Origin of the sequence: Sphaerisporangium perillae, assembly GCF_023276435.1 — a bacterium.
GTDB lineage: Bacteria > Actinomycetota > Actinomycetes > Streptosporangiales > Streptosporangiaceae > Sphaerisporangium > Sphaerisporangium perillae.
Window position 1 is genome coordinate 1 of sequence record NZ_JALLPO010000014.1, and the last position, 57,671, is coordinate 57,671.

General features: G+C 71.1%; 46 protein-coding genes (1 of these 46 running past the window's edge). 21 read left to right on the forward strand and 25 right to left on the reverse strand.

Annotated features, from left to right (window positions below; genetic code table 11):
• From MYF83_RS15310 to rpsT, 3 genes are all read right to left on the reverse strand, one after another.
• Window positions 1–601 (reverse strand): hypothetical protein (locus tag MYF83_RS15310; RefSeq protein ID WP_248961012.1); only part of this gene is annotated, 601 nt, incomplete at its 3' end.
• Complete coding sequence (locus tag MYF83_RS15315) at window positions 598–3,933, reverse strand: ABC transporter permease (protein ID WP_248961013.1); 3,336 nt, start codon at window positions 3,931–3,933, stop codon at window positions 598–600. The genes MYF83_RS15315 and MYF83_RS15310, both read right to left, overlap by 4 nt.
• A 264-nt stretch (window positions 3,934–4,197) precedes the next feature.
• Window positions 4,198–4,470, reverse strand: a complete 273-nt coding sequence (gene rpsT / locus MYF83_RS15320) for a 30S ribosomal protein S20 (RefSeq protein WP_248961014.1) — start codon at window positions 4,468–4,470, stop codon at window positions 4,198–4,200.
• Window positions 4,471–4,844: 374 nt separating this feature from the next.
• Here rpsT and lepA point away from each other — a divergent pair, with 374 nt between their 5' ends.
• Together lepA and hemW are read left to right on the forward strand one after the other, a co-directional pair.
• Complete coding sequence (gene lepA / locus MYF83_RS15325; RefSeq protein ID WP_248961015.1) at window positions 4,845–6,671, forward strand: translation elongation factor 4; 1,827 nt, start codon at window positions 4,845–4,847, stop codon at window positions 6,669–6,671.
• 107 nt (window positions 6,672–6,778) lie between these two features.
• Complete coding sequence (hemW, locus tag MYF83_RS15330) at window positions 6,779–7,996, forward strand: radical SAM family heme chaperone HemW (RefSeq protein ID WP_248961016.1); 1,218 nt, start codon at window positions 6,779–6,781, stop codon at window positions 7,994–7,996.
• A 20-nt stretch (window positions 7,997–8,016) separates the two neighbouring features.
• Here the strand turns inward: hemW and MYF83_RS15335 are convergent, their stop codons facing one another.
• Genes MYF83_RS15335 through MYF83_RS15345 form a run of 3 tightly spaced genes read right to left on the reverse strand, consistent with a single transcriptional unit; the run spans window position 8,017 to window position 10,331 of the window.
• Complete coding sequence (locus tag MYF83_RS15335; RefSeq protein WP_248961017.1) at window positions 8,017–8,625, reverse strand: DUF4870 domain-containing protein; 609 nt, start codon at window positions 8,623–8,625, stop codon at window positions 8,017–8,019.
• Window positions 8,622–9,446, reverse strand: a complete 825-nt coding sequence (locus MYF83_RS15340; RefSeq protein ID WP_248961018.1) for a DUF3097 domain-containing protein — start codon at window positions 9,444–9,446, stop codon at window positions 8,622–8,624. The genes MYF83_RS15335 and MYF83_RS15340 overlap by 4 nt, the downstream gene beginning before the upstream one ends.
• A gap of 21 nt (window positions 9,447–9,467) precedes the next feature.
• Window positions 9,468–10,331 carry a hypothetical protein gene (locus tag MYF83_RS15345; protein ID WP_248961019.1) on the reverse strand — a complete coding sequence of 288 codons (864 nt, stop codon included), beginning with the start codon at window positions 10,329–10,331 and terminating at the stop codon, window positions 9,468–9,470.
• 188 nt (window positions 10,332–10,519) lie between these two features.
• Here MYF83_RS15345 and hrcA point away from each other — a divergent pair, with 188 nt between their 5' ends.
• The 3 genes from hrcA to MYF83_RS15360 are packed head-to-tail and all read left to right on the forward strand — an operon-like array spanning window position 10,520 to window position 13,392.
• Window positions 10,520–11,530 (forward strand): heat-inducible transcriptional repressor HrcA, encoded by a 1,011-nt coding sequence (gene hrcA / locus MYF83_RS15350; RefSeq protein ID WP_248961020.1) that lies wholly within the window; start codon window positions 10,520–10,522, stop codon window positions 11,528–11,530.
• Window positions 11,531–12,670 (forward strand): molecular chaperone DnaJ, encoded by a 1,140-nt coding sequence (dnaJ, locus tag MYF83_RS15355; RefSeq protein ID WP_248961021.1) that lies wholly within the window; start codon window positions 11,531–11,533, stop codon window positions 12,668–12,670.
• Complete coding sequence (locus MYF83_RS15360; RefSeq protein WP_248961022.1) at window positions 12,667–13,392, forward strand: 16S rRNA (uracil(1498)-N(3))-methyltransferase; 726 nt, start codon at window positions 12,667–12,669, stop codon at window positions 13,390–13,392. Before dnaJ ends, MYF83_RS15360 begins: the two co-directional genes overlap by 4 nt.
• A 99-nt stretch (window positions 13,393–13,491) precedes the next feature.
• Here MYF83_RS15360 and MYF83_RS42720 read toward each other — a convergent pair whose 3' ends face one another.
• Window positions 13,492–14,193 carry a hypothetical protein gene (locus MYF83_RS42720; RefSeq protein ID WP_279339575.1) on the reverse strand — a complete coding sequence of 234 codons (702 nt, stop codon included), beginning with the start codon at window positions 14,191–14,193 and terminating at the stop codon, window positions 13,492–13,494.
• Window positions 14,190–14,669: a SigE family RNA polymerase sigma factor gene (locus MYF83_RS15370; RefSeq protein ID WP_248961172.1), complete on the reverse strand. Its 480-nt coding sequence runs from the start codon at window positions 14,667–14,669 to the stop codon at window positions 14,190–14,192. The genes MYF83_RS42720 and MYF83_RS15370 overlap by 4 nt, the downstream gene beginning before the upstream one ends.
• A gap of 272 nt (window positions 14,670–14,941) precedes the next feature.
• On the opposite strand from MYF83_RS15370, the gene MYF83_RS15375 reads away from it, so the two are divergent.
• The 4 genes from MYF83_RS15375 to MYF83_RS15390 all read left to right on the forward strand — a co-directional run bounded on the left by MYF83_RS15375 (window position 14,942) and on the right by MYF83_RS15390 (window position 18,305).
• Window positions 14,942–15,286, forward strand: coding sequence for a histidine triad nucleotide-binding protein (locus MYF83_RS15375; protein ID WP_248961023.1), 345 nt, complete (start codon window positions 14,942–14,944; stop codon window positions 15,284–15,286).
• A 153-nt stretch (window positions 15,287–15,439) separates the two neighbouring features.
• Window positions 15,440–16,513, forward strand: a complete 1,074-nt coding sequence (locus MYF83_RS15380; protein ID WP_372500161.1) for a PhoH family protein — start codon at window positions 15,440–15,442, stop codon at window positions 16,511–16,513.
• 8 nt (window positions 16,514–16,521) lie between these two features.
• On the forward strand, window positions 16,522–17,001 hold the full coding sequence (ybeY, locus tag MYF83_RS15385) for an rRNA maturation RNase YbeY (RefSeq protein ID WP_248961024.1): 480 nt from the start codon (window positions 16,522–16,524) through the stop codon (window positions 16,999–17,001).
• Window positions 16,998–18,305 (forward strand): hemolysin family protein, encoded by a 1,308-nt coding sequence (locus MYF83_RS15390; protein ID WP_248961025.1) that lies wholly within the window; start codon window positions 16,998–17,000, stop codon window positions 18,303–18,305. The genes ybeY and MYF83_RS15390 overlap by 4 nt, the downstream gene beginning before the upstream one ends.
• Window positions 18,306–18,766: 461 nt before the next feature.
• Here MYF83_RS15390 and MYF83_RS15395 read toward each other — a convergent pair whose 3' ends face one another.
• The 5 genes from MYF83_RS15395 to eccB all read right to left on the reverse strand — a co-directional run bounded on the left by MYF83_RS15395 (window position 18,767) and on the right by eccB (window position 22,888).
• Complete coding sequence (locus tag MYF83_RS15395) at window positions 18,767–20,101, reverse strand: WXG100 family type VII secretion target (protein WP_248961026.1); 1,335 nt, start codon at window positions 20,099–20,101, stop codon at window positions 18,767–18,769.
• Window positions 20,102–20,130: 29 nt separating this feature from the next.
• Window positions 20,131–20,529 carry a hypothetical protein gene (locus MYF83_RS15400; protein WP_248961027.1) on the reverse strand — a complete coding sequence of 133 codons (399 nt, stop codon included), beginning with the start codon at window positions 20,527–20,529 and terminating at the stop codon, window positions 20,131–20,133.
• 86 nt (window positions 20,530–20,615) lie between these two features.
• Complete coding sequence (locus MYF83_RS15405) at window positions 20,616–20,930, reverse strand: WXG100 family type VII secretion target (protein ID WP_248961028.1); 315 nt, start codon at window positions 20,928–20,930, stop codon at window positions 20,616–20,618.
• 30 nt (window positions 20,931–20,960) lie between these two features.
• Window positions 20,961–21,278: a WXG100 family type VII secretion target gene (locus tag MYF83_RS15410; protein WP_248961029.1), complete on the reverse strand. Its 318-nt coding sequence runs from the start codon at window positions 21,276–21,278 to the stop codon at window positions 20,961–20,963.
• A gap of 173 nt (window positions 21,279–21,451) precedes the next feature.
• Window positions 21,452–22,888 carry a type VII secretion protein EccB gene (gene eccB / locus MYF83_RS15415; RefSeq protein WP_248961030.1) on the reverse strand — a complete coding sequence of 479 codons (1,437 nt, stop codon included), beginning with the start codon at window positions 22,886–22,888 and terminating at the stop codon, window positions 21,452–21,454.
• 209 nt (window positions 22,889–23,097) lie between these two features.
• On the opposite strand from eccB, the gene MYF83_RS15420 reads away from it, so the two are divergent.
• Window positions 23,098–24,558 (forward strand): hypothetical protein, encoded by a 1,461-nt coding sequence (locus MYF83_RS15420; protein ID WP_248961031.1) that lies wholly within the window; start codon window positions 23,098–23,100, stop codon window positions 24,556–24,558.
• Entirely contained in the window at window positions 24,555–25,355 is an 801-nt protein-coding gene (locus tag MYF83_RS15425) for a hypothetical protein (protein WP_248961032.1), read from the forward strand. The genes MYF83_RS15420 and MYF83_RS15425 overlap by 4 nt, the downstream gene beginning before the upstream one ends.
• Window positions 25,356–25,432: 77 nt before the next feature.
• Here MYF83_RS15425 and MYF83_RS15430 read toward each other — a convergent pair whose 3' ends face one another.
• Window positions 25,433–25,876, reverse strand: coding sequence for a YbaB/EbfC family nucleoid-associated protein (locus MYF83_RS15430; protein ID WP_248961033.1), 444 nt, complete (start codon window positions 25,874–25,876; stop codon window positions 25,433–25,435).
• 211 nt (window positions 25,877–26,087) lie between these two features.
• Between MYF83_RS15430 and MYF83_RS15435 the strand changes: the two genes are divergently transcribed.
• The 5 genes from MYF83_RS15435 to MYF83_RS15455 all read left to right on the forward strand — a co-directional run bounded on the left by MYF83_RS15435 (window position 26,088) and on the right by MYF83_RS15455 (window position 29,576).
• On the forward strand, window positions 26,088–26,438 hold the full coding sequence (locus MYF83_RS15435) for a hypothetical protein (protein WP_248961034.1): 351 nt from the start codon (window positions 26,088–26,090) through the stop codon (window positions 26,436–26,438).
• Window positions 26,439–26,517: 79 nt separating this feature from the next.
• Window positions 26,518–27,309: a hypothetical protein gene (locus MYF83_RS15440; RefSeq protein WP_248961035.1), complete on the forward strand. Its 792-nt coding sequence runs from the start codon at window positions 26,518–26,520 to the stop codon at window positions 27,307–27,309.
• Window positions 27,310–27,334: 25 nt separating this feature from the next.
• Window positions 27,335–27,733 (forward strand): YbaB/EbfC family nucleoid-associated protein, encoded by a 399-nt coding sequence (locus tag MYF83_RS15445; RefSeq protein WP_248961036.1) that lies wholly within the window; start codon window positions 27,335–27,337, stop codon window positions 27,731–27,733.
• A 299-nt stretch (window positions 27,734–28,032) separates the two neighbouring features.
• The gene (locus MYF83_RS15450) at window positions 28,033–28,635 is read left to right on the forward strand and encodes a hypothetical protein (RefSeq protein WP_248961037.1); all 603 of its coding nucleotides are present in this window, start codon (window positions 28,033–28,035) and stop codon (window positions 28,633–28,635) included.
• Window positions 28,632–29,576, forward strand: coding sequence for a WXG100-like domain-containing protein (locus MYF83_RS15455; protein ID WP_248961038.1), 945 nt, complete (start codon window positions 28,632–28,634; stop codon window positions 29,574–29,576). Before MYF83_RS15450 ends, MYF83_RS15455 begins: the two co-directional genes overlap by 4 nt.
• A 7-nt stretch (window positions 29,577–29,583) precedes the next feature.
• Here MYF83_RS15455 and eccD read toward each other — a convergent pair whose 3' ends face one another.
• Complete coding sequence (gene eccD / locus MYF83_RS15460; protein ID WP_248961039.1) at window positions 29,584–31,089, reverse strand: type VII secretion integral membrane protein EccD; 1,506 nt, start codon at window positions 31,087–31,089, stop codon at window positions 29,584–29,586.
• A 230-nt stretch (window positions 31,090–31,319) separates the two neighbouring features.
• On the opposite strand from eccD, the gene eccCa reads away from it, so the two are divergent.
• The 5 genes from eccCa to MYF83_RS15485 all read left to right on the forward strand — a co-directional run bounded on the left by eccCa (window position 31,320) and on the right by MYF83_RS15485 (window position 38,827).
• Window positions 31,320–35,300, forward strand: coding sequence for a type VII secretion protein EccCa (eccCa, locus tag MYF83_RS15465; RefSeq protein WP_248961040.1), 3,981 nt, complete (start codon window positions 31,320–31,322; stop codon window positions 35,298–35,300).
• A 142-nt stretch (window positions 35,301–35,442) separates the two neighbouring features.
• Window positions 35,443–36,180 carry a C40 family peptidase gene (locus tag MYF83_RS15470; RefSeq protein WP_248961041.1) on the forward strand — a complete coding sequence of 246 codons (738 nt, stop codon included), beginning with the start codon at window positions 35,443–35,445 and terminating at the stop codon, window positions 36,178–36,180.
• 28 nt (window positions 36,181–36,208) lie between these two features.
• On the forward strand, window positions 36,209–37,315 hold the full coding sequence (locus MYF83_RS15475; protein WP_248961042.1) for a WXG100 family type VII secretion target: 1,107 nt from the start codon (window positions 36,209–36,211) through the stop codon (window positions 37,313–37,315).
• 163 nt (window positions 37,316–37,478) lie between these two features.
• Window positions 37,479–37,838 (forward strand): hypothetical protein, encoded by a 360-nt coding sequence (locus MYF83_RS15480; RefSeq protein WP_248961043.1) that lies wholly within the window; start codon window positions 37,479–37,481, stop codon window positions 37,836–37,838.
• Window positions 37,835–38,827 (forward strand): WXG100-like domain-containing protein, encoded by a 993-nt coding sequence (locus MYF83_RS15485; RefSeq protein WP_248961044.1) that lies wholly within the window; start codon window positions 37,835–37,837, stop codon window positions 38,825–38,827. Before MYF83_RS15480 ends, MYF83_RS15485 begins: the two co-directional genes overlap by 4 nt.
• 345 nt (window positions 38,828–39,172) lie before the next feature.
• Here MYF83_RS15485 and MYF83_RS15490 read toward each other — a convergent pair whose 3' ends face one another.
• The 10 genes from MYF83_RS15490 to MYF83_RS15535 form a co-directional block, all read right to left on the reverse strand.
• The gene (locus tag MYF83_RS15490) at window positions 39,173–39,775 is read right to left on the reverse strand and encodes a hypothetical protein (protein WP_248961045.1); all 603 of its coding nucleotides are present in this window, start codon (window positions 39,773–39,775) and stop codon (window positions 39,173–39,175) included.
• Window positions 39,776–39,911: 136 nt separating this feature from the next.
• Window positions 39,912–40,436 (reverse strand): hypothetical protein, encoded by a 525-nt coding sequence (locus MYF83_RS15495; protein WP_248961046.1) that lies wholly within the window; start codon window positions 40,434–40,436, stop codon window positions 39,912–39,914.
• Window positions 40,436–51,007 carry a WXG100-like domain-containing protein gene (locus MYF83_RS15500; RefSeq protein WP_248961047.1) on the reverse strand — a complete coding sequence of 3,524 codons (10,572 nt, stop codon included), beginning with the start codon at window positions 51,005–51,007 and terminating at the stop codon, window positions 40,436–40,438. The genes MYF83_RS15495 and MYF83_RS15500 overlap by 1 nt, the downstream gene beginning before the upstream one ends.
• Before the next feature lie 180 nt (window positions 51,008–51,187).
• Window positions 51,188–51,511 (reverse strand): hypothetical protein, encoded by a 324-nt coding sequence (locus MYF83_RS15505; protein ID WP_248961048.1) that lies wholly within the window; start codon window positions 51,509–51,511, stop codon window positions 51,188–51,190.
• 6 nt (window positions 51,512–51,517) lie between these two features.
• A complete protein-coding gene (locus MYF83_RS15510; protein WP_248961049.1) occupies window positions 51,518–51,922 on the reverse strand; it encodes a YbaB/EbfC family nucleoid-associated protein in 405 nt (134 codons plus the stop codon).
• Between the two features lie 204 nt (window positions 51,923–52,126).
• A complete protein-coding gene (locus MYF83_RS15515) occupies window positions 52,127–52,516 on the reverse strand; it encodes a UCP033725 family protein (protein ID WP_248961050.1) in 390 nt (129 codons plus the stop codon).
• Window positions 52,513–53,490 carry an SseB family protein gene (locus MYF83_RS15520; protein ID WP_248961051.1) on the reverse strand — a complete coding sequence of 326 codons (978 nt, stop codon included), beginning with the start codon at window positions 53,488–53,490 and terminating at the stop codon, window positions 52,513–52,515. Before MYF83_RS15520 ends, MYF83_RS15515 begins: the two co-directional genes overlap by 4 nt.
• A 267-nt stretch (window positions 53,491–53,757) precedes the next feature.
• Window positions 53,758–54,111, reverse strand: a complete 354-nt coding sequence (locus MYF83_RS15525; RefSeq protein ID WP_248961052.1) for a YbaB/EbfC family nucleoid-associated protein — start codon at window positions 54,109–54,111, stop codon at window positions 53,758–53,760.
• Window positions 54,112–54,210: 99 nt separating this feature from the next.
• Window positions 54,211–56,706, reverse strand: coding sequence for a serine/threonine protein kinase (locus MYF83_RS15530; RefSeq protein WP_248961053.1), 2,496 nt, complete (start codon window positions 56,704–56,706; stop codon window positions 54,211–54,213).
• A gap of 145 nt (window positions 56,707–56,851) precedes the next feature.
• A protein-coding gene (locus tag MYF83_RS15535) for a S8 family serine peptidase (RefSeq protein WP_248961054.1) crosses the window boundary here: on the reverse strand, window positions 56,852–57,671 show its 3' portion. The gene runs 341 nt beyond the window's last position; the window shows 820 of its 1,161 coding nt (coding positions 342–1,161); its start codon lies off the right edge, out of view — the gene reads right to left on this strand; its stop codon occupies window positions 56,852–56,854.

The following is a 57,671-nucleotide window of genomic DNA, read 5'->3' on the forward strand; positions in this document are numbered from 1 at the left end:
CCCGCGCCAGCGACGGACGGCTGTTGCCCAGCACCAGCGTGGTGCCGATCGGGATGTCCATCTGCTCCGAGGCCCGCTTGGACAGGGCGATCGGGAACAGCGTGATGTCGCGGAACGTGGGATGGCCGGGAACGTGGGCCACGGTGCTCGGCGCCCCGGGAGGAGAGCCCGCCACGTAGCGGATCCGCCGGTCCACGTCGGACAGCCAGGCGAGGTCGACGTACTGGAGGGGCCGGTGGCCGGGGCCGACGCGGTCCGCCACCGGGGTGCCGGTGGTCTTGGCCGCGAAGTGGCTGCGGTCGCCGGGCCGGTGGTCGAGCACCGCCGCGACGGCCGGTGGGAGCGTGCGGCGGAAGTGCCGGTCGCCCACCTGGAACGGCTCCACGGTGCCGAGCTGCTCGCGGTCCGACCTCGGCCGGTAGGCGACGGTGATGTCGGTCAAGGTGGCGCCGGTGCCGGTCAGGACACCGTTCAGCGCGCTGTCGTAGGTGCGCTCGAACGCCCGGGGGAGCGCGCACACCAGCAGCGTCGCGCTCAGCGCCAGCAACGCCAGTACGGTCGCCGAGCCCCGGTGGACCTTGAGGAGAAGCAGCGGGTTCATCGGTCCTCTCCGATCCGCAGGGCCCGGCCGAGACCCTGCCGGCGGAGCGAGCGGGCGAGTCCCGCCACGATCGCGAACAACAGCGCGGCGACCGCGGCCAGCAGCGCGATCGTGGCCGGCCAGGGGATGTCGAGCAGCACGGACGGGGTCACCGAGACCGCCTGCCCGGTCAGCACGATGTGCGGGACCACCAGGCTGGCGACACCCACGGCCAGCAGCGTGCCGCCGGCCAGTGAGAGCCCGATCAGGAACGTCTGCTCGACGGCGAGCAGCCCGAAGATCTGGCGGAAGCTCACGCCGAGGGCCCGCAGGATCGCGAACTCCGCCATCCGTTCCCGTGCCGCGACGGCGGCGTTGACCAGGAACCCGAGCACCGCGAAGATCAGCGCGGCGACGAAGCCGAGGATGAGCGCCCCCTGCAGCCCGCTGGCCAGGGGATCGTCCCTGAGCTGCCTGGTGAGCGTCGCGATGTCGACCACGGTCTGGTCCCAGTCGGGGTGGCGGGCCAGCTCGGCCGCCGCCGCGGTGGTGTCGCCGTCCCGGGCGGCCATCCACCACTCGCCGGCCGGCCGGGGCACCCGGGCGCCGAAGACGTCCCTGGTCAGCAGGGTGGGCAGGTCGGCGAGGATGGCGGAGGTGCCGGGCGGCGTGCCGGGCATGGCCGAGACGATGCCGGCGACCTGGATCGTGATGGGCTCGCCGTCCATGTCCAGCATCGCGGTCTTGCCCACGGTCAGCTTCTCGTCGGCGGCGAGGTCGGTGGTGAGGACCACGGGTACCGGCCGGAAGATCCTGCCCTGGTCGGAGGGGAGGAACAGGGCGTCGTTGGGGACTCCGGCGGGCGCCGCGACGACGGCGAGGTACTCGGGGTCGGCGGGCTCGGGCGGCTGCTGCGCCTTCGGCGCCGGGACGGTGACGGAGAGCAGCACGGAACCGGACGGCGCCTTCTGCGCGTTGCCGCCTACGGTCACCTGGTGGGCGTCGATGTGGTCCTCGCCGCGCACGGTGTGACCCCACTGGAGCGCTCCGGGCATGGTGACCGGGACGCCACTGTCGGTCTTCGCGCCCTCCACGGTCATGGTGAGGCCGCTGCCGCGCGCGGGGACCGGGAGGTCCAGGAGGAACCCGCGGACGCTCAGCGGGTAGCTGAGCCGGCCTGACCGCCCGGCCTGCGCGGCCAGGTCGACGGTGACCGGATGCGGCTCGCCGTCGGGGACGATCGGCCCGACCTGGACCTCTCGATGGGCGCCGAGCGCGTCGGAGAGGATCACGCGAAGCCTCAGGTCGGCGTACTGTCCCCACTCGGCGGGCATGGTGAGGCCGAGCCGCACGTCCATCGTGAGCTTCTTGGGCGTCCCCGGCAGCTCCAGGGCGGGGGCCTCGGGCCGTCCGGCGGCGAGCCGTCCGGCGATGGTCCGCACCGAGTCGGACGACAGGTCGGGGCGGAGCATCAGCAACCGGTCGAGCTTGGTGGCGTCGGCGGCCAGGAGCGTGGGGCTGGCGCCGGAGAACGAGGTGACGCCCCGGTAGACCGGGCTGACGGCCGTGACGCCCGCGAGCCCGCCGTAGGTCGCGCCCCTGCCGAGCAGTCCGAGTTCCGGCGTCTCCGGCGGCCCCGACACCCGCAGGTCCGCCGCCGCCTGGTGGCGTGCCTGGTCCTGCTGGGAGGTGCGCCAGGTGGTGGCGGTGGCCATGGACACGACGCCGATCGCCACCGCCATGGTGAGCAGCAGCGCGGGCCCGGAGTACCGCATCGGGCGGCGGCTCACCTGCCAGGCGCCGAGCGCGGGCGACAGGCTGGGACGCCGCGAGGTGAACCGCTCGGCGACGCGCGAGACCCGTGGCACCAGCCGCAGCCCGAGCATGCCCCCGCAGAGCAGGGCGAGCGCGGGGCCGGTGACGATCAGCGGGTCGATGCCGAGCTCGCCTCCGGCGGTGGCGGTGACGGGCGCGCCGTAGTGCTGGAGCTGCCAGATCGCGAGCGCGGCGACCGCGAGCAGCGCGACGTCGCCTCCCGCCCGCTCCAGCAGCCCCTGCCGGTCGCCCCGGCCGCGGGTCGCCTGCTCCTCCACGTACGTGCGGCGGGCGCCGCGCAGCGCGGGCAGCGCGAGCAGTACGGCGCACGCCAGCGCGACGCCGGCCGACACCGCGAAGGTCACGGCGTCCGGTTCGGGGGCGATCTGGACTCCGGCGGCCTGGATCCAGGGGATCGCGTTGACCAGGCGGAGCAGGGCGGGCGCGAGGAACGGCGCGACGGCGGCGCAGGGCACCGCGACGAGCAGGGCCTCGGTGCCGGTGAGGACGGCCAGCCTGACGCTGCCCGCTCCCCGGGAGCGCAGCAGCGCCACCTCCATGCGCCGGTGGTCGGCCAGCAGCCGCGCGGTCAGGACCAGCGCGTACGCGGCGAGAAGGAGAAGCTGCAGGACGGGGACGAGCATGGTGGAGCGGGCGACCAGGGCCGCCTGGTCGAGCTGGGTGAGCATGTCGGGCAGCCGGGTGTAGGTCGTGCACGACGGGCAGTCCCGCTTGAGGTCGGTGCCCAGCGCGGTGACCGACGCGGCGAACGGGCGCAGGCGCTCGGGAGGCAGGTTCCGCAGGTCGGGCTGCGCGGTCCAGGTCGCGGCGATGCTGGTGGCGGTGAACCTGCCGAGGAAGGTCTCCTGGGGGACCATGAGCGGGCCATAGGTCGTGTAGTTCCCGCGGTCCACCCCCTTGCGCAGCAGGTCCTCGCCGTCCCAGCGGTCGGCGTAGGGGTCGGCGAGCTGGAAGACACCGGTCACCTTCGCGTGCACGGGCTTGTGGTCGAGCCGGCCGACGACGGTGAACTCGCTGCCTGCGGCGAGGTTCATCGCCTGGGCGGCGGCCTGGGAGAGTGCCACCTCGACCGTGCCGCGCGGGGCGGGCCGGGGCCAGGCGCCCTGGATGAGCTTGGCGTTCTGGTCCAGCCCGTCGTAGACGCCGAACCGGGTCAGGTCGGGCTGCTTGCGGCCCTCCTGCCCGGGGACGGCGTAGGAGTCGGAACGGGCGCTGAGCGTGACGTGCACGGGCACGTCGGCGCGGCCGTCCCGGACACGTTCGGTGATGCGGGCGCGTACGGTCCGGTCGATCTCCGGGAAGGTCGCCTGCTGGACGGGAGCGCTGATCTTGATCGCCGTGGTGCCGGCGGAGGCCGTCTCCATAGCCCGGCGGACGCCGACCTCGGCGATCGAGGAGGCGTACATGGTCAGCGCGACCAGCGTGGTGGTGGCCAGGAGGATCGAGCCGAAGGCCGCGAACAGCAGGAGGGGCTCGCTGAAGGCACGCCGCAGCACCAAAGGTGTCCGCCCCCGCATGAACCCGCCTCTCGCTGTGCCGTCCGCGTTTTCTGATCCTCACGGGCGGCGTTGTGGGAAAGAAGGGGTCAGGGGAGAAGGTGACGGACCCGATATCGTGCGGCAACGGCGGTGTGATGCCGAAATCGCGACATTTCCGCACTCGGTCAGTGTTGGGCGCTTGGCGCCGCCCACCGGGTGCCGGGAACCGCGTAGTGGCAGATGGTGTGCGGGCATGCCAAAACGCCGCGCCCTGGACGGACACGGCGTTGTGGGATGCCTGAGCTACTGCGCCGGCTGGAGGTCGGCGGCGCGCTTGGCGATGGCCGACTTGCGGTTGGCCGCCTGGTTCTTGTGGATGACGCCCTTGCTGACAGCCTTGTCGAGCTGACGCGAGGCAGCGCGCATGAGGACGGCGGCCTCCTCCACGTTGCCCTGCTCGGCGGCCTCGCGGAACTTGCGAACCGCCGTCTTCAGGGACGACTTGACGGCCTTGTTACGCAGCCGGGCCTTTTCGTTCTGCCGGTTGCGCTTGATCTGGGACTTGATGTTCGCCACGAAGAAGCCTCGGTGAAAGTCGATTGGATGGGGCGCGCGGGCAGAGAGGGCGCGCCACACGCAGTTGAACAGAGTACCAACATGCCAGGTCCGCGCTCAAATCGACGGACCACGGCACACCCCTGCGAAGCCATCCTAGCGCAGTGACGAGCTTGGTGGTCTTGCTGCCCGGTAAACTGGAAGGCGAAGCGCGGCACCGGCATGCCGGCGAAGGCGAGGGTGTGCACCTCGCCTAGCGGTGTGCGGGGGCAATCGCCGCGCCGATCTGCTGTCCGGGTGACGCTGCCTGGGTGACCGCCCAGGCGTGCCACCATGGTCAGCGGCTGGCCCGCCCAGCCTTCCGATCATCGTCAATCCTGCCGAAACGGACCCCGGTGCGCATCCAGCCTGGCCAGACCGACCCCGCGTTGATCCGCAACTTCTGCATCATCGCGCACATCGACCACGGCAAGTCCACGCTTGCCGACCGGATGCTGCAACTGACCGGTGTGGTCGACGCCCGGCAGATGCGCGCTCAGTACCTCGACCGCATGGACATCGAGCGCGAGCGCGGCATCACCATCAAGTCGCAGGCCGTGCGGCTCCCGTGGGACGGTCACGTGCTCAACATGATCGACACCCCCGGGCACGTCGACTTCACCTACGAGGTCTCCCGGTCCCTGGAGGCGTGCGAGGGCGCGGTCCTGCTGGTCGACGCGGCGCAGGGCATCGAGGCGCAGACGCTGGCCAACCTCTACCTGGCGATGAACGCCGACCTGCACATCATCCCGGTGCTCAACAAGATCGACCTGCCGGCCGCGCAGCCGGAGAAGTACGCCGAGGAGATCGCGGGCCTGATCGGCTGCGAGCCCTCCGACGTGCTGAGGGTGTCGGGCAAGACCGGCGAGGGCGTCAAGGAGCTGCTCGACCACGTCGTCGCGCACGTGCCGGCCCCGGTCGGCGACGCCGCCGCCCCGGCGCGGGCGCTGATCTTCGACTCGGTGTACGACACCTACCGGGGCGTCGTCACCTATGTCCGGGTCATCGACGGCCGGCTCTCCAAGCGCGAGCGCACGATCATGATGTCGACCGGGGCCGCGCACGAGACCCTGGAGCTCGGCGTCATCTCGCCCGAGCCGGTGCCGTCCACGTCGCTGGGCGTGGGCGAGGTCGGCTACCTCATCACGGGTGTGAAGGACGTCCGGCAGGCGCGGGTCGGCGACACGGTCACCACGACCGCGCGCCCGGCGCAGGAGGCCCTCGGCGGGTACGACCACCCGAGGCCGATGGTCTACTCCGGCCTGTATCCCATCGACGGCGACGACTATCCCGAGCTGCGCGAGGCCCTGGACAAGCTGCGGCTGAACGACGCGGCCCTGGTCTACGAGCCGGAGACCTCCGCCGCGCTCGGGTTCGGCTTCCGGTGCGGCTTCCTCGGCCTGCTCCACATGGAGATCGTCCGCGAGCGGCTGGAGCGCGAGTTCAACCTCTCGCTGATCTCCACCGCCCCGAACGTCATCTACCGGGTGATCATGGAGGACGGCAAGGAGCTCGTCGTCACCAACCCGTCGGAGTTCCCGGCCGGCAAGATCGCCGAGATCTACGAGCCGGTGGTGAAGGCGACCCTGCTCTCTCCCTCCGACCACATCGGCGCGATCATGGAGCTCTGCCAGGGCCGGCGCGGCGCGCTGCTCGGCATGGACTACCTCTCCGAGGACCGCGTGGAGATCCGGTACACCCTGCCCCTCGGCGAGATCATCTTCGACTTCTTCGACCAGCTCAAGTCCCGTACGCGGGGGTACGCCTCCCTCGACTACGAGCCCTCCGGCGAGCAGGACGCCGATCTGGTCAAGGTCGACATCCTCCTGCAGGGCGAGGCCGTCGACGCCTTCAGCGCGATCGTCCACCGCGAGAAGGCCTACGCCTACGGCGTCGAGATGGCCAAGAAGCTCAAGGACCTCATTCCCCGGCAGCAGTTCGAGGTGCCGATCCAGGCGGCCATCGGCGCCCGCGTGATCGCCCGCGAGAACATCCGCGCCATCCGCAAGGACGTCCTCGCCAAGTGCTACGGCGGCGACATCAGCCGTAAGCGCAAGCTGCTGGAGAAGCAGAAGGAAGGCAAGAAGCGCATGAAGATGGTGGGCCGCGTCGAGGTGCCCCAGGAGGCCTTCGTCGCCGCGCTCTCCACCGAAGGCGCGAGCCCTGACAAGGCGAAGAAGTAGCCTCTCGGCCCTCTATGCGGGCTCCTGCGGGCTCTCCCCCGCCGGTTGCTGTGCCCTTTGTCCACAGGGCGTCCGGGGCACGGGCGGGGGAGGGGCAGACTGGGAGCGTGCCTTCCGTACTTCTCGACGGCGATGCCGTGCCCGCGTCGGGCGAGCTGCCCGCGACCGCCCATGAGGGCCTCGGCTCGCGGCCGTTCGGCTTCTACGTCCACGTGCCGTTCTGCGTGACCCGCTGCGGCTACTGCGACTTCAACACCTACACCGCCGCCGAGCTCGGCCCGGGCGCCTCCCGCGCCGACTACGCCGAGACGGCCATCGCGGAGGTGCGGCTGGCGCGCAGGGTCCTCGGCGACGCCGACCTGCCCGTGCGCACGGTCTTCTTCGGCGGCGGCACGCCGACCCTCCTGCCCGCCGGCGACCTGGTCAGGATCCTGCGGGCCGTCGACGCGGAGTTCGGGCTGGCGCCGGGCGCCGAGGTGACCACCGAGGCCAATCCCGAGTCGGTCGACCCCGCCTATCTCGAGAGCCTGCGCGCCGGCGGGTTCACCCGCGTCAGCTTCGGCATGCAGAGCGCGAAGGAGCACGTCCTCGCCGTCCTCGACCGCCGCCACACCCCCGGCCGCCCCGCCCGGGCCGTCCGGGAGGCCCGGGACGCCGGGTTCGGGCACGTCAACCTCGACCTGATCTACAGCACGCCCGGGGAGAGCGACGACGACTGGCGCGCCTCCCTGGCGGCGGCGATCGAGGCCGGTCCCGACCACGTGTCGGCGTACTCGCTGATCGTCGAGGAGGGCACCCGGCTGGCCGCCCGCATCCGCAGGGGCGAGCTGCCGATGCCCGACGACGACGTGGCCGCCGACCGCTACCTCATCGCCGACGCGATGCTGTCGGAGGCGGGGTTCTCCTGGTACGAGGTGTCCAACTGGGCCACCTCGCAGGACGCTCGATGCCGCCACAACCTGCTCTACTGGACCGGCGGAGACTGGTGGGGCGTCGGCCCGGGGTCGCACGGCCACGTGGGCGGCACGCGCTGGTGGAACGTCAAGCACCCTGCCGCCTACGCCTCGCGCCTGGCCTCCGGGTCCTCGCCCGCCCACGCGCGCGAGGTGCTGTCACAGGCCGACCGGCACGTCGAGCGGCTGATGCTGGAGCTGCGCCTGGACTCGGGGTTCCCGCTCGCCGAGATCGACCCGCACGCCCGCACCGCCGTCGCCCGGGCACTCGCGGACGGGCTGCTGGAGCCCGAGCCCTTCCGCGGCGGCCGGGCCGTCCTCACGCTGAGAGGCCGGCTGCTCGCCGACGCCCTGGTGCGCGATCTGACCTGACCCGCCAGGGGCCGCGGGGCTCAGCTGACGAAACGGATGTTCATGGGGTAGTGGTAGTTCTCGCCCCGGTTGGCCGCCACGGAAGCCATGATCATCAAGATCAGGGAGCCGATCCACACCACGAACATCAGCAGGAAGCCGATGAGGATCAGGGCCAGGATGGCGCAGACCGCGTACGCGATGAAGAGCGTGATCTGGAAGTTCAGCGCCTCGGCCGCCTGGTCGCGCACGTAGGGCGACTCGTCCTTCTTGACCAGATACAGCACCAGCGGGCCGAGGAACGAGGTGAGCAGGCCGAGCAGGTGGGCGAGCATCGCCAGGGTCGTGTCGTCGGATCCGGGACGCGGCCCGTACCTGCCGGGCACGTGCGGCTCGACAGGGAGTCTCGGCGGCCCGTACCCCGGCTGCCCGTACCCCTGCTGTCCGTAGCCGGGCTGCCCGTAGCCGGGCTGCCCGTAAGTGGGCTGACCGTAGCCCTGCTCCCCGTAGCCGGGCTGCGGGTGGCCGTAGTCCTGGGGGCCGGGCGCGCCGTGCTGAGGAGGGTCGAACTCCGGGCGGCCGTGCTCGGGCTCGGGGCGGTGGTCGTGCGGGGTGTCGTCGGCGGGGCGGTCGTAGGGGGACTCGCTCATCGATTCTCCTCGGTCGACACGAAGTCGATCAGCTCCTCGACGCGGCCCAGAAGCTCCGGTTCGAGATCGGTATAGGTGTGGACGGAGGCGAGAACGCGGCGCCAGGCCTCCGGCGGCGAAAGCCGCCAGCCGAGCGCGTCGATCACGCCCTCCTTCCAGGGAACGCCGCGCGGCACCTGCGGCCACGCCGGGATGCCCACGGCGGAGGGCTTCACCGCCGCCCAGATGTCCACGAAGGGGTGCCCGACCACGAGCACGTGCGGAGAGGACACCTGGGCCGCGATGCGGCTCTCCTTGGAACCGGGGACCAGATGGTCGACCAGCACGCCGAGACGCCGCCCCGGGCCGGGCTCGAACTCCGCCACGATCGCCGGGAGGTCGTCGACGCCCTCGAGGTACTCGACGACGACGCCCTCCACGCGCAGGTCGTGGCCCCAGATCTTCTCCACGAGGGACGCGTCGTGCACGCCCTCGACGTAGATGCGGCTCTCCCTGGCGACGCGCGCCCGCAGGCCGCCCACCGCGATCGAGCCCGACGCGCTGCGGGAGGGGCTCTGGGCGGCGGCGGCCGGGGCAGGACGTACCAGCGTCACGGGCTTGCCGTCGAGCAGGAACGCGGCCGGCGCGAGCGGGAACACCCGGCGCCGCCCGAAGCGGTCCTCCAGGGTGACGGCCTCCTTGTCACAGGCCACCACGGCCCCGCAGAAACCGCCCTCGGCGTCCTCCACCACGAGATCGAGCTCGGCGGGCACCTGCGGGATCTTCCCGCGTAGCGGCCTCCGCCAGTCTCCGGCCAGCACGTCGTGTCCGTAGTCCCGCATACCAGGGCAGGCTAGCAAAGGTCATGCTCCCGGCGGGGTTCCCTGCGGCCACGCGCCGCCGTACGAGGCCGCCGCCCGGCGCTTGCGGTTACGGCTGCGCCGCACGAGGACGACGATCGTGGTGACGACGGCGAAGACGAACCCGGCGAGCGGGATCAGGAACAGCGAGGCCACGCCGCCGGCGAGCGCCCCGGAGTTGGCGGTCAGCGACTTGCCGACGCCGAACAGCACCTGCTTGCCTTCCTCGGCCTGGCAGCTCACCTTGTAGGTGCCGGTCGCGGGCACGCCGATGTCGAACAGGGCCTCCCACACCCGGCCGTCGGAGGTGACGGTCTGGGAGGTCTTGGGCTGAGTCAGCGCGGCCTTCTTCCCCGAGCCGTCCAGGGCGAAGCAGCTGACGTCCGTGGGCCCGGACGCGGAGGCGTACAGGATGGGCCCGTCCTTGGGGTCGAGCGTGACCGACACGCTGCCGCCGCTCTGGAACGTCTGGGTGGGGGCCGCGTCGCTGATGGTCTTGAATATGCCGCCGGCGAAGCCCACGACGCCCACGATGCCGCAGACCACGGCGATGAGCCACGCGAGCACGATCCACAGGATGCGGGGCCGCACCGGGCCGGCGGCCTGCGGGGCGGCTCCGTAGTACGGCTGCGCGGAACCGGGCGGCGGCGCGCCGAAGGAGGACCCGCCGTACTGGGGTGCCCCCGCGGGGCCGCCGTGCTGGGGCGCTCCGGGCGGGGTGCCGTACGAAGGGCCGGTGGGGGCGCCGTAGGAGGAGGCGCCGGGAGGGGGAGCCTGGGGGCCGGGAGGGGGAGCCTGCCGGCCGGCGGAGTCGGGACGCGGAAGCCGCGTGGTCGCGTCGGTCAGACGGGGATCGTTCTCGCTCATGGGGTTAAGCCTGGCGGAGACCACTTGACGTCGGATGGCAAGTGGCTTGTCGCCGACTAGGTGAGGTGGTCCAGGTGAGTTATCGCACCCTGTGGCCGGGAGCCGTACACTTGGCACTCGGGAACACTGAGTGCCAGACCAGGTGTTCACCCGGGGCACGAACGCGAAGGCAGGGAGGTGAGCACGCGTTGCTCGATGAGCGTAAGCTTGCTGTTCTGCGCGCCGTTGTCGAGGACTACGTGTCCACCAACGAGCCGGTCGGGTCGAAGGCGTTGGCGGAGCGTCACAATCTGGGCGTCTCTCCGGCCACCGTGCGAAACGACATGGCCGTGCTCGAGGAGCAGGGCTACATCACACAACCCCACACCAGCGCGGGGCGGGTGCCCACCGACAAGGGGTACCGCCTGTTCGTCGACCGGCTGTCCCAGATCAAGCCGCTGTCGGCGGCCGAGCGCCGCGCGATCGAGACGTTCCTCGCGGGCGCCGTCGATCTCGACGACGTGGTGACCCGTACGGTGCGGCTGCTGGCGCAGTTGACCCGGCAGGTGGCCGTGGTGCAGTACCCGTCGCTGATCCGTTCGGCGGTCCGGCACGTCGAGCTGGTCCCGCTGGCCGAGCGGCGTATCATGCTGGTGCTGATCACCAACACCGGGCGGGTCGAGCAGCGCGTCGTCGACCTTCCCGACGTGGTGGAGGACGACCGCATCGCGCATCTCCGGGCGGTGCTCAACGCCTGCCTCGACGGCTGCCGGCTGAGCCGGGTGCCCGAGACGGTCGCCGATCTGCAGGAGCGGCTCCCCGAGGAAGACCGGCCGGTGGCGGCCACGATACTTTCCGTGCTTCTCGAGACCCTGGTCGACCGGCACGACGAGAAGATAGTCTTCGCCGGCGCGGCCAACCTCGCGGGCGACTTCAGTGTCGGCCTGCGCGAGGTGCTGGAGGCGCTGGAGGAGCAGGTCGTGCTGATGCGGCTGCTCGGCGAGGCGAACGACTCCGCCGCCCTCACCGTGCGCATCGGCTCGGAGAACCCCTACTCCGGGCTTCGCGGCACCTCGATCGTCGCAGCCGGGTACGGTTCGGGCGACAATGAACTGGCTCGGCTTGGAGTGCTGGGCCCGACGCGAATGGACTACCCGGTGACGATGGGAGCGGTGCGCGCAGTGGCACGCTATGTCGGCCAGATCCTGGCGGGGTCCTAGGTGGCCCGCGACTACTACGGCATCCTGGGGGTCCGCCGTGACGCCAGCCAGGACGAGATCAAGAAGGCGTATCGGCGCCTCGCACGAGAGCTCCACCCTGACATCAACCCCGATCCTGAGACGCAGGAGCGCTTCAAGGAGATCAACCAGGCGTACGAGGTCCTGTCGGACCCGAACAAGCGCCAGATGTTCGATCTCGGAGCCGACCCCTTCGGCGGGGCCGGGGCGGCCGGGGCCGGCGCGGCGGGCTTCGGCGCGGGCTTCCCGTTCAGCGACATCATGGACGCCTTCTTCGGCGGCGGTGGCGGGTCGCGAGGGCCCCGCTCGCGGGCCAGGCGCGGCCGCAACGCGACGATCCGCGTCGAGCTCGACCTGTCGGAGTCCGCGTTCGGCACCACGCGCGAGCTGGTGGTGGACACCGCCGTGCTGTGCGAGGTGTGCCAGGGGTCGGGCGCCGCGGCGGGCACGCATCCCGACACCTGCGACATGTGCCACGGCCGGGGCGAGATCTCCCAGGTCACCCGGTCGTTCCTCGGCCAGGTGATGACCGCGCGCCCCTGCCCGCAGTGCGGCGGCTTCGGCTCGGTCATCTCGCACCCCTGCCAGGAGTGCTCCGGGGACGGGCGGGTCCGCACCCGCCGGACGATCAAGGTTCGCATCCCGGCCGGCGTCGAGGACGGCACGCATATCCAGCTCGCCGGCGAGGGCGAGGTCGGTCCCGGCGGCGGCCCGCCCGGCGACCTGTTCCTCGAGATCGTCGAGCGGCCGCACGAGATCTTCGAGCGGCGGGGCGACGACCTGCACTGCACGGTCCAGATCCCGATGACGGCCGCGGCTCTCGGCACGATCCTGACCGTCGAGACGCTCGACGGCGCCGAGGAGATCGACGTGCGTCCGGGCACCCAGTCGGGCCAGGTCATCCCGTTGTACGGTCGCGGCATCCAGCGGCTCAACGAGACCGGCAGGGGCGATCTGCTGATCCACTTCAACGTGGAGACGCCGAACCGCCTCGACCCGGCCCAGGAGGAGCTGCTCAAGGAGCTGGCCAAGCTGCGCGGCGAGGAGCGCCCGCCGGGCAAGTTCGCCCCCGGCCAGCAGGGTTTCTTCTCCCGGCTCAGGGACGCCTTCAACGGCCGATGACCGTTCCCGTGTTCCTGGCCGGCGACCTGTCGGCGGAGGAGATCACCCTTTCCGGCGCCGAGGGCCGGCACGCCGCCACCGTGCGGCGGCTGCGCGCCGGTGAGCGTGTCGACCTGACCGACGGCAGGGGCGCGGTCGCCGAATGCGTCGTGGACGATGTCGCGAAGGACTCGCTCCGGCTGCGGGTGCTCGGCCGCCGTGAGGTGCCCGCGCCCGCGCCGCGTCTCGTCGTCGTCCAGGGGCTGCCCAAGGGCGACCGGGGCGAGCTGGCGGTCGAGATGATGACCGAGGCCGGGGTGGACGTCATCGTCCCGTGGGCGGCCGCCCGGAGCGTGACCCAGTGGAAGGGCGACCGCGCGGCGAAGGCCCTGGCCCGCTGGCGCTCCACCGCCAGGGAGGCCGGCAAGCAGGCGCGGCGGTTCCACCTGCCGGAGGTCGCCGAGCAGGCGACGACGGCCGAGGTGGCGGCCCTGCTGCGCGGCGCGGCCGTCGCGGCCGTGCTCCACGAGGAGGCCGCCGAGCCGCTGTCGGGCCTCGAGCTGCCGGCGACCGGTGACATCGTCGTGGTGGTCGGCCCCGAAGGGGGCATCACCGACGACGAGATCAAGCGTTTCAGGGAGGCCGGCGCCACGCCGGCCCTGCTGGGCCCGACCGTGCTGCGCACTTCCACGGCGGGCGTGGCCGCCGCCGCCGTGCTCCTCACCCGCTCGGGCCGCTGGTGACCGCCCCGGCCCGCCGAAGAGAGCAGGTCCGCTGGTAACCGTCTAGGCCGGCCGAAGAGGCCAGGTCCCGCTAGTGACCTCCCCGGCCCGCCGGGGAGGCTAGGTCTGCGGGGCGGTGTTGTCGGACTCGGTGGTCATCATTGGGGTGGCCACCGGAGGCGCGGTGTCGGTGGGGGGCGGCGAGGGGTCCACGGTCGGCTCCACCGTCGGCTTGGAGGACGCCGTGATCTTCGGCGTGGGGGTGGGACTCGGCGACCGCGTGGGCGTGGGTGTGGAATCGGGCCTGGTGGTCGCCTCGGGCCCGGAGTCGGTGGCCGTGGGCTCCGCGCAGGGCTGCGGGGACTCGCCCGCCTCCGGCTCCACGGCCGTCGGGGCCACGGTGGCGCAGTCGTTGCCCGGCGAGGTCGTCACGGTGGGCTTGGGCGCCACCGGGGACGGTGTCGGGGTCGTCACGGGGGTCGCCCCCGGCCGCTGGGACCCGCCGACGGGCGACTGGACGCCGTTCCACGGGCGGCGGGTGCTCGACTCGTCGGGCGGCGAGGTGTCGAACTGGACGGGCACGATCTGCTGGTCGGTGAACTGCTCTCGCAGGTCGGGGACGACCATCACCACCGTGGCGGCCACCAGGACGGCTCCGAACGCCGATGCGGCGGCCCGCCACCAAAAAATGCCCCGCACGTCGCGCTGCTCGATGCGCGTGCGGATGATCTGCAGTCCTTCTGCGGAGGGCACGACAGAATCCGCCTCCGCGCGCAAGACACGGCGGAGGACCTCGCCGTACTCGTCGGGGGACTCGGTCATGACAATTGCTCCAGTGTCGTGCGTAGTGCGGCCATGCCGCGGGCTGTGTGGCTCTTCACCGCACCCTTGCTGATGCCCATGGCGTGGGCGATCTCGGCTTCCGAGAGATCGCCGTAGTAACGCAGCACCAGTGCCTCGCGCTGCCTGGTCGGAAGCCCGCGAAGCGCCTCGATGACGGCGGACCGCTCGAGCTCTCCTATGGCTCCGTTCTCCGCGCTCGGCGCGTCGGGAAGCCCCTTGGGGGCGTACTTCTCCACGACGGCACGATGACGGAGCACTGAGCGCGATCGGTTGACGACCGACTGGCGCAAGTAGGCGAGTGCCTTGTCGGTGTCGCGCAGGCGCCGCCATGCCCCATGAAGGGCGACGAACGCGTCCTGCACGACTTCCTCCGCGGTCGCGCTATCGCGGACCAACAGCATGGCGAGACGCACAAGCGACCGATAATGGGCGCTGTAGAGCGCCGTAACGGCCATGTCGGCGTCCCATCCGACGGGCACCGCCCCGAGCGACCTTTCGGCCACCAGGGTCTCGGTGGTCACATCTGTTGGACGCACGGCCTTCCCAGAGGGTTTACGCTCTGGCGGTTCTTTAGGGGGCATGACCCAGTTGTGTCCTCGCCGGTGGCCTGGCCGACACTTACCGCTTACTGACGCTGAAGTGTCGCACACCAACCCTAGCGGGTGGATCTTTCCACGGGACCTACTCGGTATTACCGATTGGCAACAGAGGTGACTAGCATTCGGGCGTGACAGACTGCCTGTTCTGCAAGATCGTGACCAAGGAGATCCCGGCCACGATCGTCTACGAGACCGACCGCACGGTGGCCTTCAGGGACGTCAACCCCCAGGCGCCGACCCACGTGCTCGTGATCCCCAAGGGGCACTACGAGAACACCGCGGCCCTGGCGGCGGCGGACGAGGGGCTCGCCGACGAGGTGCTGAAGACGGCGCACGCGGTCGCCGTCCAGGAAGGCGTGGCCGACACCGGCTACCGCCTGGTCTTCAACACCGGTCCGCAGGCCGGCCAGACGGTCTTCCACGTGCACGGGCACGTGGTCGGCGGCCGTGACCTCCAGTGGCCTCCGGGTTGAGCCGAGCCCGGATACCATGTGGTTGATAGCGGTGCGGCCGGGCCGGATGCCGGGCGGCTGAACGCCGTCGAGCGACCGCGACACACGCGCCCATAATCAGCGCGACACACACGTACATCAGACCGGGAGGCGAGCAGGCCGTAAGGGCCGCCCATGTCCGAGTCATACGAACCCCGTAGCGCGCCCAATGGCGCGCAGACCAGCGAACCGCCGCGAACCAAAGGCCCGTCCCGCACGCAGGCCAAGGTGGTGATCCCCGACGAGCACTCGATGGTGACCATCCTCGGTTCCCGCGACGAGCTGCTGCGGGTCATCGAGGGCGCGTTCCGCGCGGACGTCCACGTCCGCGGCAACGAGATCACCATCAGTGGTAGCCCTGAGGAGAGCAGCCTGGTCGTGCGGCTGTTCGAGGAGATGGTCGAGCTCGTACGGTCCGGAGCGCAGCTCACCACCGACGCCGTGGAGCGCAGCATCGCCATGCTGCGCATGAGCTCCGGCCGCCCGGCCGACGTGCTGTCGCTGGACATCCTGTCCTCGCGCGGCCGCACGATCCGTCCCAAGACGGTGAACCAGAAGCGGTACGTCGACGCGATCGACAAGCACACCGTCGTCTTCGGCATCGGCCCGGCGGGCACGGGCAAGACCTACCTGGCGATGGCCAAGGCCGTTAAGGCCCTCCAGGCCAAGGAGGTCAACCGCATCATCCTCACCCGGCCGGCGGTCGAGGCGGGGGAGCGGCTGGGCTTCCTGCCGGGCACGCTGTACGAGAAGATCGACCCTTATCTGCGCCCGCTGTACGACGCGCTCCACGACATGCTCGACCCCGACTCGATCCCGCGCCTGATGGCGGCGGGCACGATCGAGGTGGCTCCGCTGGCGTACATGCGCGGGCGCACGCTCAACGACGCCTTCATCATCCTGGACGAGGCGCAGAACACCTCCCCCGAGCAGATGAAGATGTTCCTCACCCGCCTGGGGTTCAGCGCGAAGATCGTCGTCACGGGTGACGTCACCCAGATCGACCTTCCCGGCGGCCAGGACAGCGGCCTGAAGGTCGTCCAGGATATCCTGGAGGGCATTCCGGACATCCATTTCTGCAGGCTGACGAGCGCGGACGTCGTGCGGCACAAGCTGGTGAGCGACATCATCGACGCCTACAGCCGCCACGATCTCGCGACCGCCGAGCCGCATGCGATCAAGGGCGGCAAGCGCCCGCGGGGGAGATAAGAAACACCATGAGTATCGAGGTGGCCAACGAGTCGGGCGTGGAGATCGACGAATCCTCGCTCGTGAAGCTGGCCGGTCACGTGCTCGGGCGCATGGGCATCCACCCACTGGCCGAGCTTTCCATCCTCATCGTGGACGAGGCGGCGATGTCCCAGCTCCACGAGCAGTGGATGGGCGAGCCCGGGCCGACGGACGTGCTGGCCTTCCCGATGGACGAGCTGCGGCCGAACTCCGGAGGCTCCCGCCAGGACGGCGACGCCCCGCTCGACCCGGCGTTGCTGGGCGATGTGGTGCTGTGCCCGCAGGTCGCGGCCAAGCAGGCCGCCGAGGCCGGCCACAGCACCCGCGAGGAGCTGGAGCTCCTCTGCACACACGGCATCCTGCACCTCCTCGGCTACGACCACGCCGAGCCCGAGGAGCACGCTGAGATGTTCGGCCTTCAGGGCGAGTTGCTCGAGGCGTGGCGGGAGGTGCGGCGGGAGCCGTGAGTTCCCCCAGCGGGTGGTTGCTGTCGGCCGCCCTACTGATCTTCCTCGGTGGCCTGCTGGCCAGCGCTGAGACGGCCCTGGCCCGCATCTCCCGGGTGCGCGCCGAGGAGTTCGCGCGCAAGGGGAAGCGGGGCGCGCAGCGACTGCGGGCCATCGTGGCCGACCCGCCGCGCTACCTCAACCTGCTGCTGCTGCTCCGCCTCAGCTGCGAGCTGATCGCCACGGTGATCGCGACGCTGCTCTTCATCGACTGGTTCGGTGACAAGGGCCAGGCGTACGCCGCGGCCGCCGGCGTCATGATCCTGATCAGCTACGTCATCGTCGGCGTCTCGCCGCGCACCCTCGGCCGCCAGCACGCCGAGCCGGTCGCGCTGGCGAGCGCCCCCATCGTGTACGGGCTGACGCGCATCTTCGGGCCGCTGCCCAAGCTGCTCATCCTGCTCGGCAACGCGCTCACCCCCGGCAAGGGCTTCCGCGACGGCCCGTTCACCTCGGAGGCCGAGCTGCGCGACCTGGTCGACCTGGCCGAGGAACGCCGGGTCATCGAACCCGACGAGCGCCAGATGATCCACTCGGTGTTCGAGCTGGGCGACACGCTCGTCCGCGAGGTGATGGTGCCGCGCACGGACATGGTGTTCATCGAACGCGGCAAGACCCTCTCCCAGGCCCTCTCGCTCGCGCTGCGCAGCGGTTTCTCGCGCATCCCCGTGGTCGGCGAGAACGAGGACGACGTCGTCGGCATCGCCTACCTCAAGGACATCGTCAGCCGGGTGCACGAGGCGACCGCCGGCGGCGCCGAGCAGGAGAAGGTCGGATCGCTCATGCGGCCGGCCACCTACGTGCCGGAGAGCAAGCCGATCGACGAGCTCCTGCGCGAGATGCAGGCACGCCAGATCCACCTCGCCATCGTGATCGACGAGTACGGCGGCACGGCCGGGCTGGTCACCATCGAGGACGTCCTGGAGGAGATCGTCGGTGAGATCACCGACGAGTACGACCAGGAGGCCCCGCGCGTCGAATGGCTGGACGACGGCAGCGCCCGGGTGACGGCCCGGCTGTCGATCGACGAGCTGGGCGAGCTTTTCGGCATCGAGTTGGAGGTCGACGACGTCGACACGGTCGGCGGCCTGCTGGCCCACGCCCTCGGCCGCGTCCCCATCGCGGGCTCACGCGCCACCGTCGATGGACTCAGCCTGACCGCCGAGAGCACCGCCGGCCGCCGCAACCGCATCAGCACGGTCGTCGTCCAACGCGTGATCCCCGTACCAGACCTCCCCATCCCCGCCTCCGCCGAACACGACTGATCCGGCGGCGGTCAGGCTGCCGCTGTCGGTGTACCCGGGCCGGCCCGCGCGCTGCAAGCGAGTGTTCCGCGCCCGTGGTCCGGCTTCCGTTCGGTTGGAGGGCTCTATGGGGCGAATACCGGCATATGAGTCAAGCGGGCTTTAAGTGACTTGCAAGTGGCGCATGGGAGCTTTCTTCCAGGCGCCCAATGGCTCGGGGCGCCGGTAAGGGGGAGGGCCGGTGTGCCGGGGAGGGGTTCGCGGGACACTGGGAGGGCCGGGGGGAAGCGTGGCGGCCCTGGCCGGGTGACCGGCCGGGGCACGGCACGCCAAAAGGGTGCCTCCGCCTGCGCTGGGCAGGTGGGGGCACCCTTTTGGCATCCGTTCCGTGCTCGACGCGACGGGTGGTGGCCATCCGTAACCGACGTTGGAACTCGTCGCGACGGGATGGTCGGGGTCCCGTCGCGACGGATGGTGGCCGGTCAGCAGATCACGGTCGGGGCGACATGGTCGTCGGTGCCCCAGTCGCTCTCGTCTCCGGTCAGCCAGGTGCTGCGCTCGCGGTCCTGGTTCTGCTCGCCGCCCTGGCCGCCGCCCATCGGCATGAACGGCATGCCGCCCATCCCGTTGGCTCCTGTGGCGGCACGCGCGAGGTTCTGACCGGCGGCGCCCGTCAGCCCTGAGCCGCTGCCGAAGGCGGTGCCGCCGTTGAGGCCGGAGCTGCCGGAGCCCAGCGGTCCCGTCCCCACGCCCGTGGGGCTGGTGAGGCCGGTCCCGTTCAGGCCCGTCGGCGAGTTGAGCCCGGTGGTGTTCGGGTTCGAGAGGGTCGGCGTGTTGAGACCGGTCGTGTTGAGCGCGGGGTTGTTCAGTCCGGTGGAGGGGTCGAGCCCGGCCAGGTTGGTGGAGCGGGGGTCGGTCCCGGTCCCAGCGGTGCCCGTGCCGCCGTTCGCTCCGGTTCCGTTCTGCCCACCGGTGGGGTCGTTGAGGCCACCTGGGACGTTCGTCCCGGTCCCACCGGTGCCCGTGCCGTTCCCGGTGCCGTTCCCCGTTCCTGTCCCATTGCCCGTGCCCGTGCCGTCCCCCGTGCTACCGGGAAGGGTGGTCGAGCCGTCGCCCGGAAGGCCGCTCGTGCCGTCGGTCCCGGTGCCCGTGCCTGTGCCGGTCGGGTCGTACGCGGAGCCGCTGGGGTAGGTGGTCCCGCCCGTCCCGATACCCTTATAGGGATCGCCGCCGCCCTTGTAGGTGGTCTGGGTGACGGGCGGTGGGACTGGCGCGCCGGGGGCGGGAAGCACCATGGTGACGTCCGGCGGCAGCGAGTCGTACACGGGCACCATCTTGGCGTTGAGCTCTTCGAGCTTCTTGCGGGCGAGCTCGTTCTCCGAGTCCCAGGTGCCCATGCCCTCCGAAGCCCAGCCCCACCAGTCGTCGTCCCAGCTGGCTGCACCGCTGTCCGGGAGGCTGGCCTTGGCCTTGGACAACTCGTCGGCGTAATCCTTGTGTGCGGCTCCCACCGTCCGGGCCCGCGCCGCGAGCTCACGGGAAGAGGCGTGCAGCAGCCGTAGCGCCTCCTGGGCCTGCTTCGCCGACGGGCCCTTCCAGTGCTTGGCCATCTCCTTGGCAGTCTGCTCGATGAGTTTATGGGTGCCTTCGAGCACGCTGGCCGCCGAGATATAGGCGTTTCCGGCCTCGGCCACGGAACCTGGATCGGTGTTCTGCAGCTTCTTCCGTACGCTCTCGACGCCGCCATAGGTGCCGGAGTCTCCGCTTGGTGCGGAGGTGCCCAACCTGATCGGTTGAATCTCGCTGATGCGATCCATGTCGCCCAATCGTTTAGCTGCCGATTACGTCACGTTTCGGCGGTACCCACATCGCTCGCCTGCTCGGCGCTACCCAGGTTGGTGAAGGCCGCCCTGGCCACGGCGAGCGCGGCCTCGTACTGGGCGACGAGCTTGTCATAGCTCGTCGTGAGCCCTGTGTGGGCCTGGCTGAACACACCGTGAAGCTGCATGGCCGCGTCCCACTCGCCCATGTGCGCGGGTGCGACCGTGCCGTGCGTCTTGAAATGCTGCGCCGTGCCGGCCTTGTAGCCCCTCAGCTGCTCGATATCGTCTTCGAGCGCCTTGAGGAGGTTCTTGACGGACGGGTGATGGACGTCGACCCCGTCCTTGTCCTCGTCGCCGGGCCAGCTGCCATCGATGTAGAAGATGGAATAGCCGCCGCCGCCGCCGCTGTCCTGCATATTCATCCCCTAAGCCTTCAGGCCGCCCTGCCTGCGTTCATCGCTCTGCCAGGGCGGTCTGCTACCGGGAGTTCACTGGATTTCGCCGCGCCTCAGCGGCCGTCGAACATGGCGACGTTGGCCTTCTCGGTGGCGGCGAAGTTCTCGTGGCCAAGCTCGATGACGGCGCCGAGCTGGCTCAGCAGGGCGGCCATGCGAGCGGACGCGCCGTCCCACGTGGCGCGCGCGGTGTAGTAGGCAGTGCGCGCGTCGCCCTCCCACTCGCCGAGCAGGCGGTCGAGGTTGGTCTCGAGGTCCTGGAGCGAGCCTTCCATCGCCTGCCACTGCCGGGCGAAGTCCTGGCGGCCCGTGGTCATCGAGCCGAAGTTGACCAGCGTACGGTCGACGTCGTTGTTGATACCAGCCATGATGATCTCCGTTCGTTCGAGGCGGGCCGGTCAGGCGTTGATGCTGCCGGTGAGACGGTGCGCGACCGCAGCCTGATCGACTTCCGTCTGGCGGTAACGGGTCTCCGCGGCGTGGAGCTTCCTGGCAAGCTCCTGGAGCTCACGCAGTACGACGTTGAGTTCGGTGTTCCAGCTGTTGAACACGGACTCGAACGCCATGCCCGACTGGCCGCCCCAGCCCGCGCGCAGTTCCGCCACGTGACCGTGAAGCTGGGTCTGGATGCTGGCGATGAACGTGTGGGCCTCGTCCGTCTTCTTCGCCGACTCGACGATCTGGGGGAGCGCTGCTGCCGTCTGCTGCTGGCCCACTGGTACCTCCAAGGAGTGTGGCCTGGCCCTGTCGCGGTAGCCCACACTGCGAAACGCATCATGCGCCCCCGCGATGCTGATCAACACAAACACTAGGATCATCCGCCACATCGCGGACAGATGTCGCATTGCGAGTCAGTAACATTTTTTCGTACCACTGGCCAACAATGACATCACGGCTTCAACGCGTCCGTATGGCTGATCGGCACGGGAGTTCTGGCCGCGGCGACGTCCAGCGCAGGGCCTTCGGGGATGAGGTGCCAGACGCCCGCCGGAAGCGGCGCGACCTTGGTGCCGTCGTAGCCGAGCTTCTGCAGCAGTTCGGCGGAGGCGAGGGGGAACTTGCGTCCCTGGTCGGTCACCAGTGCGTAGTTCTGCACCGCGCCGAGCTGGCCCTCACCCGGCAACAGGCCCGCGAGCACCGCGCCGCCCGGCGGCAGGATCACCTGGTCGAAGTGCTCCTGGTCGGCCCCGGCGTTCGGCGGCACCGGGATGCGGATGCGGCTGCCGATCGTCAGGCGGGCGCGGGTGGATCCCTTGGCCGTGTCCGAATAGACGGTGCACAGCGGCGAGGCGGGATCCGGCGTCGCGATCTTCGGCATCGTGGCGGGCATGCCCGCTGTGGCCAGCGACGTCCGGGATTGCGGGAACGCGTTCGCCCGGGCCGCGTCGACCACGATCGGCACGACCCGGTACCTGCCGTACGCCGCCTTGCTCGCCGGATCCTCCAAAAGCAACGTGGCCTGGGTCTGGGAGATCACGGCCAGGCCGTCGTGCATCAGCACGTACCAGCGTGCCTCGCCCCCCGTCACCGCCGGCACGGTGTACACGCGGCCGACCGCCGAGGCGCGGCCGTCCGGCCCGGTGACCTTCCGCCCGAGAGCGGGGATCCGGGGAGAACGGAAGTCGGGCCCGATGGGCAGCGCGTTGAGCCAGCTCGAAGGGATCTGGCGAGGCGGCGCGGCCGTGAGCGCCCGGGCCCCCGTGTCCGAGACCCGCATCCGGCGGTCCGCCAGGATCACCCAGGACTGCTGCCCGTCATCGGCGATCATGGCGTCGCCGCCGAACGGCCTGCCGCCGACGTCCGTGCCCCCGATCATCGAGACGTACGGCTTGCGCGTCCCGGACGGGTCCACGGTCTCGGCCACGCAGACCGACCAGGGGCCGCGCACCAGCTTCTCCGGCGCCGGCAGGGTCTCGGGCGCGCCCGGAATGCCCACCAGCGTGCCCCGGGTGAAGCCCGCGAGCGACGCCGCCGACACCGTGCGCACCGTCACGTCCGGGGTGTCGAGCAGCAGGCGGGCCGAGGTGTAGTTGGCGACCGGGATCAGCTTGGCCTCCTGCTCGCTGTAGACGAACGTCGCGCCGGTCTCCTCCTCGACGATCAGCGTGCCGGGCGCGGTCAGCGAGGTCGCGCCCCCCGGCTTGAGCAGCCCGTAGATGCCGAAGCAGGCCGTGACGAGGATCGCCACCAGCACGCCGCAGAACATGGCGACGTTGTGCCTGCGCATGGGGGACTCCGGGACGTCGGGCTCCCCCTGCAGAAGGGCCATGCCCAGACGCTGCATCATCAGCCGGTGGGCCTGGTAAAGATCACGACGGGTCTGCATGCCACCTCAGCCTTGCCTGGCGGGTCAACGCCGACAGCATAGAAGCGTGTGCGCGAACGGGGGCCTTCAGCCTGAGACCGACCTGCCTTGAGGGCTGGTCAAGCTGAAAGGTGAGGGTTGACGGCTTTCTGTACGGTTCAGCGGCTGCTGGGTTAGTCTGCCGTTTCACAGGCTGATCAAGACCTGGCCGCTGGGAGACGGGGGCGGGAGTGAGCGAGCAACGAGGTTTCGAGGCCCTGCTGAACGCCGGAGGTTCGGACTCGGCGGCGGCCGGGGATGGCGCGTTCGGCTCGGCGGCGGGCGCGTCGGTCGCCGGAGGGCCGTACACGGTTTCGGGCGACGGTTCCTCAGGGACCAATGGCGACGTGGTGAGCACGTCGGGTCCGTACGACGGCGGTCCCACGGGCTTCCAAGGGGATGGCCCCATGGTGTCGGTGCCGCAGGTGGACGGTCCACTCGGGGCGATGCCGCACGTGGACGGCGCCGGCCTGGACGGCTTCGGCGTGCACGTGATGCGCCCGACCGCCGGCCCCGATTCGGTGGACTCGGTGGACCCGCAAGGGGCCGGGCCGGACACCTTCGTCCTCGGGCCGCACGGGCAGATCGGCGACCCGGGTGGTCCGACGACCGAATTCGGCGGGCCGTTCGCCGGGCCGGACGGGCAGGTCTATCAGAACCTCACCGGGCCTGGTCAGCCCTTCGGTTCGGGGGACCCGACCTCCACGGGAGATCCCGTCGGCACGGACCCGGTGTACAGCGTGCCCGACACGACGATCCCCAACGGGAGCGACCTGAGCGGTGGCCCGTTCGGCAACGACCCGAGTGGCGGTCCGTACGGCGTGGATCCGATCGTGACGGATCCGACGGTGTCGGACCCGAATGTCATGGATCCGATCGTGACGGACCCGAATGTGACGGACCCGATCGTCACGGATCCGAATGTGACCGATCCGATCGTCACGGATCCGAATGTGACGGACCCGAATGTGACCGATCCGATCGTCACGGACCCGAATGTGACGGACCCGAATGTCACGGATCCGATCGTGACAGACCCGATCGCGACGGATCCGAATGTGACGGACCCGAATGTGACGGACCCGAATGCGACGGACCCCAACATTCCAGTGCCGAGCATTCCTAGCGTCACCGATCCTTCCGTGACCAATCCATCGGGTGACCCCAGCGGCGTCTCGCTGCCTCAGGTGCCGAGCGGAGGAGCGGGGGGCGGGGGTTCTCAGATACCGAACATTCCGAGCTCCGGGACCGGCTCTCCCACGATTCCCGGCATACCGAACACGGGAAACAACGGTGGTTCGACGAATACGGGTGCGGCGAATACCAAAGACCCCAGCAAGACGCGAAAAGTGAAGCACGACGCCGTCAAGAATCTCGGCACCAATATTTACCGAGATGTCGGCGGCCGGGCGGAGACGGTCAAGAAGCAGCCCGAGAACAACCATATCGGCTGGCTGGACTGCGGGCCGGTCGGCATGCCCATTTCGGGTAAGCACGGTGAGGTGTGTGCGGGGTCGGCGCGATATATCGAAGCGGTACGTGGCCAGATGGAGGTCTGGAAGGACGATCTGGTGCTCTCGGGTAAGAGGTGGGAGCTCACCAACCAGGACATCGCCGCGCATGCCGAGGCGCTGAAGAAGGAGATGAAGTGAGCTACGAGGGCTGGGAGTACGGATATGTCACCGGGCTTCTCGGAGCTATCGCATATTGCGTGGTGAATCCAGTGAGAGGCCGTATGATCGGGCTCTCCATCGCGGGCGCCAGTTCCAAACCCAGTAGCCTGACCGGGGCAGGGGACAAATGGGATGAGACATCCCAGGGAATAGGCGAGATAGGCGCGCAACTCAAGAAGCACATGGACGACGTGCCCCTGGAAGATTGGACGGCGGCGGACGTCGAGGCCCTCAGAAGCTCGGTGCAACTCGTGCTCAGCAACCTCAATGAGGGCTCGGGCGTGCACGCCGACGCCGCCAAGATCATGCACGGGCTCGGCAAGCTCTCCTTCTATGGCGCGTTGCTGTCGGGGACGGCCGGGGTCGTTCTCACCGCTCTGACGATCTACACGCTCGCCACCCGCGGCATTCCTGGCGTCAACGTGGCCACGCAGGCGTCATCGGAGCTCGTCGCGACCGGCACCCAGCTGAGCGTCAAGGGGATGGTGATGAAGTACGGGGCGGTCGCCGCCGGCGCCATGATGGTGTTCTCCCTCGTGACCGGCAAGCAGTCCGAGCTCGAGGCCCAGATCGCGGCCATGAAGACCCAGGGCGACGCGGTGAAGCAGGTCCGCATCCCGCTCTCCAATAACTCGCCGGGCAGCAACCTCACGCTGGACGGCTCCACCGGCGCGAATCCCTACGGCACCGGCACGGATCCGTACGGTACCGGCACGAATTCCTACGGCACCGGTACGGACCCCTACGGCACCGGCCAGGTGCCGGCCGCCACTTGACCTGTTAGGCGGCGCGCCCGACCGGAGAGCCCCCGATCAGAAGGCAGCCGGGCGAAGGGCCGTCACCGCGTCCTCGATCAGGGCTGCAGGCGGCGGCGGATCTGGTCGAGGTCGGACATCACTTCCTCGAACGTGTGGTTGTAGGCGGCCTCGGCCTGCTTCACCTGGGCGAGGGCGGCCTCCGGGTCGCTCAGGAGCTTCATGGGGTTGTCCTCCACGCCGAACATCTCTTCCATGAGCTCGTTGGTCTGGCGTGCGAGGTCGCCCACCGCCTCCTGGACCGTGGTCTTGATGAGGGCCGCCAGATCCACCGACGCCAGGCGCATGGCGCGCGGGTTCAGCTGAAGCTCGTGCAGCCCCTGCCCGGTGTACTCGACGGTCACGAGCCCGTCCTTGTCCTGGGCGCGGCCGACCAGTTCCGCCGTGCGGCGCTGGAGCTCCTCGACCTGGGCGAGCTGCTGCTGCGCTCCGCTCAGCAGCTTGTCGATGTCGATGTTCCCGAAGTCGCCGAACTCGGTCACGTGACCTTCACCTTCCGTCGCCCTTGTGGCAAAGCCGGCCCCGAAGGAACCCTACAACCATCGTGATCTCGGCGGCATCGAGCGTGAACGCCGACCATCCCTGATCTGACCGGTCTTCCAGGGGAAGATGAACAAACAGCCCAGAGCCATCATTCGGGTCGGAAGTGCTGGTAGGACATCACTGGCGACAACGGATCATGGAGGGCGCAAGGTGCAGGAGAGGTACGTCACCTCAGAGGCCATCAAGAGCATCATCAAGGAGATCAACGAAGATGTGATCCCCGCCATCAAGGAGTGGCGTGCTCTGGTGGACAGCACCGACGTCCCCGACCTCGGCCTGCCGGGCGGCCTCGGGAACTCGCTCCCCGGCTGGATGTCGATCCCCGGGTGGGGGGTGGTCGGCGAGGTGGTGATCGGAGTGCGATACCACCGGCTCCAGGATGATGTTCGGGACAAGTTCACCGAGGCGATCTCCGTCCTGGAGACCTGGACGCACCAGCTCGACACGGCCCAGCGCAACTGGCGTACGGCCGAAGATCAGTCCACGGCCGTGTACGTCTAGTCCCGGTTCGCTCGCGGCGATGTCTCCGCGACCTTCCCCGCCACCGATCGCGTCAGTGACACCAGGAGCCTAGAAGATCATGCCGTCCGGACCATACGGACCGTCTCTCAAGACGGCCGGCGGCAGCGCGCTGTCGGTCCTGAACGACCTGCGCAAGGCCGCCTTGCTGTCCCGGCCGTTGCTGGTGGGCAGCGCCCTCGCGGCCACCGCCGTCGCCAACGTCCCCGGCATGGCGAACGCGTACAACAACTGGGAGTCCATCCACTCCCGCCTGGACACGGCGATCAAGAGCTACATCCGCAACCTGGGTGACAAGGGCAAGGACGGCTGGATCGCCAAAGACCACGACGCGTACGTGGACGCGGTCGAGCGCTACCAGGAGGCCATGGAGAGCCTGCGCGCCTACGTGAAGGCCATCGCGGGGATCGTGGACGAGCTTGGCGACGCCTACCGCGCCTACTGGGTGTCCCTGGGCAGGGTCGTGGCGGTCCTGTCGGTCAATCTGCCGATCGCCGCCGCGATGCTCGCGACGCCGTACGCGCCCGCCGGCTACGCGCGCCTGGAGGCGCTGGGGCTGCTGGCCAACGGTGCCATCGCGTTGGCGACGAGCCTGCTCGCGAAGGTGGTGGCCTCCGTGGCCGGCGGCATGTCGGTCTATTTCGCCGGCAAGGCGTTCGCCCAGATGTTCAATCTGGCCCCCACGGGCGATGCCAAGATCGACTTCAGGAAGGCGATGATCGACACTCAGGGGTCGCCGTCGTTCCAGGAGCCGCCGGCGTCGGCCCCAGGAGGGCCACCGCTCCTGCCCCCCTCCCAGGGTTTCGAATGGGTCGAGCCCAAGAAGAACAAGCCAGAGCCCTACCAGCCGTGAACTCGACCGATCGAAAGGAGCGGCGGTGTTCGATCCGGACGGCTTCCGGCTCGAGGACCTCGAGCGAGTCGCCGAGCAGAGCGAGGAGGCGCTCCGGCGCCTCAGTGGCGTGTTCGGTGATCTCCGGGACGTCACGGGCGAGGGAACGGCGGCCGGTGGGCTGGTGAGGGCGGTCGTTGACGGAGGCGGCCGCATCGGGGAGGTGACGCTCGACCCCCGGGTCATGCGGCTGGACAGCCGGTCGATCGCGGAGGCCGTGACCGAGGCCGTGCGCGCCGCCCAGCAGGACGCCCAGCGCAAGAACGAGGAGTTGCTACGCGACGCCATGGGCGGCGACGCGCCATCGTTGGACCCGGCCGGCACCGAGGCGTGGCTGAAGGACGTCACCGACGCCATGGGCGCCCCTTGGCCGCACGAGGGATAAGAACCCGACCGGGCGCTCCTGCGGGTGATATCGAGTCGATCATGAACTCCCCGTAGCCCGGCGGCTTTGTGGACAGGCGCCCTCTGACGCGATTTCCGCACATGAGGCGGCCCGTAATGGGTTCAGGTGAGGGCGCGAGGGGATTGCCCATTTTCTGGTAGGGAAACCGTGTAGTCTCGATCATGCCGAGTGGTACCGCTCGAACATGTGTACCACTCGGTCGTGACCGATGGACCGGCGGGGGTCACGGGTGAGCGTCGGCGCTCCCGTGGGCGGCCGCCTCGCGACACGGGGGGCTCATGTCATTTCCATCCGCGGAAGATCCGGGCGGCCAAGACCTTACAGGGACCGCGGCCGACCCGGTGTTCACGTTCCCTGTTCCCGATGAGTACCCCGGCCCGGCGTACCCGGCGTACCCGGCGGACCCGTTCAGGATCCCGCGACCCGGCGAACTGCGGGCCCCGGCCGACCCGTTCCCGGTGCCCGGCGCGTCGCTTCCGCCGGGGACCACGGGTGGTCCCGGTCTTCCGCCGTTCCCGAGCGCCAAGCCCGGCACGGCGGAGGGCGGGGGGCCGGTGGTCGATGTGTCGCACATGGGGCTCAGGGATCTCGGCAGGCTCTTCGACGGGCAGGGTGAGGACATCGCCGGAGCGATCGGTGCGGCGATGAAGCAGCTCATGGCCATCGGCGACTTCTGGGGTGACGACGAGGCGGGCCGCGCGTTCTACGAGGGCAAGGACGGCAAGGCCGGGTACGGCACCAGGGCCGCCGAGTTGGACACCGACCTCCACGCGCTCGCCACCGCCTACACCCGCATAGGCGACCGTCTGGTCATGATGGTGAAGAACCTGCAGCTCACCGAATGGGCGTCGATCGCCGAGTCGCTGGAGGCCGGGAAGTGAGGCTCGGCCGCTCGATGCTCTATCCCGCCGGAGGGGCGGGCATCGTCGGCTTCGTGGCGTGGACGATCCTGTCCGAGTGGCCGGAGGGCGACCCGGAGGGGGCGCGCGACGCGGCGACCGTGTGGCGGGCGCTCGCGACGAAGATCGACACCAACACCGTCACGACGGACGCCGCCGCCACGGCGGTGTGGACGCATCACCCGAGCCAGGGGTCCGAGGCCTTCCGTGAGTTCTGGAGGGCCGACGGGACCGCCGCGTCGCCGAAGGGCGTCTCGGCCGTCCCCCCGGCCATGTCGGCCTACTGCCGGAGGATGGCCGAGGCCTGCGAGGGGTACGCGGAGGCCGTCGAGCAGGCGCGGCAGGCCCTGCGGGTGATGGCCGTGACCAGCTACGCGCAGCTCATGCTCGCAGCCTCCTGGCCGTGGATCGGCGCGCAGGGCGCGGCGCTGACCAAGTGGCTGGTCGACCGGCTCTACAAGAAGGTGCAGGCGCAGTTCCTGCTCAAGCTGCTCGAGACCACGATCATGAAGATCGTCGTGGAGAAGCTCGCCGGCTACACGGTCGGCAGCGCCATCTTCGCCCTCGGGGACGAGGCGATCGCGGTCGGCACCAAGGTGGCCTTCGGCGAGGACCTCGGCTCGTTCGAGGAGAACGCCTCCTCGACGCTGAAGGACTTCGCCGCCTGCCTGGTCTTCTTCGGCGTGTGGGACCTCACCAAGCTCGGGCCCATGCGCAAGGTCTTCCGCGACAACGACTTGGGGGACTTCGCCTCCTTCTACGCCGGGTCCAGCGCCTACACCGTGGCCTACAACCTGGAGAACGGGAAGCAGGGCACGGACGTGCTGCCGACGCCGAGCCAGCTCATCTCCAAGCTCCTGATCGGCACGTCCCAGCGCGGCAAGGACCCCGGCTACCCGACCACCCCGGCCCCCAAGCCCTAGACGACGGCTACCCGGCCAGGCCGCGGATCCAGGAGTAGAGGTCCAGGAGTCCGAGGGCCAAGGGGAACAGGGCGACGATGAGGATGAACTCCACGATGTCCCCCGCCCTGCCCCAGAAGGGCGTCGGACGCCGCTGGGGCAGGAGCAGGCCCATGCCTGCGCCGACGGCCGCTAGCGCGATGAGGCCGGGGACGACGAGGAGGGCGGCGAGCGGGCTCGTCAGGGACATCGCCACCAGCAAGCCGACGAGTCCGGCCGTACCGGTGCCGAGCAGCCATACGCGCTGGCCGACGCCGAGGAAGACGCGGGCGCGGATCAGCACGGCCAGCGCCAGCGCCACCTGCATCCCTCTGCCCGTCCAGTCGGAGCCGCCGAGCAGGAGGAGTTCGGCGACCAGCGCGACCAGGGCGACGCCCGCGGCGAGGCCGGTGGCGAACCGCTCCGCCTCGACGGCACGCTTCTTCACGTCGGGCCCGTCGAGTTCCTGGTTGTCGGCGCGCAGCTCCTCGGCGTTCCGCGGGGCCGACGGCAGGGGCAGCCGGGCGAGGCGGAAGGAGAGCGTCGGGATCAGCGGCGTGCAGGCCAGGACGACCGCGGCCATCAGCGCCGCCACGCCAGAGGGCGGCGGGTGCCAGATCATGACGATCGCCGCGCCGGCGGCGCCGGCCATCGAGGCGAGCATGACGCCGAAGAAGTTCGGCAGGCCCTCGGCGACGGCCCAGCCGGCGACGGTCGCGGCCAGCGCCGTCATGGCGAAGGCGGCGAGGAGGCTGGGGGCGCCGAACGACAGCATGCCCACGTCCTTGGCGGGGGCGAGCAGCCCGGCCAGGAAGGCGTACGGCAGGGAGGTGTAGCCGATGACCGCGCCGGCGGCGGCGTCGCCGAGGGCGCGGGAGAGCGCCGCGCCGGCCCCGATGAGCATGAAGGCGAGCACGCCCGACATGATCATGGTGATCGTCCAGGGCGGTCCGGCCGCGGTCAGCGCGAGCGCGCCGGCGATGAGGAACGCCACGGCGATGCCGAGGCCGGTCGCCCGGGTGTGCCGGGCCTGCCACCGGCCCGACCTCTCCTTGATCCCGGTGGCGATGGTGTCGGCCACGTCGTCGAAGACGGCCTCGGGCAGCTCGGAGGGGCGCGGCAGCAGGTAGAGGACCTCGCCGTCGCGGATGCCGAGGGCGTTCATGCTGGCGTCCAGGTCCAGGCCCCGCCCGCCGACCCGCTGGAGCACCCAGCCGGTGGTCGACAGCACGCTCTCGTCGCCGTCCTCGCCGGCGGTGGCCAGCACGTTCGGCAGCACGTGCGCGAGTGGCAGGTCTGCGGGGATGGCCAGGTCGATCCTCTTGCGCGGGGTCACGATCGTGACCCTGGTCATCGCTATGGCGGATCCCGGCGTGCGCAGGACGGCCGCCTTGGGCGTCCCGTTCATGACATCGAGCGCGGCTCCCGGCGCCCCAGGGCCGGCCGGGCCGCCCGGGCCGCGCATGGGGGGTCCCGCCATCGGGTTCAGCGTCACAGCGACTCCATTGAGATCACGCGAATACCGTAGCGGGATGACATGAAGGACGAGGGTGGACATGTCCATGTTTCTGGGGCGGTCAGCGTTTCTGGGGACTCGGCCGGCTGAGTGATCGAGGTTCGCTACGGTTAGCGGGTCGGTGCGGAGATCTCTGGAACCGCACCGGTGCGGAGCCCCGTGGACCGCGGGAGGTTCCGGGGGACAGGTCCTCGCGAATATGGAGCGACGTGGGCATAGTCGTTGTCCGGCGACCCGAACGCCGGCCGCCGCCGGCACCGCCGCGCGGCGAGATCCTGCTGGAGTCGCCACCGGAGATCCCCGAGACCATGTCCGGGGGGTTCACGCAGGTGCTGACCTTCCTGCCGATGGTGGCCGGCGGGGCCGCGATGGCCCTGATGTTCACCGGAGGCGGCGGCGGCAACCCGATCATGTACGTGGCGAGCGGCATGTTCGCCCTGTCCATGGTGGGCATGAGCATGAGCCAGCTCGGCCGGGCCTCCGGCGAGCGCAAGATGCGGCTCAACGGCCTGCGGCGCGACTACTTCCGCTACCTGTCCCAGACGCGCCAGAAGGTGCGCAGGGCGGTCCGCCAGCAGCGCGAGGCCCTCAACTGGAACGGCCCCGACCCCGACTCGCTGTGGGCGGTCGCCATGGGGCCGCGCCTGTGGGAACGGCGTCCCCGCGACGGTGACTTCGCCACGGTGCGGGTCGGAACGGGCACCCAGCGCCTCGCGGTCCAGCTCATCCCGCCGGACGCCAAGCCGGTGGAGGACCTCGACGCCATGTCGGCGGGGGCGCTGCGCCGCTTCATCCGGGCCCACTCCACCGTGGACGACCTGCCGATCGCGATGGCGCTGCACTCCTTCGCCCGCATCCTGCCCACGGGCGACCCGGCCGCCATCCGCGACCTGGTCCGGGCGCTGGTCGGGCAGCTCTCGGTGTTCCACTCCCCGGACGACATGCGGGTGGCCGTGTGCGCCAGCAAGGAGTGGATGGCGCAGTGGGAATGGGTCAAGTGGCTGCCGCACGCCCTGCATCCTGAGGAGTTCGACGCCGCGGGTCCGGTGCGGCTCATGACCGACGACCTGCGCGACCTCGACCGGCTGCTGGGCGGCGAGCTCAAGGACCGCGGCCGGTTTAGGCAGGGCGCCTCGATGGAGTCGCTGCCGTACCACGTGGTGATCGTGGACGGCGGCCACATCCCGCACGACTCCCAGCTCGGCGCGGACGCCATCCAGGGCGTCACCGTCATCGACCTGAGCGGCTCGACCGCGTTCACCGAGGAGGGGATCACGCTCCGGCTGGAGGTGCTCCCCGACCGGTTCAACCGCGTGCAGGTCGACCACGCCGGCAAGGAGATCGTCACCGGGCTCGGCCGCCCCGACCGGCTGTCCTTCCTCCAGGCGGACGGCCTGGCCCGCCAGCTCGCGCCGCTGCGCGCCTCCACGGCCAAGAGCGGCGACAGCCAGGACGTCCTGTCCACCAACATGACGCTCACCGACCTGCTCGGGGTGCCCGACGCCCGCCATCTGGACGTCCCGGGGCTGTGGCGTCCGCGCGCGCCGCGTAACCGCTTCCGCGTGCCGATCGGCCTGGGCGCCGACGGGCGCATGGTCGAGCTGGACATCAAGGAGTCCGCCCAGGGCGGCATGGGGCCGCACGGCCTGATCATCGGCGCGACCGGCTCCGGCAAGAGCGAGCTGGTGCGCACCCTGGTGCTCGGGCTCGCGGCCACCCACTCCTCGGAGATCCTCAACTTCGTCCTGGTCGACTTCAAGGGCGGCGCGACGTTCCTCGGCATGGAGTCGCTGCCGCACGTCTCCGCGGTGATCACCAACCTGGAGGACGAGCTCCCGCTGGTCGACCGCATGTACGACGCACTGCACGGCGAGATGGTGCGGCGCCAGGAGCTGCTGCGTGCCTCGGGCAACTACGCCTCGCTGCGCGACTACGAGCGGGCCAGGGAGCAGGGCGCCGACCTGCGGCCGCTGCCGACGCTGTTCGTCGTGCTGGACGAGTTCAGCGAGCTGCTGTCGGCCAAGCCCGAGTTCATCGACCTGTTCGTGATGATCGGCCGGCTGGGCCGGTCTCTTGGAGTGCACCTGCTGCTCGCGTCCCAGCGGCTGGAGGAGGGCCGGCTGCGCGGCCTGGACACCCACCTGTCGTACCGGATCGGCCTGCGGACGTTCTCGGCCATGGAGAGCCGGGTCGTGCTGGGCGTCGCCGACGCCTACGAGCTGCCCTCGGCCCCGGGCAACGGTTACCTGAAGTTCGACACCAGCGGGATGACCAGGTTCAAGGCCGCCTACGTCTCAGGCCCGTACGCGGTGGAGGCCCGCCAGGAACGTCGCGCCTCCACCGACCAGCGGCAGGTCGTCTTGTACAGCCCGGCCTACGTGCCGCTGCCCGCCCCTCCGCCGGAGCCCGACCCCCGGCCGGAGCCCACGGTGGTCGGCAGGGACAGCCTGCTCGACATCATGGTGCGCCAGTTCGAGGGGTACGGGCCGCCCGCGCACCGCATCTGGCTGCCGCCGCTGGCCGAGCCGCTGACGCTGAGCCACCTGCTTCCGCCGCTGAGCATCACGCCCGAGCACGGCCTGACCACCGCCGGGTGGGCCGGGCGCGGCAAGCTGCGCGCCGTGCTCGGCATCGTGGACCGTCCGTTCGAGCAGCGGCGCGACCCGCTCGGGGTCGACCTTTCCGGCGCGGCCGGCCACCTGGCCGTCGTCGGGTCGCCGCAGAGCGGCAAGAGCACGATCCTGCGGACGCTGATCGCCGGGCTCGCGCTCACCCACACCCCGCGTGAGGTGCAGTTCTACTGCCTGGACTTCGGCGGCGGCACGCTGGCCTCGCTGGAGGGACTGCCGCACGTGGGCGGCGTGGCCAACCGGCTCGACAGCGACCGGGTGCGCCGCACCGTCGCCGAGGTGACCGCCCTGCTGCAGGAGCGGGAACGCGAGTTCGCCGAGCGCGGCATCGACTCGATCGCGACCTACCGGCGCCAGATCGCCGAGGGCCAGATCACCGGCAACCGGTACGGGGACGTCTTCCTCGTCGTGGACGGCTGGCTCACGGTGCGGCAGGAGTTCGACTCGCTGGAGCCCACCATCACCGACCTGGCCGCCCGGGGGTTGGGGTACGGCATCCACATCGTGGCCGCGACCAACAAGTGGTCGGAGTTCCGGCCCGGCATCCGCGACCTGTTCGGCTCCCGGCTGGAGCTGCGCCTGGGTGACGCCTACGAGTCGGAGGTCAACCGCAAGACGGCGATGGGCGTGCCGGAGGGCGTGCCCGGCCGTGGCCTGACCCGCGAGGGACTGCACTTCCTCAGCGCCCTGCCCCGCATCGACGGCGTCCGGACCGCCGATGACCTCACGGTGGGCGTCCGGGCCCTGGTCGACAGCGTCAGGGAGGCATGGCACGGCCAGCCGGCCCCGCGGGTGCGGCTGCTGCCGGCCGTGCTGCCGGTGGACGCCCTGCCCGCCGTGGAGGAGTCCGGGTCGCGCATTCCCATCGGCATCGACGAGGCCACGCTGTCGCCGGTCTGGGCGGAGTTCGACAGCGACCCGCACCTCACGGTCATCGGCGACACCGAGAGCGGCAAGTCCAACCTGCTGCGGCTGGTCGCCGAGGGGATCGTCGCGCGGCACGCCCCCTCCGAGGCGCGGCTCATCGTCATCGACTACCGCCGCTCGCTGCTGGACGCCGCCTACACCGAGCACCGCATCGGGTACGCGGCCTCCAGCACCGCGGCGGCCGAGATGGTCGCCGAGGCCAGGGAGGCGCTGGTCAAGCGGCTCCCGCCGGCCGATCTCACCCCCGACCAACTGCGGGCGCGCAACTGGTGGAAGGGCGCCGACCTGTATTTCATCGTCGACGACTACGACCTGGTGGCGACCGGCAACAACCCCCTGGCCGCGCTGCTGGACCTGCTGCCGCAGGCCCGGGACATCGGCGTGCACCTGGTGCTGTCCCGCGCGATGGGCGGGGCGGGACGCGCGATGTTCGACCCGGTCATGCAGCGGCTGAAGGACATGGCCAGCCCGGCCGTCATCCTGTCGGGCGATCGGGACGAGGGCATGCTGTTCGGCGTGCGGCCGCACCCGCTGCCGCCGGGCCGGGCGTACTACGTCGACCGGCGGTTCGGCTCCCGCCTCATCCAGACCGCGTTCCTCCCCCCGTCCGAGCCGGCGACCCCGGAGGGCTGAGCATTTTCCTCGCCTGTTCCGAGCCCGTGATCAGGCCAGCCCGATATGATCGCTTTCTGGTGGTTCTGGGCGGACGGTGGGACGGGCGCCTGAACGAGGCCGCACGAATGGACCTGGCCGACGGCGGAGGGAGCCGGCCCCGGTGACTCTGGATTTGAACACCGACGCGCTCGCCAAGCTCCGCGAAGCGGTGAACAAGCAGGCGGGACGGCTCGCGTCCCTCGGCGACGACTTCCCCGCCAAGGACGGCGCGAGCTCCAAGATGTTCGGCACGCTGGCCGGCGCGGGGGAGCTGGCCACCGAGATCGGCACGGTGGAGGAGCACGTCGCCGACGAGGTCGGCACGGTGAAGAGCCGCCTCGACGGGGTGGAGCGCGCCCTGGACCTCGTCGAGCGCAACGTCAAGAAGGCCGAGCACGCCACCACCGAGAGCGTCCCCTCCGTGCCGACCTCGACGGCCGGGGGCGACGGCGGATGGTCGGGTTCGGGCGGCGGCGGGCAGGCCATCCCGTTCACCGTGACGGGCCACGGCACCGGCGCCGACATCGTGGCCGCCGCCAGGAGCCACCTCGGCGCCCCCTACGTCTGGGGCGCGGACGGGCCGAACGCCTTCGACTGCAGCGGCCTGGTCCACGTCGCCCTGAACGAGGCCGGCATCGAGATCGGCGACGCCACCGCCGCGGGCTACCAGGCGAGCGGGCATCTGATCACGGGCCCGCCGCAGCCGGGTGACATCGTGTTCTTCGGCGACCCGCCGAGCCACTGCGGCATCTACATCGGCGACGGAAAGATGATCAACGCGCCGCACACGGGCGACGTGGTCAAGGTCCAGGACGTCGCCGGAGGCAAGTCGCCCATCACCTTCCGGCGCTTCTCGTGAGCCGCCGGAGGACGGGAGCGGTGATCCGTTGAGCGACATCGACGCCGTGGCGGCGCTGCCGGGTGGCGGCGCGCTGGCCGCGCTGGCGCGCAAGGTCGAAGGCGACCCGCAGGCCATCCGCGACATCGCCAAGCGCTGGCGTACGGCCGGCGCCGGCATCGCCGAGCGGGTCGACGCCCTCGATGTCTCCCTGTCGAGGGTCGACGCCGCGTGGAAGGGCGACTCGGCCGATGCCTTCGTGGCGTACATGGGGCGGTACGGCGGCGCGAGCGACGCCCTGCACACCGCGCTGACCAACTGCGCCGACTGCCTCGACAACGCCGCCGACGCCGTGGAGACGGCGAAGAACAACGTCAAAAACGAGTGCGCCGGCCTGCTGGAGTGGGCGAGGGAGCTGCGCCGGATCAATCCGGACGCCACGGAGGAGGAACTCGACGAGGCCATCACCACCGAGGCCGGCACCCGCGCCGGGCTGGCCCAGAGGTACGTCGACACGGCGGAGGGCATCCTGTCCACGGCGAAGAGCGACATCGTCAAGCATCTCGGCGAGGCCACGCCCGAGTTCGCGGACATCCCGCCGGCCGGCGAGAACTCGGCGTTCGTCGAGAAGAGCACCGACGGCAAAGAGTGGGTCCCGACGTCGAAGAGCGAGTACGACGCGTACTTCAACCGGGGCACCTACAGCGACGCCGCGCAGGCGAGCTCCGGCGGCCAGGGGTGGTTCGGCGGGTACGGCCCCAGTGGCGCGCCGCCGCCCGGCGGCGGTCCCGCGCCCAAGGGGCAGGTCGCGGGGTGGATCCAGCAGGCGATCGAGATCCTCAAGGCCCAGGGCTATCCCGTCGAGAAGATGAACGTCAACGACATCTGGATGATCATCCAGCACGAGTCGGGCGGGAACCCGCAGGCGATCAACACCTGGGACTCCAACGCGGCGGCGGGGCATCCGTCCAAGGGACTCATGCAGACCATCGACCCCACGTTCGACCGCTGGTCGCTCCCCGGGCACCGGAACATCTACGACCCGGTGGACAACATCATCGCCGGCGTGCGGTACGCCATCGAGCGCTATGGGTCCGTCTCGAACGTCCCGGGCGTGATCGGCACCAAGGACGGCACCGGCTACCGGGGCTACTGAGGCCGCTGCCCTAACATCACGTATCTTCCGGAAGAAGTCTTCCCGAAAATCTGGCGTAAACCGGATTTCCTATCATGTGTAGGGTTCGGTCGACCAGGCGATACGGGAGGGCCCAGGTTTGGCACGACAAGAGCGATCACCTTGGGCCGGGAACGTCACGGACGTGGTGCCCATCGTCCTGAAGAGGCGCGAGGACGACTTCCTGCACCAGCACGAGGTCCTCACCGGCGTGCTGAAGGACACGGTGGCGACCCTGGAGGGGCTGGGCCCCTTCTGGGGCGACGACGAGCACGGCCGCACCTTCTACGAGGGCACCGCGGGCAGGAAGGGCTTCCACGCGGCCATGCGGGAGATCGTTCAGCACGTCGGGAACATCACGACCGCGTACCAGCGCATCGGAGAGAACGTGGCGCAGGCCGGGGCGAACCTCGAGACGGCCGAATGGGCCGGAGTGGCGCTGCTCGCGCAGGTCGTCTACGAAGGCGGCCTCGCCGTCCCCACCACCAAGGCCGAGGTCAGGTGAGCCCTTCCCTCGCCGGGCTCGCTGCCCCCTTCGCCGCCTTCGGCAGGGTCGCCGGCAAGCATCCCGTCGCCACCACCGCGACCGCGGCCACCGTGACCCACGCGGCGTTCGTCACGGCGGTGCTGGCCGTCGATTGGCCCGAAGGCGATCCGGACGGGCTCCGGTCGGCCGCCGACGCGCTGGACCAGCTGGCCAAGAAGATCGACGACGGTCTCGTCGAGGCGGACGAGGCGGCCCGGCTGGTCTGGATGGACCACTCGGGACCGGGCGTCGAGGCGTTCAAGAACATGTGGCGGGGCACCGGCTCCGCCCCGTCCGCCTCCCAGCGGCCGGACGGCTTCTCCGGGTACCCGCCCGACGTCGCCGACTACAGCCGCCGGGTCGCCGCCGCGTGCCGGGCGTACGCGGACAACATCGAGACGATCAGGCACGTGCTGGTCGTGATGGCGATCCAGGCGTGGGTCAACATGCTGTTCACCACGATGTACGCCTGGCCCACCGCGGGGCTGGGAACACTCGCCGAGCGGGCGGTGCAGAAGTACTTCACGTCACTGGCCCAGTCACAGCTCAAGATCTTCGGGCTGAGCGTCCAGAAGGTCGTCGAGGGCGCCTTCTACTACACGATCGACAGCGTCGCCTACGCCGGGATCCAGCAGGTGCTCAAGGCGGGCGTCTACGCCGCCTCCGGAGTGCGCAAGGACCAGAACGGCAAGGACGTGCTCTCGTTCAGCACCAACGCGGTCGAGTTCGCGCAGGGCTTCGGCGCCAACATGGCGTTCAACGCCGCCGGCGACGCGGGCAAGCTGCTGCCGTTCGTCACCAAGAACCGGTGGTGGGACTTCGTCCGGCGCATGGGCGGCTCGGCCACCTACAGCATCGTCGACAACTTCGAGCAGAACCCGACCGAAAACCCCGTGCCCACCGACTGGGACACCTGGATCGGCAAAATCCTCATCCACGGCACCCGAGCCATCAAACCGTCGGCGTAGCACCATCACCGGACGGCCTGTCCGCGTCCAGGGCACCCGAGCCATCAAACCGTCGGCGTAGCACCATCACCGGACGGCCTGTCCGCGTCCAGGGCACCCGAGCCATCAAACCGTCGGCGTGGCACATCACCCGACGGCCTCTACTGGTTCGCGGCATGCGGGCCATCAAGCCGTCCGCGTAGCAGCGTGGTGATCGGCCGTCTTCGCCGGGTGGCCGCTCCCTCTCCACCACGTACGGTGCTCAGGCATCGGCGCCGCGACGGCGAGAAGGAGGACGGTGAGGCCGGCGCCGTCGTACGGCGGGGGGCGCGGCTCGGCGCACGCGGGAACCGGCTGGAGCGCCCGTCAGAGGTTCCGGCTGGTGTGTGTGACGATGAAGTCGTCGAGTGTCTCCTGATAGCCGGCGATGTCGCTCTCCAGGGACTCCCGTGTGAACCGCTCCGGCGCCTGACGCCGCATCGCCGTGCCCGACTCGGTCCAGAACCCCTCAGCGGGCACCTCGCCCGCGCCCGGCGGCAGGAACTTCGCCGCCTCGGCGGTCGCGTCCCGGGCGAACTCCCATCCGAGCACCACGGCCTTGAATCGCTCGGGATCGGTGGGATCGGCCGCGAACCGCAGATCCTCCCGCAGGGCGCGGCGCGCGTAGGAGGCCCCGAGGAGGCGCCACTGCCCGGCGTCGATCAGCTCCGAGCGCCCGGCGCCGAACCGCAGCCGGTCCTGCCGTGCCTCGAACTCCGTCAGGTACGGCACGAGGACGTCGATCTCCAGGGGAAGGCCGAGCGCGCGCCCGTCGAAGTGCACCGTCCACTCCTCCGGCCCTTCCGTCAGCGTGGTGTGCGCGTCGAAGTCGCGCTCCGGCCGGTCGGCGGGGCCGGGGTCGTCGTGGCTCGCGGTGAGCGTGACGTAGAGGTGGGCCTCCAGGAGCGTCCTGGCGCGAAGCGCTGGCATGCCGCGTTTCCTTCCTCTCCTGGCGGGCCGGGTGGGCCTCGACGATATCGCCCGCGCGCCCCGCCACTGCCCGGCCTACGCGGTAATCGGTGGCAGAGCCGGCCTCGGGTCCGTGGTCCGGCCCCGGCCGCGCGGGCTACGAGCGGTCCGCGAGCCGGCGGTAGGTGTCCCGGACGATCAGTAACCGGTCGACCTGGAACCGGCCCGGCTCGGCGTCGCGCACCCGCCGTCCGAGCTCCGACCAGAACGCCCCCGCCGGCACCGCCTCCTGTCCAGGAGGGACGAACTTGACGACCTCCTCGACCGCCGCCACCGCGATCGCCAGCGCCTGGCGCGCCGCGTCGGGATCGCTGGCCGGGACGTTTCCGGCGGTCAGGTCGGCCACCCACAGCCACTCCCCGGCGTCCAGCAACTGCGACGGCTCCGGGCCGCCGAACGTCGGGAAGCGGCCGGAGCCCACCTCGCGCTCCGGCAGGCCGAACAGGTGGCTTCGCTCGGCGCCGCACCCGGAGCAGGTGCCCGCGTACCGGGCCGCCAGCCCTTCCGGGACGGCCACGAGCGCGTGCTCCCACGTGGTCTCGGCCGACCCGCATTCAGGGCAGGGATGCAGATCGAGGTACAGGTGCGCCTCGTCCCTGGTCCGCGCTACCAGAAGCGTCATCACGTGCCTTTCGACGCGGGTTCTCGGCTCGGCGGGACCAGCACCTGGCCGGGGCGGATCATGTCGGGGTCGGCTCCGATGGTGGCACGGTTCGCCTCGTACCAGTCTTGCGCGGCCAGGGCGATCTCCGCCTCCGTGGCGCCGGTCCCGAGCCATCGGGCGGCGATCTTCTCCAGCGTGTCGCCCCTCCGGACCCTGACCTCCGCCGGCTGGGTGCCGGGGCTGGACGGCTGGGACGGTGATGTGCCGGGGCTGGACGACTGGGATGGTGATGTGCCGGGGCTGGACGGCTGGGACGCCGACGGCTGCGGGGACGGCCGGCGCCCGCACACGCACGGCTTGCCCGGCGGGCAGACGCACTCCTCGTTCTCCTCCGGCGGGAACCAGCCGGTCGTGTTGGCGAGCCGGCGCATCCTGCCCCAGTATTCGTCCTTCGACTCTCCCGGACGGCGCCAGCGAGACTCGCCCGCGGCGGGTGGCCCGGTCGGTGGTCCGGCGGGCGGGCCGGTGGGTGGCGGCGCGTTGAGCAGGCTGGCCATGCTGGGACGGGGCGCGGGCACCGCCTGCGGCCCGGCCGACCACGGCGGCGCCGGGACGGTGAGGCCACGCGCCTCGATCAGCCTGGCCAGGCCCTCGATCTGGCTCCGCAGCTTCGCCTGGGCTTCGGCCGTGGTGGCCTTGGCCCACTGGCGGGACAGGTGACGGTACTCGTCCACCCGCGCCTCGGCGCAGAAGTCCTGGGTCGGGGCGGGCCTGTTCGGATCCGGCGGCGCGAGCGGCGCGCGGATCACGCCCTGCGGGGATCCGTTCATGATCGCCGTGAACTCGCGGACCGCGTGGCTCACCTCGTGGACCAGTACCCGTGCCACCAGGTGCGGAGGAATGTCCGGGTCGAGCTTGATCTTGAAGGGGGCGCCCGACCGGAGGTCCGTGCTCGCCATCCGGTCGTCCGGGACCGCCTCAATCGTGGGACGGAAGTACACCGGGCCGGTCGCGTCGGTGATGACGGTCAGGATGGGACCGTCGTCCGGCCATGCCGCGACCCGCACCCCCCGGCCGAGGTCGGACGCCTCCACGGTCTTCCAGGCGGCCCGCACCTCGGGCATCGTCAGCGGGCCGTCCTCCGGGGTCCGGCCCTTGACGAAGCCCGAGCCCGCGTCGACCGGGGCCGTGACGCCCATGCCGCCCATCGCCCCGGGGCCGGCGGACTCCTCCGGGCCCGGGCCCCACAGCGGGCGCGGGAAGATCGGCTGCTCCTGCTTCGGCAGTGTCGCGCCCAGGTCGAGGAGCTCGGCCGCGACCACCTCGGCGAAGACGCCATGGCCGCCGGACCGGTTGAACAGCGCCCGCAGGTCCACCTGGTGGGCCACCGCGGTCCCGGACAGCTCCGTCGGCAGCGTGGCGACCGCGGCGGCGAACCCGCCGTCCGGCACGTCGCTCACCAGCTCGCCGCGGAAGGTGGCGAGATAGCCGCGCACGAGGCCGCCCGGCTCGCGCACGTCGAGGCGCACGTCGGCGTCGAGCTCGCGCGACAGCAGGCGGGCCCAGGTCAGGGGCACCGGCAGGTCGGCGGGGGTCGACGACACGTCGAGTGTGACCGGGCCCGAGGAACGGCTGAGGCCGGGCAGGCGCTCGCGCAGCTCCGCCGCCACCGCCCCGACCGGGTCCTTGGCGAACTCCGGCCGGGCGCGCGCGGCGCCCACCAGGTCGTTCAGCGTCTGCGGCGGATGCGCGGACGGCGTACGGCGCCACGGCAGGCGCCGACGCGCGGGTTCTTCGCCGTCGAACGACCAGCCCCGGCCCGGCCCGGCGGTCTGCTGCCGGGTGCGCATGCCTTCATGGTCCTGCTGGGTCAGCATCGCCTGGGTCATGCCGACGACCGGAGCCGGCAGCTCGATCACCCGGCCGGGACGCTCGCCGCCGTTCCTTCGCACGCTGGACGTCCGGAACGTGACCGTGAAGTCCACCCGGGAGGTGAGCGTGACCATGGAGCCCTTCTCGTTGAGGGTCTTCTCCCGGCGGATTCCACCGGCGGCGGAGACGTGCTCGCCTGCCTGCTCTCCGGAGGACACGCTCTGGCTCGTGCCCCAGACGCTCTGGGCGGGATCGAAGTTACGGTTCACCGGGCCCAGCCGGTTGCGGTCCGTCGAGGTGCCGTGGGTCTCCTGCCTGCGGTAGGCGTTGCCCCGTTCGATGTTCTCCCGCGGCCCGATGACGAGCCGGTCCTCCGAGGGCCGGGCCTGGATGTACACGTCCACCACCCGGTTGCCCCGGATGGGGATGCGCAGCATCGGATGGCCCTCCGGGTCCATCATCAGCTTGAGCTTGGCGTTCAGCGCCATCCGCGACAGCGCGTGCACCACGCGCGTCCGCTGCTCCTCGGCGCCTTCCCGGCCGAGCAGGGCGTCGTCGGCCAGGCCCTCGAGCACGGCGTCCACGAGCCCGTCGGCGATCGTCTCGACCGGGAACCAGGACTCCGGCAGCTCCGCCGGCCGGGGATCGGGGACGCGGTCCGGCAACGGCCGCGCCTGCTCCGCGCGCACGGTCAGCCCGTCCGGCACCAGCCGGATCCCGGTGCCGAACAATACGAGCGGCGGGGGTTTGGCCTGCCCGGTGGCGGGCGCGGCGGGTCGCACGGCCCTGACCGCCGCACCGATCGCGGCGCCCACGCGCCGGGTGACGCGGTGCGAGAGGGCGTGCAGGGGGCGGGTCAGCCGGTTGCCGGACCGCCCCGGGGGAAGCGGGACCCGTTCGGCCGAGACGGTGACCCGCAGGTTCTGCCGGACGAGGTCCGCTCCGTCGAAGGAGGCCGTCCGCTCGATCTGGGTGTACTGCTGGCCACTCGACTCCGATCGGGTGTGGCCCTGGTGGGTGCCGGCTCCGACGCCTATGCCGTGGTTCGTGCCCGCGAGGCCGGCGCCCAGCCCCCCTCCGACGGACCAGCCGGTCGAGCGGGACCGCCCCTCCTCCTCGTAGCCGTAGGGCTGCATGATGTGGACGGTTTCGTCGTTGCGCCCCTGGAGCAGCACCGTGTCCCCGAGGATCTCGGTCCCTATCCTGATCCTCACCAGTTCGGTCCGGTGCGGTCCCACCCGCACAGGTTGTTCCCATTGCAGGCCTTCGGGCGACAGCTGGTTCTGCAGGGTTCCCTGCCAGTTGTCGCCGACGAGCATGCCCGCCAGGGCGCGGGTCATCACCAGGTCGGTGAGCGTGGCGTCCGGGATGGCGGCCCGGATGCGGTCCATCACCGCGTCCAGCACCTCCATGCGGATCGACGGGCCGTTGGTGGTGTACAGGTCGACCGAGTCGAAGGTGGTCAGGCCCATCCGGTGCAGGAAGGGCTCGGGCAGTGCCACCCTGGTCTTCTGCAGGTGGCGCACGGGGTCGAGCAGGTCGTCCAGGTCCTGGGCGGGCCTGCCCAGTTCGTTGCCCAGCCGCGCGCTGATCCCCTTGAAGAGCGCATCCGGTGTATGCCTGGCGACCAGGGGATAGGCCGGGATGCTCGGGTCCTTGGCGGCGGCGGCCTGCTGCTGGAGGTACCGGCGCGCCATCCGCAGCACCATGGCGCTTTCGAGCTTCAGGTGGCCGTTCAGGAAGCGTTCCATGGCGTCGGCCACCACGTGCAGCGGCAACCGGATGTCACCGTGGCCATAGAGCGAGAGGGCGTCCAGCTCGGGCAGGGCATAGAGGATCGTCCGGTCGGTCAGCACCGCCGGCGCGGCATTGGTGGCGCCGTTCTCGCTGCCTGTCACGGTGAGGACGCCGGCGGCCCTGTAGAGGTACTGCTTGCCGGTCCTGACGGTGATCGGCTCGTTGCCTTCGATGGACACCTGCGAGTCGGAGTGGCCGCCGCTTCTCGACGCGGAGGCGTTGACGCCGGCGCTTCCCGGCGTGCCGATGCCCCAGCCGGCGGAGACGTTGCCGCCGTTGCTGCGAGAAGCGCCGGCGTTCGCCGAGGTGCTGGTCAGCGCGAGGGCGATGTCCGCGGTCACCAGGTTGCCGACGCCGACGAACACCGAGTCGCCCATCTCGACCCGGACCGAGACCGCCCCCTGGGTCGGCCGGACGCCTCGCGGGCGTACCACGACGTCGGTGCTGTGGTCGGCGTACAGCCAGCCGGTGTTGGCGAGGAACGTGCGGACGCTCCCGAAGGCCGCCAGGTGGTGGTACGCCTCGGAGTCGGCCAGCGCCGCGCGGGGGAGCACGCTTCTGAACGCGTCCATCATCCCGTGGACGTCCATGTGCAGCAGGGTCGAGCGGCGCACGATGTCGGTGGTGGTGGGATGCGTGACCGGGGGGTGCGGCTCCGTGTCCGCCTCCGGGAGCAGGTCCACAGGCGTCCACAGGTGCCCGGACACGGGGCGCGCCACCGACTCGGGGGACAGCAGCGACTCCGCACGGCCGCTCGGGTGGATCCGGTCGACCCGCATGGTGTACCGCCGGTGGAACGCCGCGGTCGGTGTGCCCTCGATGAGCGTCACCTCGTTGAGGGTGTAGCCCGAGCCCCAGCCGAAGATCCTGCTCAGGAGGCCCGTGTAGCCGCCCTCCGCGCCGGTCCAGTGGAAGCCGAGCTTCTTCGCGATCACGCCGAGCGCCGCACCGAACGAGAATCCCGCCGACCTCGACCGGCTCCTGGAGCGTACGGCGGTGTTGGAACTGATGTTCAGCGCCACGTGGCCTTCGGCCTCCGACCACGACTGGTAGACCGGCCGGCCGATGGCGTCGAGGCGGACCCGCACGGTGATGTGCTGGATGCTGCCGCCGGTCCGCACCCGCTTCAGATCGAGGAGGACGCCGTCCTGGGCGGCCTGGTCGATGCGGGTCTGCAGCGCGTTGACCGAGAGCTGCTCCCGCACCTCGCGGAGGTTGTCGAGCTGGGTCTCCCGAGTCCGCGGATCCAGCGACGGATCGGGCAGCCCGTTGAGGTTCTTGGGCACCAGACCCTGCCGGCGCAGGCTGTCCAGCACTTCCTGTCTCTTCTGTTCGACCTCGGCCGGGTCCAGGAAAAGGGTCGCGGGGCCTGCTCCGCGGATTTGGCCGGAATTGTTCCCCATCCATTCCGGGGCCTCGGCCTTACGGCCCGGCGGCGGTTCCGGCGCTGGGTCGTCGCGGAACCGGACCGTGCCGTCGGCGTTCCTGTCCATCTCGTTGGCGGCGTTCCTGACCACGGCCTTCGGATCCACATCCCAGCCGGCGCGGCCCGAGTCCGGCTCGGGGGTCTGCACCAGCATCGGGCTGTCACCGGGGACCGTCGGGCGCGGCGCGCCCTCGCTGGGGAAGTAGACGGTGACCTTGTGCCGCACGGTCACCTCGTGTGTGTTCGTCCGCCCCATCCAGCGCCGCACGAGCGGGTAGATCGACACGCCGCTGGCCGACAGGCTGTCCGATCGCGACCATCCCCGCTGGAAGGAGGCGAACAGCCGGGCCGTCAGCCCGTGCCAGCCGTTCGAGCCCGGAGAGTCGTCGGTGAGCCCGATACCGCCCTTCACGCTGATGCCCGAGGTGCGGCCGGCCGTGGTCGCGCCGGTGGAACCGGAGAAACTGACGCCGAGCCACTCCTGGAACTGCTTCCAGCCCGGACGGGACGCCAGGGACGTCGACACGACCTCCGACCGCACGCGCACGACGCCTCTGCGCCCACCGTCGTTGATGTTCCGCTGCCAGCCCTCGGGATCGTCGACGGCCACGTCGATGTGGCCGGGCAGGTCCTGGGTCAGGATGGCGCGGATCTGGTCGCCGACCGCGCCGCTCAGCGGCGCCTGGCCGGGCCCTGCGGCGGCCACGACCCGGTCGGCCAGCGAGTCCAGCCCGTCCACCTGCAGTGGCACGTACCTGGGGAACCTCGCGTTCCGCGTCTCCTCAGGGGGGAGCCGGAAGGTCTGCTCGGGAGCGTGCTCGGTGTGGGCGTGCGAGAGCCACACCTCCACGGCGGTCTTGTCGTTGCCGACGCCCTCGCTGACGCGTGCGGCCGTTCGCCACTCGGCCCGGGCGCCCTCGCCGGTGGGAACGCGGAAGTCCACCTGGTAGGTCCCGGGGACGCGGAGCAGCGTCGAATCGCCGCGGTTGTCGGCCACCTGGCCAGGCAGGACGAACTCGGCGTGCGACCCCGAAGTGGACTCCGAGTGGCCGCCGTTGAACTTGACGCTGAGGCCGATGAACTTGGCCCAAGTCTTGACCGTTGACAGGAAACCGCCGTCGTGCGGCACCATCTGCACCAGCTTGGACACGTCCACGCCGAACGCCGCGTTGATGACGCGGGTGATCGTGGCCGAGACCCAGTTACCGCCCTGGGGAAGGGAGCCGATCATCACCTCCGAGGCACTCCTGCCGGGGTTGGGCACCTCGACCGGCTCGCCCATCTCGAGCCGGATGCGCAGCTGCCCCTGCTCCCTGGTCCTGAAGCGCAGCAGGCCTTTCCTCTTGATGTCGAAACGCAGCACCAAGCCGTCTTCGGAGGTGAGCCGCTGGACGTCCGAGCGCATCTGCCACAGCAGCTCTTCCCTGGTGATGGTCGCGTCGACGCCGTTGTCGGCCAGCACCTGGTTCACCACGTTGGTGATCCTCGTCAGGTGCGGCAGCCGCCCGCTCGGCAGACCGGCGGCCAGCAGGGACTGCGGTGGCCGCGCGGCGATCATCGCCTTCTCGAACTCCGCGAAGGCGGTGTCGGCCTCGCGGGACAGCCGGGCGATCTCCTCGGCCAGGTCGGCGGCGGGAGTCGGGTCCTGCCCGGAGGCGAGCCGGTCGATGGTCTCCGACAGCGCGGCGTAGGCGTTGGACACCGTGCTCGCACGTGCGCGAGCCGCGGCGTACTTGCCGGCGATGCGGTCGTAATGCTGGGCCGCGATGCGTTCGAGGCGCTCCTCCAGGAGCTGGGCACGCCGGCGTTCGGCATGCCACGCGTCCCGGTCGCGGGCCGCCTGCTTCGCCTTCTGGTGCGCCGAGCGGGCGCTCTTGGCGGCGTCCTTCGCCTTCTTCCGGTTCCCCTCCTGGCGCACCCGCAGCCCGTCCCGGGTCGCCTCCAGAGAGGCGCGCATCCGCCGCACCTGGTCGGCCAACTCCGTGACCGCGGCCGGCACCGCCACCGGCGTACCGGCCGGAGACGTCGCGGGAGTGGTGGCCGGACTTGGCGTGGGGGCGCCGGCCGGTGCCGGCGCGCCGGTCGTGGCGACGGCGGTGGGCGTCACGGTGTGGATCCGGTGCGTGGCCCACGGCGGCACCGGGGCGGACTGGCCATGCGCCTCGAGAGTGGAGATCACCCGTCTGATCTCGGCCTCATAACGCGGCCGAAGCTCGGGAGCGCCGTTCGACCACAGGCCGGCCAGGTGCCGGTACTCGGCGTACCGCGCCTCCGAATAGGCGGTGAACGCGCCGGTCGCCCGGTCCAGTGGGTTCAGCACCGCGCCGAGGAAGCCGCGGATCACCCCTTGCACAGGACGGGACGCCGCCGGGGCCGTCGCCGCCGGACCGGCACCCACCTGCGACGCACCGGAGGTGGCACTGCCGGACGTACTCGGCGCGCCGCCGCTCTGAGCGCCGGAAGTGGCCCCGGTCGGGGTGCCGGCGGTGGGGCTGTTGGTAGCGGCGGCCGGAGTGGCTGTTCCGCTCTGGTTCGCCAGGTCGGTGCCCAGACTCGTGGCGCGCTCGGAGATCGCCTGCCGTTGGGTGTCGAGCGGCCCGATGCGCATCGCGTCGAAGTCCGACGACTCCTCCGGGAGGCGACCGTGCGCCTCTTCCACCACCCGTTGCCCCGCGTCGGTGAGCCCGGCGGCCCGCAGGCGCCCCCACCGTTCGCCCACGACCTCGCGCGCCACGTCGGACACGACGTCCGTCATGCCGGGGACGGCGTCGGCGAGCAGGCCGAGCGCGTTCAGCGCGCCCTCCATCGGCGGCATCTGTGCGGACCTCGCGATGGCGGCGCCCAGCCGGGCGGCCGTCTCGGCGCGCAACCGCTGGTCCTGGGCCCCGTCCGCGACCCGGACCCGTAGTTCCCGTTGCATGCGGGTGACCACGTCGGCCGGGATGCGGTGCACCCTCCGGTCGGGGCCGGTGACCCTGATCGTGCCGTCCTGGAGCGGCACCGCGTCCGGGGCCACCAGCGGCAGCGTCTCGCTCAGCAGCGCGTTGACGCGGCGCTTGACCCGGACGTCCGCGGGGCCGGCGCTCCTCGTCGCGGGTGCCGCCGGGGTGCCTTGCGCGGCTTGCGGCGCCGGGCCTCCCGACGTGGACTGCGGCGTGCCTGAGCCGGGCTGCGCGCCTGGGTCGGGCTGAGTGCCGGTGGTGGGCTGTGTGGCCGGGTCGGGCTGAGTGCCGGTGGTGGGCTGTGTGGCCGGGTCGGGCTGCGCGCCGGGGGTGGGCTGTGTGCTCGCGTTGCTCGCGCTGGGCAGGGCCGGCGCGTTCGAGGGCTGCGAGGTTCCCGAGACCCGCACGTTCGGCATGCCGGGCATGAACAGCGGCGAGGGGGTCGCGGGCTGCGCCGACGGCGTGGTCCCGGCGGCCGGCGTCTGGGGCACCGCCGCGTTGGCGGTACCGGCCGCGCCGGGGGAGGACGTGGGTGCGCCGGCGGTGGCCGGACCAGAGGGGGCGACCGCAGCGGGCTGGGGAGTGGACGCCGGGGCGGGTGAGGAAGTACTCGATGTGCCGCTGGGCGTGCTCGGAGTGGTGTTGGGGTCGGGGACCGCCTGAGGAGCCGCCGCCGGGGGACTGGACGGGGTTGGCGTGGTGGGGTTGGACAGCGTTGCCGGGTCCGGCGCGGCCTGCCCGGCCGCTGGGGGACTGGACGGGGTTGGCGTGGTGGGGTTGGACAGGGTCGCCGGGTCCGGTGCGGTCTGTCCCGCCGCCGGGGGGCCGGAGGGGGGTGGCGTGGTGGGATTGGACAGGGTCGCGGGGTCCGGTGCGGTCTGACCCGCGGCAGGAGAGCCCGTTACCGGCGCGCCCGTTGCCGGTGTGCTCGTGGCGGGCGTGCCGGAGGTACCCGGGGCGCCCTGCGTGCCGCCGGTCGAGGATGACGTCCCGGAGGTGCCGGAGGTGCCGGAGGTGCCGGACGTCCCAGAAGTCCCGGACGTGCCCGACGTCGGCGAGCCGGGGGCCGGGGGAGTCGTACCTGACTGGGGGTTCGTGCCGGACGGGGAAGGAGCGGTGCCGGACGGCGTGGATGCCGGAGGCGGACCGCTCTGCGCCGAGGCCGTCGGCGCCCCCGTGCCGCTGGTGCCTGAGGTGGCAGGTCCGCCGGTAGCGGAAGTAGCTGTGCCGCCGGTGGGGGAGGGGCCGGTGCCGGTGGGGGACGTGGTGGGGCCGGGGCCCGTGCCCTGGCCCCCGCCCCCGGGAGGGGGCGGGGGCCCGCCCATGCGGGCCGCCCGGGCCGCGTCGTTGGCCGCGGCGGCGGCGTTGGCGTTGGCGAGGCTCGACTGCGGGGTGAGGAGCGCCTGGAGGACCTGGGGGTTGGTCGGGCTGATCGTGCGGGTGCGGCCGGCGCCGCCCATGAAAGCGCCGGTCAGGGCCTCCCCGGTCAGCGATGCCCGCGGATCCCACTGGTCGTAGACGATCCCGTTGGCCAGGTAGCTGCCGGCCGGGGAGGCGGCCATGTTGTTGAGGCCGGTGTGCATGGCGTCCCGGCCGAAACCGGCGAGGGTGCTGGAGAACCCGGAACCGTTCTGGGCCGCGTCGTCCAGCCTCCGCAACCCCGGGATGTGGCTGCCGTACCGGGACAGCAGCGGCGCGGCGACCTTCATGCCGACCACCGCGCCACCGCCCGCGCCGATCGCCGAGGCCTTGGTCTTGTCCCAGTCCCAGCCGCTGCGCGTTCCCATCTCGATCTGCTTTTTCTGGCTTAACCCGTCGATGAGGACCTCTTCGCCGATCTCCTCGGCCACTTCCCTGGCGAGGTGGCCGGTGAGAGCGGTGCGGAGCATGGTCCCCTGGCCGATCTGGGCGACGGTCCTGAGGGCGGCCAGGCGGGTGGTCATGCCGGTGCCGAAGACGCGCGTGGCGACCATCGTGAGCCTGGAAAGGATCTGGCCGATGACCGAACGGGTGGACGCGGCGATGGGGCCGATCAAGGGGGTGCTGGCGCCCGCGGTGAAGAACGCGCTGATCAGCGCGATTGCCGCGGCGGTGACCCCGATCCAGAAGGCCACGTTGATGGAGATCTTGGAGTACTGCGTCTCACGTGCGAAGTCGTCGACCTGCAGAGCCTTGACGCCGTGCGCGTACGCGAGCCCTTCGACCCCCGCGTCGCCCTTGAGCACCTGCGCGGCCTGCTGCTGGTAGAGCGGCGCGGCCGGTACCTGCCAGCCGACCAGTACCGCGTTGCCGGCGGTGATGCCCGGATCCACGGCGCCGCCCAGGGCCACTCCGAACGCCTGGTGCTCCTTGGCCAGCTCCCACAGCAGGCTCTCGCTCGCCTTCGGCCAGGCCTGTCCGGCGGCGAGCAGGGCGATGAAGGTGTCCGCCCACGCCGGCAGCGACTCGCCCCAGGCGGGGGTGATGTCGGTGGAGGAGGTGCCGCCGATGCCGGGGGAGGCCTGCCCGCCTGGCGTGTTCGGGTTGACGTTGGGGTTCGTGTTGTGCGCCACGTCACCCCGATCTCATCGTCGTAGGAAGCCGGTCCGGCGTCCGGGCGAATCGTCCCGGCCTACCGGACGGTCCTGGCGTACCGGATGACGGCATGCCCGCCGCGTGGTCGCGCACACCGGGGCGTCCGGTGGGGACGGTGGACCGGAACGGCCCTCCGTCCCGTGTCGCGGGTCGCCAGGTCAAATGCTCATGGTCGTGCCGGCTTGCTTCTTGTCCGTCCCGCGCGTGTTCTTGACGGCCGTGCGGACCTTCACGCCGAGCGTCTCGACGTCCTTGGCGATCCGCTCGCCGGCCTGCTGGAGCACCTCCGGCCCGGCGTCCTTGGTGTATGCCGCATGGAAGGCGGTTCCGGCGGAGTCGTCCCCCCAGGGCGCCGCGGCGACGAGCCGCTGGATCCGCGCCGAGCCCTCCGTGCACAGCCGGGCGATGTGAGCGGTCGTGTCATTCCACCGCGTCAGGCCGTAGTAGGCGGTCTGGGCGTGGACATCGACATCGTCGGGCATGACGGATCACCGCTTTCCCTGCATCTGGGCGGCCATCTGGTCCAGGACGCGCTCGAGGTCCCCCTCGAGGTGGGCTTTCATCTGCTCGCTCGGGATCAGCGGCTCGAAGAGCTCGATGACCTTGGACTGAGCCTTCTCGGCGGCGCGCTGGACGGTCTCGGTGATGGCGTCGGCGAGCTGACGGGAGTCGGGCCGGCGGTAGATGCGCGGGTCGATGTCCAGGCGGATGAGGTCGCCCCGCGCGCCGACGGTCGCCGAGATCAGCCCGTCCTTCGACTTCTCCGTGACCTGAACGGCTTTCGCCTTCTCGTGCATGGCGGGCGCTTCTTCTTGCAGGCGCATGAAGGCGGCACGCAGTTCCTCGGCATAGGCCTGCATGTCCGCCCCGTCCTCCCTCGCGAAGGACTCCACATAACCTCCCCGAGCACCTGTCCATATGGCATGAGGCGCTTAACTGCACCGTAACCATGCCCTAACTTCCGGGAAACAGCCGCTTGATCGGTCATTCTGACATCGCGGAATATCGTTCGGCAAGCATTGTGAACCAACATCACCCCTATGGGCGGTTTATTCGCTTATGCCACTACCCGGGGTCTTTGTGGGACGCCGTATGCGCTAAATGTCCACGGGGACGACATGCTCGTGGAGGCCGAGCACCTCATCGCGGGGGACCCAGGCGCGATGGACACCCCGCTCGACGCGCTCCATCCCGAGCTCCCGTGCCACCGGCAGCAGGCCTCCGGTGTACTCGACGAGCAGCTCGCCGTCCCGCTCCGCGTGCACGTGGCACGGCGCGCCCCGCCACTCCCCGGCCGTCGTCACGAAGACCACCGCCTCGCACTCCTCGGCCGGCACCGGCCGCACGAAGCGGCCCGGTGCGACCTGCTCGAAGCCGTCCGCCGGCTCCGGCGACCGCAGCCGCATCCACAGCCCGCCGGGCCGCGGGTCGGGGCTCGCCTCGTACTCGATCCCGCGCAGGCGCGCCCGGTAGGCATGCCACGTCATCCCGGCCACCCGGAGAAGTCACGCCCGGACGAATCACGTTCGGAGAGGTCGCTTCCGGTCTGGCCGGCCGGTGGAGCCTCGCCCGGCGGCCTGACGTCCACGAGCATCCAGCGCTCGCGGTCGCCGTCGTACACGGCGCGGCGGCGCTCGATGCCCGCGTCGGTCAGCTCCCAGATCTCGGCGCCGTGCGGCAGCCCGACGCCGTCGACCTTGTACTCGCGGATCACCTGGTCGACGTTCGGCGCGAGCCCCATGCCGATGAACGGAGGCTCCTCGATGACCCATCCGGCCACCGCGGCCATGGTCTCCTCGTCGCTGCCGCCGTAGGGGGTGCGGTAGAGGTTGAGCCCGGCCGCGCCCCACCGCAGCATGTGCACCGACCCCCCGTCGGTGACCACCCCTTCCACGCTCGCCTGCCCGAGCGCGTCGGCCAGCACGGCCGGGGTCGCGATGTGCGCCACGTCCCCGGCCCGGTGGCAGTACCCCGAGACCCGCGACTCCTCTTCCATGAGATAGGAGCGCAGATCGCGGGGAGTGAGGAGCTTCTGCATGACGGGTATGCCCGACGCCGGGTCGGCGAGGCGTTCCTCGGACAGCGACGGGACCGCGAGCCTCGCCACCGTGCCGGACTCGAGGAAGAAGTGCACCGGGAGACCGGCGTTGACCGCGAGCCCCCAGCGCGGGTCCGGCCAGCCGGCGGCCAGCTCGGTCATCGTGACGATCCGGTGGTACGCCGTCACTCCGCCCAGCGCCGCCTCCATGGCCTCGGCCGAGGTGTAGGCCGGCATCCACGTGCGCTCGTCGTCGGTCACCGTGGGCCAGGCCACCGGCTCCCGACCGGCCGCGGCGTCCGGGCTGATCGGCAGCGCGAACTCGGCGAGGCGCAGCAGGGCGAGGCAGAGAGCGAGATCACCCGCCGCGAACGCCGAGCCGAGACCCTCCTCGAACGGACTCGCCGGCTCCCATTCCCCCACGGCGATCACTCTAATGCGACCACCAACAGGGTCGGCGGCCTCCACGTCCTCCGGTGTGGTGTTGTGGCGTGGGAGACGATTGCCGGGTCGGGTGGCCTGCCGTGTTCTCGGGTGTGGTGTTGTGGCGTGGGAGACGATTGCCGGGTCGGGTGGCCTGCCGTGTCCTCCGGTGTGGTGCTGTGCATGGGGGCGCCGGGTCGGTGGGGAGTGGTACGGCGATGCCGGCGCCGCCGTACGTCGGGTGACCCGGCGGCCGTGCGGTACGTGCTAGCCGCGGGGGGTGTGCCCGTAGGGTGGGGGGTCGTCTAGGAGGGGGCTCATCAGGGTCTCGGCCTTCCGGGTGGCGTCCTCCTCCGCCTCCTTGGCCGCCGCGAGGATCGCTTCGGCCAGGGCCTGCGAGCCGAGCCGCATCGCCCGAGGGTCGATCGTGAGGGACGCCAGCGAGCCGCTGGGCAGGACCTCCACCACCACGCGCCCGTCCTCGGCCTCGCCGCGGCCCCGGATGTCGGAGATCAGCCGCCCGACCTCCTCGAACCGGGCCGACTGGGTGGCGAGCGTCTCCAGCACCTGGTCGACCTCCGGGTCACCGGTCGTCGGGATGGGCCCGCCACTCGTCGTCATGTGATCGTCCTCCGGTTCACAGGTGCTGGGCGTAGGCAGGGCGAAGGCCCGGCCTGTAGGTGCCGGCCGGGCCTCGCGTCGGTCTGAGCGGTCGCCGTGCTATCCGCAGTTGCCGAACGGCGCGGCGCCGGAACCGGCTCCCGCGCTACCGCTGAACCGCACGCACTTGCCCTTGGCGGAGAGGATCACCGGCCCGGCGTAGTACTTGAACGACCCGCCGTCGGTGACGGGGCTCGCGCCCTGCACCTCGAGCGTCGCGGACACCGGGCTGGCCACGCCGATGTTCTGGGTCTTCATCGTGACCACGCAGTTGGACCCCGTGGCGTTGCTGTACAGCTGGTAGGTGACCCCGCCGCTGAACGAGACCTGCCGCTGGACGTAGTAGCCGGTGCCCTTGCCCGCCGAGTCGCAGGCCTTCTGCGGCGTGAAGGGGTTGGTGGCCGGCGCCTGGGTCTTGGAGACCGTCGGCATGGGGGCGACGGTCCTGGTCACGGTCGGCTTGGGCGTCACCGTGGGCCTGACCGTCACCGTGGGCTTGACCGTCACGGTCGGCCTGACCGTCACCGTGGGCTTGGGCGTCGAGGTCCGCGTGACCGTGGGCCTGGGGGTGGCCGTCTGGGTGGGGGTCGGCTTGGGAGACGCCGGGCTCGACGGGGTCGGGGTCGGGGTCGGGGTCGGGATGAGGTTCTGCGGCTGCGTCGGCGAGGGCGTCGGGGTGGCGCCGTCCGACGGCGTCGCCTCCGGACTCGGCGTGGCGCTGCCCGAGGGCTCAGGCGTCTGGGACGGGTCCCCAGGGCTGGGCGTGGGCTCGATGGTGTTCTTGTCCTTCGGGCCATGCGTCTTGGTGACGGTGACCGTGGGAACCGGGGTCGCCGAGGACGACTGCGTTGGTGAGGTCGTCTGGGTCGGCACGGCGGACGGGATCGGCGGCGGGGTGAACTGCGGGCCGGGGGAGAGGGTCGGCACTCCCACCGAGGGGGTGGACGTCGTGAGCTGCATCGGGTAGACGCCCGTCTCCTGCGGCGCGGGGGAGCTGGCCCAGGGCACCGTCACCTGCGGGCGCGGCGCGGTCGTACCGCCGACGCCGCCGACGCCGCCGACGCCCCCGACGTTCCCCTGGTCTCCGGCCGGCACGGGGACGGTGGTCGGCACCTGCCCCTCGGCGGCCACACGCCCGATCTGCTGGTTGCTCGCGTAGTGTCCGGCACCCCAAAGCCCGAGACCGGAAAGGCCGATCACGACGCCGACGCCCGCGGCCAGGCCGATGGGGAAGTGAGCGCCGGTCTTCTTCTTGGGCGCGGTGGCGGCCGGTGGCGGCTGCTGCCCGGTGATGGCGTGCCGCACCGGCGGCTCGGGCTCCTCCGAGGGCAGCGCGGGCGCGCCCCACACCTGCGGCGCCGGGGCCTGCGGCTCGGCGTTGTAGACCGGGGTCGGCACCTGGCCTTCCGGCCCGTGCGGCGGCACGATCGGCGCCTGCGGCCGGCCGCCGGTCCCGTTCACGTCCACCCAGGTGTGCTGTGCCGGGTCGCCCGCGGGAACGGTGGGCGTGCTGGGCAGGACGGAACCCGGGATGAGGGAGCCGGGAGCGGGGACTCCGGGCACCGGGGCGGCGGGGATGGCGGGGGCCGGCGGGCCGGCCTTCTCCTCGCCGAGCAGCCAGAGCATCGCGCCCTGGGCGGTGGGCCGCTCCGCGGGCACCTTGGCGAGGCAGGAGGCGACGACGTCGCGCAGCGGCGCCGGGAGGGCGCCGAGGTCGGGGCGGGCCGTGGCGATGGCCTCGGCGCTGCCGCCGAACGGCTCGGCGGCGGTCGCCGCGTACGCCATCGTGGCGGCCCAGGCGAAGACGTCGGCGGCGGGGCCGGACGGCTCTCCGCGTACCTGCTCGGGCGAACGGTAGGCCGTCTCGCCGAGGCCGAAGTCGCAGACGCGGGGGCCGTCGGCGCCGAGGAGGACGTTGTCGGGGGTGAAGCCGCGGTGGGCGATGCCCGCGAGGTGGATGGCGGTGAGCGCCGTCAGCGTCCCGATGGCGACCCGCTCCAGGGCGTCGCCGGCGAGCGGGCCGTCCAGTTCGACGGCCTCGCGGAGGGAGCGGCCCTCGACGTGCTCGCGCACCACGTAGGCGCGGTCGCCGATCCAGCCGGCCTCGATGCTCCGCACCGCGTACGCGCTGGAGACCCGCTGGGCGGAGGAGAGGTCGTCGACCACCCGCGCGCGGGCGTCGGGGTCGGCCTCCGGCCACGGGGGCAGCAGCTTGATGACGAACAGCCGGTCGTCTCCGGCGGCGGCAGGGGAGGGGGTGGGCGTGGTAGCGGGCTCGGCGGAACCGGCCGGGTCGCTCTGCTCGGCGGACGCCTCGGCGGCCTCGGCCTGCGCCGTGGGCTCGGCGGGATCCCCTGGATCACCGGCCTCGGCGGCGGAGCCGGGCTTCGTGGGCTCGGTGGGCGCTTCGGCCCGGGCCTCGGCTTCGGATTCCGGGAGCGGTGATTTCCCGGAGAGGCGGCCAAGGTAGACGATCCCCCGAGGGCCCTGGCTCAAGCGCCCAAGAAGCGTGTACTCGCCCACCTGCTTGGGGTCGTCCGGCAGTAATGACTGCATGTCCCTTATCGCCTTCCCCTGCGGCTTAACTCTCGGATCATGACACCACATGATCGCGCCCCACTTAACGTGATTTGTCACGTGTGCATCACATGTTACGGTTTCGTTGATCTTTGTCGCAGGAGAATGGGTACACAATCCGGTCTCAGTCGCCGGGAATCGCCCTCCGGCCCGGTTTCCATCCGCGACGGCGGCCCAGCGGGATCACCACGCCCATGGCCGTCACCAGGCCCGCGGCACAGACCGCGATCACGGCGACCCCCACGGAGACGTCGATGGCCTTCTGGTCCGGGGGCTTGGGCCTGGTCACGATCGTCGAGGGCAGCGCGCTCGGCTCCCGGGGGGCGATCGCGACCACCTCCGAGGGGAGGATCTCCGACACGGCCAGGAGCGGATTCACCATGCCGGCCCCCGTCCCCGTGCCCGACGCGCCGTCGGCGGTGATCTCGATGCGCCGCCGTACCCGGACGTTGTCGAGTCCGGGATGGCGGGCGCGGACGAGGGCGGCGACCCCGGCGACGTAGGCCGCGGCGAAGCTCGTGCCCGGCAGGTCCTGGCGGTAGGTGCCTCCGGGCCAGGTGCTGGTGATGTCCTCCCCCGGGGCGAGCACCGAGATCGGGGTGACGGCGTTGGAGAAGTCGGTGCGCCTGCCGTCGGGACCGGCGGAGCCGACCGACAGCACTCCCTGGTAGGAGGCCGGGTAGGCGGCCGCCGGGGTGCCGTCCTCCTTCTTGAGGTTCCCGGCGGCGGCCACGATCACGATGTCCTTGGCGAGCGCGTAGTCCACGGCGGCCCTGAGGTCGGGCTGGTCGCTCGTCTCGATGGAGATGTTGATGACCTGGGCGCCGAGGTCGGCGGCCTGCTTGATGCCCTGGGCGAGCAGCGCGACGTCCCCTCGGTCGCCGTTGGTCTGCTTGATGGATATGAGCCGCGCCTTGGGGGCCACGCCGACGAAGGGGATGTCC

Excerpts from the sequence above, each read along its gene's own strand:
- MYF83_RS15315 (WP_248961013.1), bottom strand. The coding sequence starts at position 3,933 with ATGCGGGGGCGGACACCTTTGGTGCTGCGGCGTGCCTTCAGCGAGCCC.
- MYF83_RS15335 (WP_248961017.1), bottom strand. The coding sequence starts at position 8,625 with ATGAGCGAGTCCCCCTACGACCGCCCCGCCGACGACACCCCGCACGAC.
- MYF83_RS15340 (WP_248961018.1), bottom strand. The coding sequence starts at position 9,446 with ATGCGGGACTACGGACACGACGTGCTGGCCGGAGACTGGCGGAGGCCG.
- MYF83_RS15345 (WP_248961019.1), bottom strand. The coding sequence starts at position 10,331 with ATGAGCGAGAACGATCCCCGTCTGACCGACGCGACCACGCGGCTTCCG.
- MYF83_RS15360 (WP_248961022.1), top strand. The coding sequence starts at position 12,667 with ATGACCGTTCCCGTGTTCCTGGCCGGCGACCTGTCGGCGGAGGAGATC.
- MYF83_RS42720 (WP_279339575.1), bottom strand. The coding sequence starts at position 14,193 with ATGACCGAGTCCCCCGACGAGTACGGCGAGGTCCTCCGCCGTGTCTTG.
- MYF83_RS15370 (WP_248961172.1), bottom strand. The coding sequence starts at position 14,669 with ATGGCCGTTACGGCGCTCTACAGCGCCCATTATCGGTCGCTTGTGCGT.
- MYF83_RS15380 (WP_372500161.1), top strand. The coding sequence starts at position 15,440 with ATGTCCGAGTCATACGAACCCCGTAGCGCGCCCAATGGCGCGCAGACC.
- ybeY (WP_248961024.1), top strand. The coding sequence starts at position 16,522 with ATGAGTATCGAGGTGGCCAACGAGTCGGGCGTGGAGATCGACGAATCC.
- MYF83_RS15395 (WP_248961026.1), bottom strand. The coding sequence starts at position 20,101 with ATGGATCGCATCAGCGAGATTCAACCGATCAGGTTGGGCACCTCCGCA.
- MYF83_RS15400 (WP_248961027.1), bottom strand. The coding sequence starts at position 20,529 with ATGAATATGCAGGACAGCGGCGGCGGCGGCGGCTATTCCATCTTCTAC.
- MYF83_RS15405 (WP_248961028.1), bottom strand. The coding sequence starts at position 20,930 with ATGGCTGGTATCAACAACGACGTCGACCGTACGCTGGTCAACTTCGGC.
- eccB (WP_248961030.1), bottom strand. The coding sequence starts at position 22,888 with ATGCAGACCCGTCGTGATCTTTACCAGGCCCACCGGCTGATGATGCAG.
- MYF83_RS15440 (WP_248961035.1), top strand. The coding sequence starts at position 26,518 with ATGCCGTCCGGACCATACGGACCGTCTCTCAAGACGGCCGGCGGCAGC.
- MYF83_RS15450 (WP_248961037.1), top strand. The coding sequence starts at position 28,033 with ATGTCATTTCCATCCGCGGAAGATCCGGGCGGCCAAGACCTTACAGGG.
- MYF83_RS15490 (WP_248961045.1), bottom strand. The coding sequence starts at position 39,775 with ATGCCAGCGCTTCGCGCCAGGACGCTCCTGGAGGCCCACCTCTACGTC.
- MYF83_RS15495 (WP_248961046.1), bottom strand. The coding sequence starts at position 40,436 with ATGACGCTTCTGGTAGCGCGGACCAGGGACGAGGCGCACCTGTACCTC.
- MYF83_RS15505 (WP_248961048.1), bottom strand. The coding sequence starts at position 51,511 with ATGCCCGACGATGTCGATGTCCACGCCCAGACCGCCTACTACGGCCTG.
- MYF83_RS15515 (WP_248961050.1), bottom strand. The coding sequence starts at position 52,516 with ATGACGTGGCATGCCTACCGGGCGCGCCTGCGCGGGATCGAGTACGAG.
- MYF83_RS15525 (WP_248961052.1), bottom strand. The coding sequence starts at position 54,111 with ATGACGACGAGTGGCGGGCCCATCCCGACGACCGGTGACCCGGAGGTC.
- MYF83_RS15530 (WP_248961053.1), bottom strand. The coding sequence starts at position 56,706 with ATGCAGTCATTACTGCCGGACGACCCCAAGCAGGTGGGCGAGTACACG.